A 56078-nucleotide genomic window follows, 5' to 3' on the forward strand; every position below is an offset into this window, starting at 1 on the left:
TCACCTCCGGTTCCATGGCCAACGCACGGGCAATCGCCACGCGTTGTTGCTGACCGCCCGACAGGCGCCGTGGATAGGCGTCTTCCTTGCCCGCCAGGCCGACCCTGGCGAGCAGCTTGCGACCCAGGGCGTCAGCCGCCTCCCGTGGCATCTTCTTGACCACGATAGGGCCTTCGATGACGTTTTCCAGCGCCGTTCGGTGGGGGAACAGGTTGAAGCTCTGGAACACAAAACCCACGTGCTGGCGCAGGCGCCGCACCAGGCTGGCCTGCTGGTTGATCGGCTTGCTGCTGTCGATCTCGATGTCGCCCACCTTGATGCGACCGCTGGTGGGTTGTTCGAGGAAATTCAGGCAGCGCAGGAAGGTGGTCTTGCCGGAACCGCTGGGGCCGATGATGGCGATGACTTCGCCTTCCTTGACCTCCAGGTCGATGCCGTTGAGCACCACCTGACCCTTGAATTGTTTGGTCAGTTTTTCAACCACGATCATGCTTCAGGACTCCAGGTCATGCCGGTTGACCCGGTCTTCCAGGCGATTCTGCAAATGCGCCAGGATGCTCGCCAAAATCCAGTAGATCAGGGCAGCGGAGAGATACATGGTGAAGATTTCAAAGGTCCGCGCCGACACCAATTGTGCCTGGCGGAACAGCTCGGGCACCTGGATGGTAGCGGCCAGCGCCGTGTCCTTGACCAGCGAAATGAAGCTGTTGCCCAGCGGCGGCAAAGCCGTGCGCATGGCCTGCGGCAGGATGGCCCGGCGCAGGGTCTGCGCACGGGTCATGCCGATACTGGCCGCAGCTTCCCATTGGCCGCGCTCGATGGAACCGATGGCGGCGCGCAGGATTTCACAGGCATAGGCGGCCATGTTCAGCGAAAAGCCGATCATGGCCGCCGGGATCGGATCCAGCTCGATGCCCACTTGCGGCAAGCCGTAGTAGATCAAGAACAGCTGTACCAGCAAGGGCGTGCCGCGAAAGAACGACACGTAGACTCGGGCAAGCCAGCTCACCAGCTTGAAGCGCGACAGGCGCATCAAGGCCAGGCCGAAACCCAGCAGCAAACCGAAAAACATCCCGCCGAGGCTGAGGATCACCGTGTAGTACGCGCCCTTGAGCAGAAAGGGCGCGGAGTCCAGCGCGAGTTGGAAACCTGCTTCCATTATTGAGTGACGTCAGCGTTGAAGTACTTCTCAGACAGCTTCTTCAAGGTGCCGTCGGCGCGCAGTTTGTCGAGGGCCTTGTTCACCGCGTCGAGCAGTTCTGGCTCGCCTTTGCGCAGGGCAATACCGGCTTCCTGACGGGAGAAGGCGTCGCCGGCTGCGGCGGTGTCAGGGGCTTTCTTGGCGTATTCCAGGGCGGCCAGGCGGTCGATCAGGATGGCGTCGATACGGCCGATGCGCAGGTCCTGGAACTTGGTCGGGTCGTCGTTGTAAGTCTTGATGAGGGCTTTAGGCTGATTGTCCTTGAGCCATTGTTCGTAGTTGGTGCCCAGGCCCACACCGACTTTCTTGCCGGCCAGGTCATCGGCGGTCTTGATCGCGTCAACGTTCTTCTTCAGGACCAGTGCCTGAATACCGGAGACGGTGTAAGGCTTGGAGAAATCGTACTTTTTCTTACGCTCTTCAGAGATGGTCACTTGGTTGACCACGGCGTCCAAACGCTTGGATTCAAGGGCTGCGAGGATGCCATCCCATGGAGTGGCCTGCAGCTTGACCTTCACGCCCAACTCCTTGGCCAGGGCTTCGGACAGCTCCACTTCGAAACCGCTGAGCTTGCCGCTTTCATCGACGAAGCTGAACGGTGGGTAGGTGCCTTCCAGGCCGATTTTGATCTCGCCTGCTTTCTTGATGCTGTCCAGCTGTTCGCCAGCGACTGCTTGGCCGATCAGGCCAGCGCCGAGTGCCAGGCCCAAAGTGCCAACCAACAACGTGCGACGGAATACGGAAATAGTCATGAAGAGCCCCTGTGTTTTTTGTGATGTGCGAAGCAGGTGACGCGGTAGTCGTATCCTGCCTTAAAGCGCGTAGCGCGTCTTCGCCTACGGCGCGATGATAAAGCCGGTTTTTAAGACTTGAAAATAATATTAAATCACCCAGTTATTCTTTTATGGAATAACATGGTCAGCGTTTTTAGAACGCCGAGTCATAGGCGAACAACGCTGGCGCGCCACCGGTATGCAGGAAAATGATCGGCCCGTCCTCAATCCGTTGACGCCCAATGCCATCCAGCAACCCGGCCATGGCCTTGCCAGTGTAGACCGGGTCCAGCAGCAGACCTTCCTGGCTCGCCAGCAGCTTGACCGCCGCCAGGGTGCCGGCGTTCGGTTCGCCGTAGCGCGGTCCGAAGTATTCGTCCCATAGGATCACCTTGAAGGCTTCTGGAATCTCCACGCCCAGCAACTCGGCGGTGCGCTCGGCCAGGCCTTCTACTTTTGGGCGCTGGGCTTCTTCAGTACGTGAGACGGTGACGCCAATCACGGGCAGGTTCGGCAATACCTCGCTCAAGGCCAGCGCCAAGCCACTGTGCGTTCCCGCACTCCCGGAGGCCAAGACCACGGCGGCAAACTCGATGCCACTGTCTTCGATCTGCCCGGCCAGTTCCAGTCCGGCGCGCACGTAACCCAATGCACCGAGGGCATTCGAGCCGCCAATAGGCACCAGATAAGGTTTTTTGCCGTTGCTGCGCAGGCGGTCGGCGAGGGCGTTGAGCTGGTCGTCGACGTTGTCGAGGTTCTCCACCAACTCCACCTTGGCGTCGAACAACTCCAGCAGCAGACGGTTGCCGTTGCCCAGGTAGTTGGGGTCTTCGGTGCCGGTGGGGTTTTCCAGCAGGGCCACGCAGCCCAGGCCGAGCTTGGCGGCCAGTGCAGCGGTCTGGCGCACGTGGTTGGACTGGATCGCGCCAGCGGTCACCAGGGTGTCGGCGCCTTGGGCGATGGCATCGGCGGCGAGGTATTCAAGTTTGCGCAGCTTGTTGCCGCCCATGGCCAGCGGCGTGGTGTCGTCGCGCTTGACGTAGATATCCCTGCCCAACCAGGCCGACAGCCGCTCGAGTTTTTCCAGGGCAGTGGCGCCACCCAGCAGTTCCAGGCGGTTAAAACGGTCGAGCTGTTGTTTGATCATGGCTACGCACGGTTGATGAGTATGGGGCGACTATAGGCAGGCACTTTTCATCGGGCAACCGTCAATCGCTTATTCCGGACGGTTCTTAGCATCACACCATTGGTTCTTAAGGGCGGCCAGGGTGCATACCGTAAAGTGATGGCCATTTCGTCAGGAGTGAATACCGTGAGTGAGCGTTCCAGTCATTGGCAATTACAGACCATCGTCAGCCAGCTGCGCAGCGCCCGGGACCAGTGGCGAACGCGCAATGGGCGCTTGAGTGGAGAGCATGGTGGTCGTGAGTTGCCGTCCCGCGAGGCGGTGGCGCAGATTCTAGAGTCGTTGTGCGGCGCACTGTTCCCCATGCGCCTGGGCCCGGTGGACCTGCGTGAAGAGAGTGAAGATTTCTACGTTGGCCACACCCTCGATGTGGCGCTCAACGCCTTGCTCGGCCAGGCCCGCCTGGAGTTGCGCTACGCTGCACGCCAAGGCGCTAAAGACGACAGCGAAGTCGACGCGCTCGCCATCCGCCTGATCCAGGATTTCGCCCTGGCCCTGCCGTCCCTGCGCAGTCTGTTGGACACTGACGTGCTGGCCGCCTACCACGGCGACCCAGCCGCGCGCAGCGTGGATGAAGTGCTGCTGTGCTATCCGGGCATCCTGGCGGTGATTCACCACCGCCTGGCCCACCACCTGTACCGTGCCGGCCTGCCGCTGTTGGCGCGCATCAGCGCGGAAATTGCCCACTCCGCCACCGGTATCGATATCCATCCCGGCGCGCAGATCGGACCGAGCTTTTTCATCGACCACGGGACCGGCGTAGTGATCGGCGAAACCGCGATTATCGGCGAGCGCGTGCGCATCTACCAAGCTGTGACGCTGGGCGCCAAGCGCTTCCCGGCAGACGAGGACGGGCAGTTGCAGAAAGGCCATCCACGCCACCCGATTGTCGAGGATGACGTGGTGATCTACGCCGGGGCGACGATCCTGGGGCGTATCACCATCGGCCAGGGCTCGACCATCGGCGGCAACGTGTGGCTGACGCGCAGCGTACCGGCGGGGGCGAATATCACCCAGGCCAACCTGCAACATGATGACGGCACGCAAAAGTGATGGCACTTCCCGTGAGCGCTGAGGACTAAGCTTGCCTTGGGCTGGCGTAGGAAATGTCTACCACTCAGCCCTGCGATTAGTCCCAGACCGCCCATCCATGTTTAACTTGAATGCTCGTTCAAGTTAAACCCGGTGTTTCGCTGCCCGCTCACAACAGGAGGCTTACCTTTGCTGAGTCCGTTATTGACAGCCACATCTCACTCCCTCGGGGTGCATCGTTCATGAGTGCATCGTCCACCCCTACCAGCGGCCAGGTGCGCATGAACGCGCCGGTCTTCTACTTCGCCGCGACGTTTATCCTGCTGTTCGGCATCACGGTCATCGCTATCCCGCAACAGGCCGGTGCCTGGCTGCTGGCGGCGCAAAACTGGGCGGCCAACACGGTCGGCTGGTACTACATGCTGGCGATGACCCTGTATCTGGTCTTCGTGGTGGTCACCGCGTTATCGGGCTACGGCAAGATAAAACTCGGTGCCGACCACGACGAGCCCGAATTCAGTTACCTGTCCTGGGCCGGCATGCTGTTCGCCGCCGGGATCAGCATCACGCTGTTTTTCTTCTGCGTGTCCGAGCCGCTGACGCACCTGGTGCAGCCGCCCCAGGGCACGCCGATGAACGCCGATGCCGCGCGCCAGGCCATGCAGATTCTTTTCCTGCACTGGGGCCTGCACGGCTGGGGCGTGTTCGCCTTTGTCGGCATGGCCCTGGCGTATTTCGCCTACCGGCATAACTTGCCGCTGGCGTTGCGTTCGGCGCTGTACCCGCTGATCGGCAAGCGCATCAACGGTCCCATCGGCTACGCGGTGGATGGCTTCGGCATTATCGCCACGGTGTTCGGGCTTGGTGCGGACATGGGCTTTGGGGTGCTGCACCTCAATTCCGGGCTGGACTACTTGTTTGGCATTGCCCATACCCAGTGGATCCAGGTCGGTCTGATCACGCTGATGATGGGCGCCGCGATCATCGTCGCCGTGGCCGGTGTCGATAAAGGCGTGCGCGTGATGTCCGACATCAACATGCTGCTGGCCTGTGCGTTGCTGCTGTTCGTGTTGTTCGCCGGGCCCACCCAGCACTTGCTCAACACCTTGATCCAGAATATCGGCGACTACCTGGGCGCCTTGCCGACCAAGAGTTTCGACGTGTACGCCTACGACAAACCCAGCGACTGGCTGGGTGGTTGGACGGTGTTCTACTGGGCCTGGTGGATTGCATGGTCGCCGTTCGTGGGCCTGTTTATCGCGCGCATTTCCCGTGGCCGCACCATCCGTGAGTTCGTGTTTGGCGTGCTGCTGATCCCGCTGGGCTTCACCCTGGCGTGGATGTCGATCTTCGGCAACAGCGCCATCGACCAGGTGCTCAACCACGGTATGGCCGCACTCGGTCAGTCGGCCATCGATAACCCGTCGATGAGCCTCTACCTGCTGCTGGAAACCTACCCGTGGAGCAAAACCGTCATCGCGGTCACGGTGTTTATCAGCTTCGTGTTCTTCGTGACCTCCGCCGATTCGGGCACCGTGGTGCTGTCCACCCTGTCGTCCAAAGGCGGCAACGCCGATGAAGACGGGCCGAAATGGCTGCGGGTGTTCTGGGGTGCGATGACCGCGCTGGTCACCAGTGCCTTGCTGTTTGCCGGCAGCATCGATTCGCTCAAGTCGGCGGTGGTACTGACCTCGTTGCCGTTCTCGATGATCCTGCTGCTGATGATGTGGGGGCTGCATAAGGCGTTCTATCTGGAGTCGCAAAAGCAGATCGCCCAGTTGCATTCATTGGCACCGATTTCGACTGCTCGCAAGGGACGCGGCGGCTGGCGTCAGCGTTTGAGCCAGGCCGTGCACTTCCCGTCGCGAGACGAGGTGTACCGTTTCCTTGACTCGACGGTGCGCCCGGCGATTGAAGAAGTGACGGCGGTGTTTGTCGAGAAGGGTTTGAATGTCGTGACGCAACCTGACCCCGCCAACGACAGCGTCAGCCTGGAAATCGGCCATGGCGAGGAGCGTCCGTTCATCTACCAGGTGCAGATGCGCGGCTACTTCACGCCGTCATTTGCCCGTGGCGGGATGGGCTCCAAGGAGCTCAACAACCGTCGCTACTACCGGGCGGAAGTGCACTTGGCCGAGGGTAGCCAGGACTATGACTTGGTGGGCTATACCAAGGAACAGATCATCAACGACATCCTCGACCAGTACGAGCGTCACCTGCAGTTCCTGCACTTGGTGCGCTGAGGCTCAGGCCCTGAGGTACAGGGCCAGTGCCACCAGGGGCACGCCGAACACGCCACTGCCGATCACCAGCTCCGACACCAGGGGTTGGCCGGCAGTGACGACCCCTACAGCGCCATTGACCACCGCCACCCCCAACCAGATCGCCACAAAGCTGTAGGCCAGAATGGGCCGGCTGACGCCAAGCTTCTGCCCGATCAACAGCATCAGTACCAGCATGATCAAGCCTGCGCTGATCACCAGGGTGGTGTGCATGTTCAGAGCTCCTTGCCCAGTGTGTTGTCCAGGGAATAGCGGCCGGCACCGCGAAACACCAGGTACAACGATAGCAGCGCCATCAGCACCGGGTACTCGATGCCTCGGTCGATCCACGGCCACGTCGGCCCCAGCAAGTAAGCAATGGTCAGCATCTGCAGGGTCATCATGGCCGCGACCAGCCGTGTGCCCAGGCCGAGTATCAACAGCAATCCACCGACTGCTTCCAGCAAGGCCACCAGCAGACCGATCAGCTCCGCCTGCGGCAAGTGCAGGCGGTTCTGGATCAGATTGATGGACGCCGCCATCGGGTCGGCCATCGAACCATGGGCGTTGCCCAGCAATTTGGGCAGGCCATGGGTGAGCATGATCACCCCAAAACCTGCGCGCAGCAGCGCATAGGCCAGGGGTTCGGCGTAGCGGTAAAGCGGGGCGAGTGCGGGGATCAACAAGGTTGGCATGATAGAGCTCCACAAAGAGAACATCGCTGGCCCGGATGTGTGACTTAGACCAGCCCGCCATTGGCGCGCAGGATTTGCCCATTGATCCAAGCACCGGCCGGGCTCACCAGAAACGCCACCACGCGGGCGATATCTTCCGGTTGGCCAAGGCGTTCCAGCGGCGGCATCTTGGCCATGCCCTGGATCTGCTCTTCGCTCTTGCCGTGCAGGAACAACTCGGTGGCGACTGGGCCTGGCGCCACGGCGTTGACGGTAATCCGACGCCCGCGCATCTCTTTGGCGAACACTTGGGTCAGGGACTCCACCGCCGCCTTGCTGGCGATGTACACCGCGTAACCTTGGAAGTTGAGGCCGACGGTGCTGCTGGAGAAGTTGACGATGCGTCCGCCGTCATTCAGGCGGGTGGCGGCTTCGCGCAGGGCGTTGAAGGTGCCACGGGTGTGGATATCGAAGTTCTGGTCGTAGAGTTCGTCGCTGTGCTGGGCCAGGGGCAGCGTCTTGAGGATGCCGGCGTTGTTGATCAGCACATCCACCTTGCCCAATTGCGCCTCGGTTTCGTCGAACAGGCGCTTGATGTCGGCGGGTTTGGCGACGTCGCCTTGGATCGCTATGGCTTGGTGGCCGGCCTGGCGCAGTTCCACTACCAGCTTCGACGCCTCGGTGGCGCTGCTGGCGTAGTTGATGGCCACGGCGTAGCCGTCGGCAGCGAGTTGCTTGGCGATGACGGCGCCAATGCCACGGGAGGCGCCGGTGATGATTGCTACTTGAGTCGTCATGATCTGGGTTCCTTGAACGGGGTGTGGAAGCAGATTCACACGTTTACCCAGGCCGATAAATGCGCCAGAGTTGCCTTGACTGTTCAATAATCGCCAACAATCGGCGTGTAGGAGTGCAGCGTGGATCAAGTCAAAGCCATGAAGGTCTTCGTGCGGATTTACGAGCGTTCCAGCTTCACCCTGGCGGCCGATGACCTGAATCTGCCCCGTGCGACCCTGACTCACACCCTCAACCAATTCGAAGCTTGGCTCGGCACGCGCTTGTTGGAACGCAGCACCCGGCGTGTGCGACCGACCCTCGATGGCGAGGCGTATTACCAACGTTGCGTGCAGCTGCTCGCGGAGCTGGAAGAGGCCGAGCTGGCGTTCCGCAGCGTGGCGCCCAAGGGGCGTTTGCGCGTGGACCTGCACGGCACGCTGGCCAAGTATTTTGTGGTACCGGCGCTGCCGGAGTTCATGGCGCGTTACCCGGATATCGAGCTGTCCATCAGTGAGGCGGATCGCTTTGTCGACCTGATCGCCGAGGGCGTCGATTGCGTGCTGCGTGCGGGCACCCTGGGGGATTCCGCGTTGATTGGTCGGCGCGTCGCCAACCTGCGCCAAGTGACCTGCGCGAGCCCCGCTTATCTGCGCAAATACGGCGAACCCAAGCGCCTGGCCGAGCTGAGTGAACACCGCGCGGTGAACTACGTGTCGCGCACCACGGCCAAGCTGTTTCCGTTCGAATTCATGGTCGATGGCGAGTTGCAGGAAGTGAGTATCGACGGCGCATTGTCGGTGTTCGGCGCGGAGATTTATTCGGCCAGCGCGGTGGCCGGACTCGGCATTATCCAGTGCCCGCATTACCGCATGGCCGAGCTGATCGAGCAGGGCGTGATGCGAGAAATTCTCCAGGAAACACCGCCACCTTTGATGCCGGTATCGGTGCTGTATCCACAGAATCGACACATGTCGCCGAGGGTGCGTGTGTTCGTCGACTGGCTCGCGGAAATCTTCGAAAACGCCCGCTAACCCCCGTAGTTAAAGGGTTTCATGAATTTAATTTCATCCGCCTACATCGCGTTTTGACGCGGAACTGTCATCTGGCCACTGCGTAATTGTGTGAAGCGTTTGACGCTTTCATTTCAGAACAGTGACGGAGACCGGTAACAATGAAGACGTTGATAAGCCCTATGGTGGGTGCCGCCATGGCGAGCTTTATGCTGTCCGCCCACGCCGATTTTATCGATGACAGCCACGCCGATGTGACCCTGCTCAACCGCTACCTCAACCAGCAGGGGCGTGATGTGGTGAACAGCAACGCCAAGGCCCACAGCATTAGGGATTGGGGCCAGGGGTTCGAGTTCAACTTCAAGTCCGGCTACACCGAAGGCCCGGTGGGTTTTGGCCTGGACCTGCAGGCGTTCTACGGGTTGAAGCTGGACTCCGGCGGTGACCTCAATGACAAGGAACACCAGGGTCGCTACCCCGGCAGCATGTTCCCGCTGGACAACGGCAAATCCGCCGACCAGTTCGGTGTGTTGAGCCCGACGTTCAAGATGCGTTTCGCCAAGGATGAACTGCGTGTCGGCACGCTCTACGGCAACAACCCGATACTCGCCAACACCGACGGGCGCCTGTACCAGCAGACCAACACCGGTGTGCAACTGGTGTCCAAGGACCTCAGCGACTTCACCTTCACCGGCGGCGATATCTTCAAGACCAAGATCCGCAACGAAACCGGCGACCAGGGCATGATCACCGCCGGCGGCACCAAAGAGAGCGATCGCTTCCTGTTCGGCGGTGCGGATTACACCGGCATCCAGAACACCACGGTCAGCCTGTGGTATTCCAACCTTGAGGATTACTACCAGCAGTTTTTCCTCGGTGCCAAGCGCCATGACGCGTTATCCGTGGGTGCCATCGACACCGACCTGCGTGTATTCCGCAGCCTGGGGGTGGGCGGCAACGCCGACGGTGACAAGGACTACGCCGCGAGTGGTCTGTACGGCGACGGCGTGAACAAAGGCCGCATCAACCAGACCACCGCCAGCTTGCTTGAGAGCTACAGCCTCGACGGCCACACCGTCGGCCTGGGTATCCAGAAAAACAGCGGCGACAGCGACTTCCCGTACCTGGACTCCGGCCTGAACAGCGGCGACAACCGCCAGGGCCCAGGCTCAGGCGCCGACACCCCGGCGCTGACCAACATGCAGTTGAATAAATTTCAACACGCCGGTGAGCGCACTTGGCTTGCGCAGTACAAGTATGACTTCGGTAAGCTTGGCCTCACGGGCCTGACGTTCTCCGCCGCCTATGCCCACGGTGATGACATCCGCACGGCGCAAGGCACTACCAGCGAATGGGAACGTAACGTCGCCGTGGCCTATCAAGTGCCCACCGGCACTCTCAAGGGCCTGGGTGTGACCTGGAAAAACGCCCACGCCAGCCCGGACATCAGCGGTGCCACCGTGCAGGATGAAAACCGCTTCTATGTGAGTTATGTCGTTCCACTCTGGTAGGCAATTGCTGTAGAACGGAACGGCAGACTTAAGCGATTCAGCTGGTTAAAAGGCCTGGGAATAACCTTATTCCCAGGCCTTATTTGCCGACGTCCAAGAGAGGATTCGATGACTTACATTGCTGCCGAAAACCGCTATGAATCTATTCCGTACCGCCGTGTAGGCCGCAGTGGATTAGTGCTGCCTGCACTGTCCCTGGGCCTGTGGCACAACTTTGGCGACAGCACCCCGATCGACACCCAGCGCTCCCTGCTGCGCACCGCGTTCGACCTGGGCATCAACCACTTCGACCTGGCCAACAACTATGGCCCGCCCTATGGCAGCGCCGAGATCAACTTCGGCCGTTTGCTGCGCGAAGACTTCAAGCACTATCGCGACGAACTGATCATCTCCAGCAAGGCCGGTTGGGACATGTGGCCCGGCCCTTACGGCCAGGGCGGCGGCTCACGCAAATACGTGCTGGCCAGCCTCGACCAGAGCCTGCAACGCCTGGGCGTCGACTACGTGGACATCTTCTACTCCCACCGTTTTGACGCCGACACCCCCCTGGAAGAAACCGCCAGCGCCCTCGCCACTGCCGTGCAACAAGGCAAGGCGTTGTACATCGGGATCTCGTCCTACTCGGGCGTGAAAACCCGCGAAATCGCCGCGCTGCTCAAAGAGTGGAAAGTACCGCTGCTGATTCACCAACCGGCCTACAACCTGCTCAACCGCTGGGTGGAAAAAGACCTGCTGGACACCACCGAAGAACTCGGCGCCGGGGTGATCGCGTTCACGCCACTGGCTCAGGGCCTGCTGACTGACAAGTACCTCAACGGCGTACCGGCGGATGCGCGAGTGAATCGTCCGGGCGGTGGTTCGTTGCAAGCCAAGCACCTGTCCGAAGCCAACATCGCCCACGTGCGTGCGCTGAATGAAATCGCCCAACGCCGTGGTCAGAGCCTGGCGCAACTGGCATTGGCCTGGACGTTGCGCGATCCACGGGTGACCAGTGCGCTGATCGGTGCGAGCCGGCCGGAGCAGATTATCGAGAACGTCGGGGCGTTGAAAAATCTGCATTTCAGTGCAGAAGAATTGGCGGAGATTGATCGGTTTGCGCTGGAAGGTGGGATTAACTTGTGGGAAAAGCCGTCCACTGCTGAATAATCTAACGCCACTCGATCAAATTGTGGGAGCGGGCTTGCTCCCACATTTAATCCTCGGCGGGATTTAGAACGGCACATCCCCCAAAATCGTCGCCCGGTGCATCACCCGCCGCTGCGGCCGGTAATCATCCACCGCGTAATGCTGCGTCACGCGGTTATCCCAGAACGCCACATCGTTTTCCTGCCAACGCCAACGAATGGTGAACTCCGGGCGCGTCGCGTGGGCAAACAGCAGCTTCAGAATCGCCTCGCTCTCCGCCGGTTCCAGCTCGTTGATCCTGGTGGTAAAGCCATCACTGACAAACAGCGACTTACGCCCACTCACCGGGTGCGTGCGCACCACCGGATGCGACAACGGCGGGTTCTTCTTGCGGGTTTCTTCCCAGCGCGCCAGGTCTTCGGCGGTGTTGCCAAAGCGCTCCAGCGGGAAGGATTTGGTGAAGTCGTGGGTCGCGGTCAGCCCGTCGAGCAGGCGCTTCAACGGCTCGGACGACGCCTCATACGCCGCAATCCCGCTGGCCCACAGCGTATCGCCGCCAAACGCCGGCAGCAGCTTGGCGCTGAGTACGGCGCCCAACGCCGGGGTGGGCAGGAAGGTCACGTCGGTATGCCACACGGCGTTGTCACGCACGTCGGTGACGGCGGTGTCGAGGATCAGCACTTCGGGCTGTTCCGGCACGTTGGGGTAGATCGGATGGATATGCAGGTCACCAAAATTCGCCGCGAAGCGTGCTTGCTGTTGCGGGTTGATCGGTTGATCGCGGAAGAACAGCACCGAGTGGGTGAGCAACGCCTGTTCAATGGCATCGCGCTCTTCAATGTTCAACGGCTGGGTGATATCGACGCCACTGATCAGGGCACCCAATGCGGTGCTGATGGGGGTAACGGTCAGGCTGCTCATGCGGTTCTCACTCAATGTGCCTGGCCATGCCACGGCACTAATTTACGCTGCAGGGCACGCAGGCCCATTTCCATGGCGAAGGCGATCAGGGCGATGACCAGGATGCCCAGCACCACCACGTCAGTGACCAGGAACTGCGCCGCCGACTGCACCATGAAACCCAGGCCGCTGGTGGCCGCGATCAGCTCGGCGGCGACCAATGTCGACCAGCCCACGCCCAGGCCGATGCGCACGCCGGTGAGGATGTCGGGCAGGGCGCTCGGCAGGATCACATGCCGAATCAGCTGGGCACGGGTGGCGCCCAACGACTGCGCCGCGCGCAGCTTGGCCGGGTCGACCGTGCGCACACCGGTCGCGGTGGCGATGGCAATCGGCGCGAAGATTGCCAGGTAAATCAGCAGCACCTTGGACAGCTCGCCAATGCCGCACCAGATCACGATCAGCGGCAGATAGGCCAGTGGCGGGATCGGGCGGTAGAACTCGATCAGCGGGTCGAGGACGCCACGGGCGATACGGTTGGAACCAATGGCGATCCCCACCGGCACGGCGGTCAGCACGGCAAAACCCAGGCCCAGGCCGATACGGCTGAGGCTGGCGCCCAGGTGTTGCCACAGGGTTGAGTCCATGTAGCCCGTGGTCGCCAGCAGCCAGCCTTTTTGCAGCACGGCAGACGGCGGCGGCAGGAACAGTGGTTCGATCAAACCGGTGGCGGTCACGGCCCACCAGATAACCAGCAACGCGACCAGGGTCAGCAGGCTGATCCAGCGGGTGCTCAGGCTGCGCCGCACCGGGATAACCGCGTGCGCCGCCGGCTTGGTGGCCGTGACGGGAAGTTCGTAGCTGCTCATGCGGACACCTGCCGTTGGGAGAACACTTTGCCCAGCACGTGTTCGCGGGTTTCGATAAAGCGCGGGTCGGACTTGATCGCCCGCGCCGACTCACCGGCGGCGTAGCGTTGGCCGAAGTCCAGGCTCAGGCGTTCGACGATCTGGCCAGGGTTGGGCGCCAGCAGGATCAGGTCAGTGGCGAGGAAGACCGCTTCTTCGATGTCGTGGGTAATCAGGAACACCGGCTTGGCCGTGCGCCGCCAGACTTGCAGCAGTAGCTCCTGCATCTGTTCGCGGGTGAAGGCGTCGAGGGCGCCGAAGGGTTCGTCCATCAGCAACACGCGAGGGTCGGCCGCCAGCGCGCGGGCGAGGCCGACACGTTGCTTCTGCCCACCGGAAAGTTGCCAGATGCGGCGGCTGTCGAAACCGGCCAGGTCGACCAGCGCGAGCATTTCCCGGGCGCGTACTTCACGTTGCGCCTTGGGCACACCGGCCAGCTCCAGGCCGAAGCCGACGTTGGCCAACACATCCTGCCAGGGCAGCAGGGCGTCGTCCTGGAACACCACGCCGCGTTCGGCGCTCGGGCCTTTGACCGGCACGCCGTCGAGGGTGATGCGCCCGGCGGACGGTTCGACAAAGCCGGCAATCAGGTTCAACAGCGAAGTCTTGCCACTGCCGGACGGGCCGAGGGCCACCAGCAATTGCTGGGGCCCCAGGTCGATTGAAATGTCTGACAGTACCGGTTCTGTGGCGCCTGGGTACTGTGCGCTGATGCGCTCCAGTTGTAGCAAGGCCATCGCGATGAACTCCTGATCAGTTAGTAATGAACTTGGCGCTGACGTAAGGGGCGTAGTCCGGCAGCACGGCGTCGACCTTGCCTTGCTCCTTGAGGAACGCGGCGGTATCGGTCACGGCCTTGGTGGTCGGTGCGCCCAGCAGGGTCGCCTGGTCGGCGGCCAGCGGGTAGACGTTGCCTTGCAGCAGCAGTGGGATGTCGCTGGCCTTGGCGCCGGAGAGTTTCACCAGTTTTTCGACGTTGCCTTTGTCGGCGAGCCAGGCTTGTGGGTCTTTACGGTAGGCGGCGTAGGCATCCAGGGTGACTTTGGCAAACGCCTTGACGATTTCCGGGTGCTTCTCGGCAAAATCCTTACGCACGATCCAGGCATCGAAGGTTGGCGCGCCAAACTTGGCCAGTTCGCCGGAGGTGATCAGCACCTTGCCGTTTTCCTTGGCGACGCCCAGGGCGGGGTCCCACACGTAGGTGGCGTCGATATCACCACGCTTCCAGGCGGCGATGATCGCCGGTGGTGCGAGGTTGAGGATGGTTACTTTGGACGGGTCGATGTTCCAGTGTTTCAACGCAGCCAACAGGCTGTAGTGACCGGTGGACACGAATGGCACGGCGATTTTTTTGCCGATCAGGTCCTGCGGGCTGTTGATCCCCGAACCGTCGCGCGCTACCAGGGCTTCGGCGCCGCCGATCTGGGTGGCAACGAGGAAGGTTTCCACCGGTACTTTGCGGGTGATCGCAGCGGTCAGCGGGCTGGAACCGAGGTAGCCGATCTGCACGTCGCCGGACGCGATGGCGGCGATGATGTCGGCGCCATTGTCGAATTTGCGCCAGTTGATCTTGGCGTTGGTGGCTTTTTCGTAGGCGCCGTCGGCCTGGGCGACTTTGGCCGGGTCCACGGTGGTCTGGTAAGCGATGGTCACATCCGCCGCCTGGGCAAACAGGCTGGCACCGGCCAGGGACAATGCGGCCAAGAGGCGCAGAGGGGTAAGCAGTTTCAAGGGGAAGCTCCTCAATCAGGCGGCCGAGGGTCGGCGTGTGAGGAGACTAAATGATCTAAGAATTCGAAAATAAATAACATTTTCGAATTAGCTTATGAGGAGAAGTGAACGTGGATCCTGAGGCGCATAGGTCAAATGTGGGAGCGGGCTTGCTCGCGAATGCGGTGTATCCGTCAGCACATCAATCACTGGCAGGCCGCATTCGCGAGCAAGCCCGCTCCCACAGGGGTTTGTGTACGATCTTTAGTTGCTGATGGCGAGGATGCTGGCCTGGTACGAGCCAACAAATACGTCAAAATCACCCACTTCGTTCTGCTCCAGCTCCGCCTGCTGTGCCAGCGATTTGCGTGCCAGTTCTTCAAACTGCGCTTGCTCTTCGGCCGGCAGCGGTTCGCTGCGGAAATGCTCGGCGTGCAGTTGGCTCTGGTGCAGGGAGAACTGCGCAAAACTTTCCTTACGCTCGGCCATCGCCGCCAACACCTGGGCTGACGGGGTCAGGGACGAATCCTTGACCTTCGCCAGTTGGGCATCCAGCGCCTGGCTGTGCTCGGTGATGCCGTGGCTTTCATCCAGCAAGGCGGCCAGTGGCGCAATCTGCTCCAGCAGTTCGGCAGCCCATTCCTTCATGTCCACAGGCTGGCCCTGACGCTGCAATTGCAGGCCGGGACGACGACCTTCCTTGACCACGCTGAGGAAGTTGGAGGTGGCGTTGCCGCACTCGTTGTCGGCGAACAGCGGGCTGTCGTTCAACGCGCAGTACAGCAGGAAGGCGTCGAGGAAACGCGACTCCGGCAGGTCGATACCCATCGGCAGGAACGGGTTGATGTCCAGGCAGCGCACTTCGATGTACTGGATGCCACGGGCCACCAGCGCCTGGATCGGCCGTTCGCCGGTGTAGGTCACACGCTTGGGGCGGATGTTGGAGTAGTACTCGTTTTCGATCTGCAGGATGTTGGTGTTGAGCTGTACCCACTCACCGTCCTGATGGGTTCCGATTTCGACGTACGGTGCGTAGGGCGTTGCCACCGCTTCACGCAGGCTGTCGGTGTAGCTGCTCAAATCGTTGTAGCACGGCGTGAGGCCGGCCTGGGCGTTGCTCTGGTAACCCAGGTCGCTCATGCGCAGGCTGGTTGCGTAGGGCAAGTACAGCGTGTCGGCGTCGAGCACTTCCAGCTGGTGCGAACGACCGCGCAGGAAACCGGCATCCAGGGCAGGGGATGCACCGAACAGGTACATCAGCAGCCAGCTGTAACGGCGGAAGTTACGGATCAGCGCGATATAGGCGGTGGACTGGTAGTCGCGGTCAGTGCCGACAAATCCTTCAGTCTCTTTAAGCAACGGCCACAGCGCTTCCGGCAACGAAAAGTTGTAGTGGATGCCAGCGATGCACTGCATGGTCTTGCCATAACGCAGGGCCAAACCCTTGCGATACACGTACTTGAGCTGTCCGATATTGGACGTGCCGTAGTAGGCAATCGGAATATCTTCCTCAGCCGGCAACGGGCACGGCATCGAGGGGCTCCACAGGTATTCGCTGCCCAGCTTGGTGTAGGCAAAGCGATGGATCTTGTCCAGGCTGCTCAGGGTATCGGCCGGGTTGGGCAGGGCGGGAGTGATGAACTCCAGCAGCGATTCCGAGTAGTCGGTGGTGATCTGTTCGTGGGTCAACGCGGCGCCCAGGGCTTCAGGGTGCGGCGTTTGTGCCAGTCGACCCTCACCGGTGACACGCAGGCATTCGCGCTCGATGCCGTGCAAGCACTGCTCTAGCAGGGAGAGGTGTTCGCGCTTGCCGAGCAGGGCCAGGCGGCGGTTGAGAAGTTCGCTCAAGTTGGATTCCTTCACGCGTCAGTCGCCCCAATATGGGGGTGGGCAGGACGGTCTACAAGGGTGAAGTTAAAACTGGCGTGATCGCCTGGTTTAGAGTCGATTTAACCCGCTCTGAAAATGCCGACTTCACTCCATGAATTTGGCTACAGCGCAGCGAGAAAATTCCGACGCCGTGATTGCAGCGCCGAAATTAACTCAAATCGGGGGTGGGGAGCTATAGGACAGCGAAGGTGCCCTGTGCTTTTGCGACAAGTCTTTCGTCTTGATACACATCCGCCTCGACCACCAACGTGCGGCGACCGGCATGAATCACCCGGCTGGTGCACAGCACGTCACCGTCGGACACGGCGCGGATATAGTTGATCTTGCACTCGATGGTCGCGCTCTGCTGGTCGAAACCATGGGAGCTGGAACAGGCCAGCCCCATCGTAATGTCCACCAGGCTGAAAATCGCCCCGCCATGGAGCTTGCCCGCGCGGTTGCGCAGTTGCGGCTCCAGGGTCAGGGCCACCTCGGCAACGCCTTCTTCAAGGCGTTGCAGGCGGCAGCCGATCAGTTCGCTGAACGCGCTCTGGGTCAAACCGGCCGGGATTTCCATCAGCGTTTCTTCAACTGTTTGGCGTTGGCGAACAGCGAGGCCATAGCGTTGTTGCTTGGCGCTGCGGTGGCGGTTTCTTTGCGCGGTGCATTGTTCTGCGACTGGCGCGGTGCCGAACCCGGACGAGCACCACGGGCACCGTCGATTTTCTCGCCGGGGGTGTCGCTCATGCGCATCGACAGGCCAACGCGTTTGCGCGGGATGTCGACTTCCATCACCTTGACCTTGACCACGTCGCCGGCTTTCACCGCTTCACGCGGGTCTTTGATGAACTTCTCCGAAAGCGCGGAGATATGCACCAAACCGTCCTGATGCACGCCGATGTCCACAAAGGCGCCGAAGTTGGTCACGTTGGTGACCACGCCTTCGAGGATCATGCCCAGCTCCAGATCCTTGAGGTCTTCGACGCCGTCCTGGAACTCGGCGGTCTTGAACTCGGGACGTGGGTCGCGGCCAGGTTTTTCCAGCTCTTGCAGGATGTCGGTGATGGTCGGCACACCGAAGGTTTCGTCGGTGTACTTCTTGGGGTCCAGGCGCTTGAGGAACGCAGCATCGCCGATCAGCGAGCGGATATCGCGGTCGGTCTCGGCGGCGATGCGCTGCACCAGCGGGTAGGCTTCCGGGTGGACTGCGGAGGAGTCCAGCGGGTTGTCGCCGTTCATTACGCGTAGGAAGCCGGCGGCTTGTTCGAAGGTTTTCTCGCCCAGACGCGCGACTTTTTTCAGCGCTGCACGGGTTTTGAACGCGCCGTTTTCGTCGCGGTGGGCCACGATATTTTGCGCCAGGGTGGCGTTGAGGCCGGAAATCCGCGCCAGCAAGGCGACGGAAGCGGTGTTCACGTCCACGCCCACGGCGTTTACGCAGTCTTCCACCACCGCGTCCAGGCCGCGTGCCAGTTTCAGCTGCGACACGTCGTGCTGGTACTGGCCGACGCCGATGGATTTAGGGTCGATCTTCACCAGCTCGGCCAATGGATCCTGCAGTCGACGGGCGATGGACACTGCGCCACGGATCGACACGTCAAGGTCCGGGAACTCCTTGGAAGCCAGTTCCGACGCCGAGTACACCGAAGCGCCGGCCTCGGAGACCATGACCTTGGTCATTTTCATGGCTGGGTATTTCTTGATCAGCTCGGCGGCCAGCTTGTCGGTTTCACGGCTGGCGGTGCCGTTGCCGATGGCGATCAGGTCCACCGCGTGCTTGGCGCACAGGGCAGCCAGGATCGCCAGGGTCTGGTCCCATTTGTTGTGCGGCACATGCGGATACACCGTGGCGTGGTCCAGCAGCTTGCCGGTGGCGTCGACCACGGCAACCTTGCAGCCAGTGCGCAGGCCCGGATCGAGGCCCAGCGTGGCGCGTGGGCCGGCCGGGGCCGACAGCAGCAGGTCGTGCAGGTTGTGGGCGAACACGTTGATCGCCTCGGTCTCGGCGCCGTCGCGCAGCTCGCCGAGCAGATCGGTTTCCAGGTGGGTGTAGAGCTTGACCTTCCAGGTCCAGCGCACCACTTCACCGAGCCACTTGTCCGCAGGACGGTTCTGATTCTGGATGCCGAATTGTTGACTGATCATGCCTTCGCACGGGTGCATGGTGCCCGGCAATTCGTCGCCGACCTTCAGCGCGGAACTGAGAATGCCTTCGTTGCGGCCACGGAAAATGGCAAGCGCACGGTGGGACGGCATGCTTTTCAGCGGCTCGTCATGTTCGAAGTAGTCGCGGAACTTGGCGCCTTCTTCCTCTTTGCCGGCGATGACACGGGCGCTGAGGATAGCTTCCTGCTTCAAGTAAGTACGCAGTTTTTCCAGCAGGCTGGCGTCTTCGGCGAAGCGCTCCATGAGGATGTACTTGGCGCCTTCGAGGGCGGCCTTGACGTCCGCGACGCCTTTTTCGGCGTCGATGAAGCGGGCGGCTTCGGTGTCCGGGGTCAGCGACGGGTCGTTGAACAGACCGTCGGCCAGCTCGCCCAGGCCGGCTTCCAGGGCGATCTGGCCCTTGGTGCGGCGCTTCTGCTTGTACGGCAGGTAGAGGTCTTCGAGGCGGGTCTTGGTGTCGGCGAGCTTGATGTCGCGCTCAAGCTGTGGAGTCAACTTGCCCTGTTCCTCGATGCTGGCGAGGATGCTGATGCGCCGTTCGTCGAGTTCTCGCAGGTAGCGCAGACGCTCTTCCAGGTGACGCAGTTGGATGTCGTCGAGGCTGCCGGTCACTTCTTTACGGTAACGGGCGATGAAAGGCACCGTGGAGCCTTCATCCAGTAGAGCGACGGCCGCTTCGACCTGTTGTGGGCGTACACCGAGTTCCTCGGCGATGCGGCTGTTGATGCTGTCCATAAAACCACCTGAAATTCTGAAAAGCAGCTCGCAGGCCTGGAAAACAAGGCCCTGGGAGGCTGGTTGAGCGGCCCGACTGGCGCCGCTGCCTGGGTCAAGAGGCAGCCTATTGACCCTCGAAATCGAAAAAATCACACAAGCGGGTAAAAAAAGCCTCGGCAGCAAACGGTAACGATCTGAAGTTGCCCTGCACGACGGCGCCGCATTATAACCAGCGTTCTGTCCTTGGGGGGGGATTGCGCCAACGGTTGTAGGGCGCGGGTTCGCTGGCAGTTGAGGAAAAATCTGCTAACAATGCACACGGTGCGTATAACGGCAGCTAGGCCATAATGCGCGCCGAGATAAGAGGAGCATCTAATGAGCAGCACTGCACAAACTGCTGAAGGCGAAAAAATTCTCATCGTTGACGACGACCCGGGGCTGAGCAGCCTGCTGGAGCGCTTCTTCAACTCCAAGGGCTACCGTGCCCGCGCGGTGCCGAACACCGAGCAGATGGACCGTTTGTTGGGGCGTGAAGTCTTCAACCTGGTCGTACTCGACCTGATGCTGCCCGGCGAAGACGGCCTGACCGCCTGCAAACGCCTGCGCGGCGCGAACAACCAGATTCCCATCATCATGCTCACCGCCAAGGGCGATGAGCTGAGCCGCATCAAGGGCCTCGAACTGGGCGCTGATGACTACCTGGCCAAGCCGTTCAACCCCGACGAGCTGATGGCTCGGGTCAAAGCCGTACTGCGTCGCCAGGCACCGCCGGTTCCAGGTGCCCCAGGCAGCGAAGACGAGAGTGTCACCTTTGGCGACTACGAACTGTCGCTGGCGACTCGTGAGCTCAAGCGTGGCGAAGAAGTGCATATGCTCACCACGGGTGAATTCGCCGTGCTCAAGGCCCTGGTGATGAACGCTCGCCAGCCTTTGACCCGCGACAAGCTGATGAACCTGGCCCGTGGTCGGGAATGGGACGCTCTGGAGCGCTCCATCGACGTGCAGATTTCCCGTCTGCGCCGGATGATCGAGCCGGATCCCTCCAAGCCACGGTACATCCAGACGGTATGGGGCGTGGGTTATGTGTTTGTGCCGGACGGCAATAAAACCAGTTGACCGGTGATTTGCAGGGGCGGGCATCCTGGCGTTTGACTCCATGAGGGTCGACGGGATGTCCGGCGTCTGCAATTCTGCGAGCGCCGCTCGTTTCTGCAAGGTATCTAGCAGTCTTCTATGAAAACCCCGCTGTGGTTCCCCCAAAGTTTTTTCTCCCGCACCCTTTGGCTGGTGCTGATCGTCGTTCTGTTTTCCAAGGCACTCACACTGGTTTATCTGTTGATGAACGAGGACGTGCTGGTGGACCGGCAATACAGCCACGGTGTCGCCTTGACGCTGCGCGCCTATTGGGCGGCAGACCCGGAGAACCGTGAGAAGATCGCCAAGGCCGCGACCCTGGTGCGCGTCGCCGGTGCAGGTGTGCCGGAGGGCGAGCAGCATTGGCCCTACAGTGAAATCTATCAACGCCAGATGCAGGCCGAACTGGGTGAAGACACCGAGGTGCGGCTGCGCATGCATGTGTCGCCCGCATTGTGGGTGCGTGCGCCGAGCCTGGGCGAAGATTGGTTGAAAGTCCCGTTGTACCCGCACCCGCTGCGGGGGCAGAAGATCTGGAACGTGTTGGGCTGGTTCCTGGCGATCGGTCTGCTTTCAACGGCCTCGGCATGGATTTTCGTACGCCAGCTCAACCAGCCGCTTAAACGCCTGGTGTTTGCCGCCCGACAACTGGGCCAGGGGCGCAGCGTGCGCCTGCCGGTCAGCGATACGCCGAGTGAGATGACCGAGGTGTACGGCGCGTTCAACCAGATGGCGGAAGACGTCGAACAGGCCGGGCGCGAACGCGAGTTGATGCTGGCGGGGGTGTCCCATGACTTGCGCACACCGTTGACACGCCTGCGCTTGTCTTTGGAGTTAATGGGCAACCATAGCGACCTCACTGATGACATGGTCCGCGACATTGAGGACATGGACGCGATCCTCGACCAGTTCCTGGCGTTTATCCGCGATGGCCGTGATGAAGTGGTTGAGGAAGTCGACCTGACGGACCTGGTGCGTGAGGTGGTCGCGCCCTACAACCAGAACGGTGAGCAGGTACGTATGCGCCTGGAGCCGATCCAGCCGTTTGCGTTGCGTCGGGTGTCGATGAAGCGCCTGTTGAACAACCTGATCGGCAACGCCTTGCATCACGCCGGTTCCGATGTGGAAGTGGCGGCTTATGTGTCCGGCGACAGCGCTGCGCCTTATGTGGTGCTGAGCGTAATGGACCGGGGCGCAGGCATCGACCCGGACGAGTTGGAAGGCATCTTCAACCCGTTCACCCGTGGCGACCGGGCCCGGGGTGGCAAAGGCACAGGGCTAGGGTTGGCGATTGTGCGGCGGATTGCCTCGATGCATGGCGGCAATGTTGAGTTGCGTAACCGAGAAGAAGGTGGCCTGGAGGCGCGTGTGCGGTTGCCGCTTGGGTTGATGTTGCCTAGAGATGCGGTCTGACAAACGCTAAGTCATCAAATGTGGGAGCTGGCTTGCCCGCGATAGCCATAGTGGATTCACCACTGCTATCGCAGGCAAGCCAGCTCCCACACTTTTTAGCCCTTACCCTTGGTCCTCGTCATATTCGGCCCACCATTCTTCTCCAGATGCTGAATGATGATCCCCGCCACATCCTTCCCGGTGGTGGTTTCAATGCCTTCCAGGCCCGGTGACGAGTTCACCTCCATCACCAGCGGCCCGTGATTGGAGCGCAGGATATCCACACCCGCCACACTCAACCCCATCACCTTGGCAGCCCGCAGTGCCGTCATGCGTTCTTCCGGCGTGATCTTGATCAGGCTAGCGCTGCCGCCACGGTGCAGGTTGGAGCGGAACTCCCCCGGCTTGGCCTGGCGCTTCATCGCCGCAATCACCTTGTCGCCCACCACGAAGCAGCGGATATCCGCACCCCCGGCTTCCTTGATGTATTCCTGCACCATGATGTTCTGCTTGAGGCCCATGAACGCCTCGATCACGGATTCGGCCGCTGTCGCGGTTTCACACAGCACCACACCGATACCTTGGGTGCCTTCCAGCACCTTGATCACCAGCGGCGCGCCGTTGACCATGTCAATCAGGTCGGGGATGTCATCGGGGGAGTGGGCAAAGCCCGTCACCGGCAGGCCGATACCCCGGCGCGACAACAGTTGCAGCGAGCGCAGCTTGTCCCGTGAACGGGCAATGGCGACCGACTCGTTGAGGGGAAATACCCCCATCATTTCGAACTGGCGTAACACCGCGCAGCCATAGAACGTCACCGAGGCGCCGATGCGTGGGATCACCGCATCAAACCCCTCCAGCGGCTTGCCCCGGTAGTGGATCTGCGGCTTGTGGCTGGCAATGTTCATATAGGCACGCAACGTGTCGATCACCACCATTTCGTGGCCACGTTCGGTGCCGGCCTCAACCAGGCGGCGGGTGGAATACAGACGCGGGTTTCGCGACAGCACAGCAATCTTCATGCAGCACCTGGGACAGATAGAGTAGAGACCGGGAACACCGGCTTGTCTTGAACGTACTTGATGCCGGGATTGACCACCAGTTGGCCGTCAATCAAGGCTTTGGAACCCAGCAACAGCCGGTAACGCATGGCTTTGCGGCAGGCCAGGGTAAATTCCACCCGCCATACCCGATCACCCAGCGCCAACGTGGTGCTGATGACATAGCGCACCTGCGCATGGCCGTTGGAGCTCTTGATGGTTTTCATCGTCACCAGGGGCGCTTCGCAGCGGCGGTGACGCAGTTGCACAACGCTGCCCAGGTGCGCGGTAAAGCGCACCCACTTCTCACCGTCACGCTCGAACGGCTCGATATCGGTAGCGTGCAGGCTTGAGGTGCTGGCACCGGTGTCGATCTTTGCTCGCAGGCCTGCCACTCCCAAGTCGGGAAGTGCCACCCACTCACGCAGACCCACAACGGTCAAATGGTCAAATGTCTTCAATAGGGATAACCGGTCAATTCGTCCAGGCCTGAGGGGGAACCTCGGCCAGGGCGTTGAATGCAGGCTTGGCGAACCAGTAGCCCTGCATCAGAAATATTCCGCAGTCGGACAGGAAGTCGCGCTCGCCAGCACTTTCGATGCCTTCGGCGATGACAGTAACCCCCAACTGCTCACAGATTGTGACAACCCCCTGGACGATGACCTGACGGACACGATCCTGATCGACATCGCGGATCAGCGCCATGTCGAGTTTGATCAAGTCAGGTTGGAAATCGGCCAGCAGATTCAGCCCCGAATAGCCCGCGCCGAAATCGTCAATGGCGGTCATGAAGCCGAATTCGCGGTATTCACGCAGAATATTCGTCAAATGGCGATAGTTATCTACATGCTCGCTTTCCAGTGTCTCGAAAATCAGCTGGTTCAACGGGAAATTATGCGCGCGCGCCGCCTCCAGGGTGCTGCGGATACACAACTCCGGACGGTACACGGCATTGGGCATGAAGTTGATCGAAAGGTGGGTTTGCATGCCCAAGGCCGCCGCCCCGGCAATCGCCTGGGTTCGGCAGCGTTGGTCAAAGCGGTAGCGGTTGCTTTCGTTGACCTGGTCAAGCACCGACAGCGCGCCTTCGCCATGCGTGCCACGCACCAGGGCTTCGTGGGCAAAGATCGAATGGTCCCGCAGATCTACGATAGGCTGGTACGCAAATGCAAAATCGAAACCGAGAGGCTCGCTTTGCTGGCATCCCACACAGCGCTGGTTGGGCGAGGTGAGTGAAAGGGGGAATTCGGTCACAGCATATCCTCGCGAAAACAGGGTGCTACCTGGCGTATCTTAGGTGAGCCTAGGGGTTTATGCGTCGAAGGGCTTCAACGTTAAAGTTGCGACATTTTTCAGAGCGAGGAATTCAAGTGGCTCAAAAGCAGGAAGAGGAAGAAAAGGTCCGATTGGACAAGTGGCTGTGGGCCGCGCGTTTTTATAAAACCCGTGCCCTGGCCAAGGCCGCCATTGAGAGCGGCAAGGTGCACCATCGCGGCGAGCGCTGCAAGCCGGGCAAGGAGCCGCGTGTCGGCGATGAGTTCCAGATTCGTGTCGGGTTTGATGAAAAGACGGTCGTGGTTCAGGCGCTTTCCATCGTGCGCCGTGGTGCGCCTGAAGCACAGGCGTTGTACACCGAGACCGAAGCCAGCATCGCCAAGCGTGAAAATGCGGCCGCGATGCGCAAGGCGGGCGCCACGGGTATGACCACCGATGGCAAGCCGAGCAAGAAGCAGCGCCGCGACCTGTTCAAGTTTCGCGGCAGTGGCAATGATGATTGACGGCGACAGTGAGGGAGCAAGCTCCCTCACCCTTGGCCATCACGCTGGGCGAACCACACTCAGTCGACTGATCAGCGGCATGTGCTGAAGCAGGCCGAACACCGGCGCCGTCACCCGCAGCAACCCACTCGAAACCTTCGCCGCGAACGGCGTGTAATACCCCCATCCCAACGCCAACAGCGCCAGCAACACACCGCCAATGTAATCGTCCTGGCCCCAATGCGCGCCCGCCACCAGGCGCGGCATCATGAACAGCAGCGCCAGGCCCCAGATCACCAGCACCTGACCAATACGCTTGGCGAACACCGTCATGAACATCCCCCAGATCAACAGCACCGACGCGTGATCCCCTGGAAAACTCTGACTCGAACGGTCCTTCAATTCCCAGGTCTTCTCCAGCCCCGGGAAGTAGTCGCTCATCTGGATCGCTCCGCTGATCACCATCGACGGGCTGCTGTGCTGCCAACCCATGTGCGCCGCGAACTTGGAAAACAACATGCGGATAAACAGCAACAGCAGCAGAATGCCGACAAAACCTAACAATGCCTGGCGCACCTGCACGGCCTTGAATACCCAGTCGCCGCGAATCAGTAGCGTCAGCAGAATGATGCCGACCACCGCATCGAACGGCCGCAAACTGGCTACCGCCCACACGTGCAGCCAGGTCGAGTTGCTGGCCAGCGGGTCATTGAGCAGATGAAACAGCCACTCGTCGAAAAGCACACATAGCATCTGGCCCGTGGGCCACAGCCAGAAACACAGCAGTGCGATAGCGAGTAGATTGCAAAAGGCCCATCGCCCGAGGTTCCACTTGGCTTGGAACAAACCCGGATTGTTCATAAACTGTCCCTCACGGCTCTAGAAAACCGCACCAAAACGGTGCTAAAGCGTTTAATTCTATAAACCTTGTAATCAATTTGTCATCAATTCAGATACCCAGACCTATGACTGATCTACCGGATACCGACTTCACCCAACGCTTCATTTTCGACGAGAGCGACGCCCGCGGCGAGCTGGTCTCGCTGGAGCGCAGCTATGCGGAAGTCCTCGCCAAGCACCCCTATCCGGAGCCGGTCGCGCAACTGCTCGGGGAGCTGATGGCGGCGGCGGCGCTGCTGGTGGGCACCATGAAATTCGACGGGTTGCTGATCCTGCAGGCGCGTTCCGAAGGCCCGGTGCCGATGCTGATGATCGAATGCTCCAGCGAGCGCGAAATCCGAGGTTTGGCTCGTTACGAAGCCGACCAGATTGCCCCGGACGCCACCTTGTCCGACCTGATGGCCAACGGCGTGCTGGCGATCACCGTCGACCCCACCGAAGGCCAGCGCTACCAAGGCATCGTCGACCTGGACGGCGAAACCTTGTCGGACTGCTTCACCAACTACTTCGTGATGTCCCAGCAGGTCGGCACCAAGTTCTGGCTCAACGCTGACGGCAAACGCGCCCGCGGCATGCTGTTGCAGCAATTGCCACCGGATCGCATCAAGGACGAAGACGAACGCACCGACAGCTGGCGCAAGCTGACGGCCCTGGCCGGTACCCTCACCGCTGAAGAGCAACTGGGCCTGGACAACGAAACCATCCTGCATCGCCTGTACCACGAAGAAGCCGTGCGACTGTTTGACGCACAAGGCCTGCACTTCAATTGCAGCTGCTCGCGCGAGCGCTCGGCCAATGCCTTGGTCAGCCTCGGCCTGGAAGATGCGCAAAACCTGGTGGTAGAGCACGGCGGGCATATCGAGATCGACTGCCAGTTCTGCAACGAGCGCTACCTGTTCGATGCGGCCGATGTCGCCCAATTGTTCGCCGGCGCAGGCATCGACACCCCTTCCGACACCCGCCACTAAAACGTTTAAGCACAGGTAAATCACCTGACAAACGCCGGATTAGCGCAGTTCTGACGGGAGGGCCCTACTCTTTTTGGGCTTTTCTGGCATAATCCGGCCCACTTTTTTCGCGGTAGTAGTGCGCAACTTTCTACTACAAAACGTTTGGAGCACTCGGCCATAGGCCGACGGGGAACCTCATGACGCAAGCCAACAACGCCGTATACACCGATCTGAGTGTTGACGATCTGGTTAAAGAAGCCCTGCAGCGTGGTGAAGGCGTGCTCGCCGATACTGGCGCGCTGGTCGTCGAAACCGGTCACCGTACTGGCCGTTCGCCGGTCGACCGTTTCATCGTTGAAGAGCCTTCCACCCAGGCTTCCATCGCCTGGGGCCCGATCAACCGCAAGTTCCCGGCCGACAAGTTCGATGCCCTGTGGGCTCGCGTCGAGGCCTTCAACAACGCGCAAGAGCATTTCGTTTCCCATGTTCACGTAGGGGCTGCCGAAGACCACTACCTGGCCGTGAAAATGACCACCCAGACTGCCTGGCAGAACCTGTTCGGTCGTTGCCTGTTCATCAACCCGGCCCAGTACAACCCGGCCGGTCGTGAAGAGTGGCAAGTGCTCAACGTGGCCAACTTCGAATGCGTGCCAGAGCGTGACGGCACCAACTCCGACGGTTGCGTGATCCTCAACTTCGCCCAGAAGAAAGTGCTGATCGCCGGCATGCGTTACGCCGGTGAGATGAAGAAAGCCATGTTCTCGGTGCAGAACTTCCTGCTGCCGGCGTCCGACGTGCTGCCAATGCACTGCGCCGCCAACATCGGCGAAGCAGGTGACGTGACCCTGTTCTTCGGTCTGTCGGGCACCGGCAAAACCACCCTGTCCGCCGACGAAAGCCGTTACCTGATCGGTGACGACGAACACGGCTGGGGCGAAGGCGTGGTGTTCAACATCGAAGGCGGTTGCTATGCCAAGTGCATCGACCTCTCCGAGAAGAACGAGCCGGTCATCTGGAAAGCCATCAAGCACGGCGCCGTGCTGGAAAACGTGGTGATCGACGAGGCCAAGCACGCCGACTACACCAACGTCAGCCTGACCCAGAACAGCCGCGCGGCCTACCCGCTGGAGCACGTTGCCAAGCGTTCCGAGAAGAACCTGGGCGGCGAGCCAAACGCGGTAATCTTCCTGACCTGCGACCTGACCGGCGTACTGCCGCCTGTGTCGATCCTCAGCGAAGAACAAGCGGCCTACCACTTCCTGTCCGGCTACACCGCACTGGTGGGCTCGACCGAAATGGGTTCCGGCGGCGGCATCAAGTCGACCTTCTCCACCTGCTTCGGCGCACCGTTCTTCCCGCGCCCGGCTGGCGAATACGCAGAGCTGCTGATCAAGCGCATCCGCGGCTTCGGCTCCAAGGTCTACCTGGTCAACACCGGCTGGACCGGCGGCGGCTACGGCGTCGGCAACCGCTTCAACATCCCGACCACTCGCGGCGTCATCGCAGCGATCCAGAGTGGCGCGTTGATCGGTGCCGAAACCGAACACCTCGACACCATCAACCTCGACGTGCCACTGGCCGTACCGGGCGTTGAAACCGGCCTGTTGAACCCACGTAACACCTGGGCCGACAAAGCTGCCTACGACGAAGCGGCGAAGGCGCTGGCGGGTCTGTTCATCGAGAACTTCAAGAAGTTTGACGTGAGCGATGCGATCAAGGCTGCGGGTCCTAAGTTGTAAGATTCGAGCGTTGTGAAAAAGCCGCCTCTTGTAGGCGGCTTTTTTGTGCGCGAACGCTCAGTCGGCGATGTGCAGAACCACCGCGCCGAGCAGTACCAGCACAACCCCCACCACCTGCACCGCCGACAACCGCTCCTTGAAAAACACAAACCCCAGAATCGCCGCAATCCCGCCCGACAACGTACTGATCACCGTCACCACTGACACCGACCCCGCCATCGCCCCCCAGGAAAACGCCGAGAACCCGCCCAGGTTCATCAAGCTTGCACCGGTCAGCGTTGCGCAGTTTTTCAGCGGTGGGATTTTCAGGCCGTCCTTGATCTTCAGCACCATCACCACCAATACGCAGAGCCCCACCAGGTAACCGAGCCACAGCATGGTGATCGGCCCCAGCGCGGGCAGGGTGTAGCGGCCTTGCAGCCAGAAACTGGTGCCGTACAGCAAGGCGGCGAGCATGGCGTAGGCGATCGACTGGCGAGGGTTGTTGTGGGGGACGCCGTTGTCTTTATGAATGCTGGAGAGGATCACGCCGATCACGCACACGGCGATGCAGCCCAGTTGCGTCAGGCTGATGTGCTCGCCGCTGGCCCAGGACAGCAAGGTGGTCACCACGCCGTAGGACGTCACCAGCGGCGCGACGATGGCGGCTTTGCCAAGGGCGAAGGCCTTGGACAGCGCCAGGGCGCCGGAGACGGTGAGCAGGGCGGCGGCGACGCCCAGCAGCCAGACGCTCAGCGGGGCGTCGAGGGATTTGAACAGCAAGCTTGGGAGAATGACCAGCAGCACAGTCATGATCAGGAAGCCGAGCGCTTGGCCGAAATACACCGCGCGTTTAACGCCCACGGCTCTGGCGTTAAGGCCCACGAGAAAATCCGTACCACCCCAGAGCAGGGCGGCCAGCAGGCCCATTGTTACGTCCATGTAAGGTCCTTAGTGTTTCAGCTCAGGTTTTCCAGCGTCTGCGTGTCCCAGCTTTGAGTCTTGATGGCCAGGTAGAGCATGCCGAGGGTCAGCGGCACTTTTTCGCCGCGTCCCTTGGCGCGGCGTTTGAGAAACACATCGAACACCGGCGGGTTGAAGTAACGATAAGTGTCGAAGTCGCCCAGGTCGAGCGCAAATTCCTGCTCCAGCGCTTCCATCAGTTGCTTGGCCTCACTGCCGTCGCAGCCGAGGTCGAAGTTGATCGAGGTTTGCAGGCGGATCGTCTTGTGTTTGGGCAGGCCGATTTCTTCGTGCAGCAGTTGCAGGAGTTGCTGCATGACGGGGTCTTCGGGGAAGTTGGGCGCGAGATTCATGGTGGGGGCACGCAGGAGTGAGTGAGGTGAGCGGTGGCGGCGAAGCGGGTATTTGTTTCGGGTGATGAAGAGTGCCAAGCCTATCAAGAATATGAAGACAGGGAGGAAGGGCATTCTGAGGATGACCGCCACATAGGGTAGGAGGAACGTCAAGGTGAGGCCTGTTGCGATAAAAATGAGAGCGAAGCGCTTTCTAAGGGTACGGTCAGTAATCTGATAATGAAGCAACAGGTAGAACCCGAGAAAACACACTAATTGCAGGCAGAAATTCATGGTTTCTCGTACGCCTTGGCTTCGAGTGTCCGGGTGTCCCAGTGCTTGGCTTTGACGGCTTGGTAGAGCATGTCGATGGTTAGAGGGCGCTTTCCCGTGCTGCCTTTTTCCACATATCGCAAATAGGCATCAAAGCCGCGACGCTTGAAGTATCGGTTGCTGTTGTAGTCACCTGGTCTCAAACCGAAATCCAGCTTCAGCAGTGCCATCAATTGCTTGGCTTCGGCACGATTGCACCCGAGATCGTGGTTGACTGACGTGTTGAGGTAGATGGTTTTGTGTTTGGGCAGGCCGATGCCCTCATGCAAAATTTGCAAGAGGTGGAGCATGAGCGGGTCATCAGGAAAGTCCGGCGCAAGGTTCAAGGTCGGGGCGATGAGTAAAGGGTGAGTGGTTTTAGCCCTGCGATAGATATTTTGGGTGCTCAATAAGCGTATGCCTGTCACGAAGGCGACTATCGGCAGGCTTTCAAGCCGTGCCTCTCTGATCCAAGAGGTGGCATATAACAGGAGTGTTGGGCCCGCTACCAATAGGCAGAGTCCAAGCCATCTTCTGAGCAAGGGCTGCTTTATTATTCTGTCGACGATGATGGCCAGTGCGAGAAGAGGCAGTAAGTTGATCCACTGAAGGTATTCATTCATTGCATTAGCCACTCTGGAACTGCCGGACCATGGCCGACAGTGATCGCTGGGGGCCAATTCCGCCGTTGACCTGTGCGTCGAGGCCAATTACCACATCACCGGCGTGATAGCTGCGAATGATCCCTTTAATAATCAAGCCAGCAGCTGCCCCAGCGGCGAACCCAACGGCTGGCGATGCCAGGCTCATGGGCGCTGACACGGCGCTGCTGATTAATCCTGCAACGATCTCCCCACGAGTGTTGAGTAAGTCAGCTTGTTGCCGGGTAAGCGGTTTGGAGATCGCAACCGTCATTTTGCAAGGCAGATCGCGAGCAAGCATTTTGCTGTAGAGATCTAGGAGTCTTTGGCGCACTTCGTTTGCAGACGTACCTGCTTCCAGCAGGCAAAGGTTTACCAGTGCAGAGTGATCGGCAGGCGGGACGACAAAACGCAGCACCGTGAAGGTAACCCCGTAGTGGCCGATATGTTGAGTCCTTTCGATATTCACGGGTATTTGCCGGGGGCTGTTGAAAGGGCGCTAGTTTCAGTCAGAGAAAGGTGAGTTTTGTAGAGGGGCGGGCAGGAGTTTTAAGCAGTTTCGGAAGGGGATGTCGTGGCGCTGGGAGGTTTCTTACAGGGCTTTCTTGGATTTTTGGGTTGGCAGTGATTTTCGGTTGTTAAAGCGTTCAGTGGTAGGGGCGAGCTTGCTCGCGAAGAACTCAAGTACGCGACGGTTATACAGAGTTACCGTGTCATCGTTGACGATCTTCGCGAGCAAGCTCGCTCCTACAAAAGCTTAGGTGTATGGCTGTTGAGGTTGCAGCTGCACGTGCTGCGCTGCTTCCAGCAAATCACAGCCGTCCTGAACGAGCAGATACAAGGCGTTGGTGATGTGGGAAATATCTTTGAGGTCGGCTTGTTCGAAGGTCAGGCAGGAAAAGGTTTCAAGCAGGTCCGTAGCTGCGCGGATGCGTTGATGGGCGGCGGACTGGATGTCTTCGGCTTTGGCTTGCGTGTCGATGATAAGCGGATGGGTATCGGTGAAGTTGGTGCGTAGCTGACGATAGCGGTCCATCGTTTCAGGTATTTGCATTTCAAGGTACTCGGTTTGCTGTTAGGTAACCGACATCACCGTGGCCAAACGGTGGGTGGCGGACTGTGCGCGGGTTGGCCAGCCGGAAACAGCACTCCGACACGTCCGAAGACGTCCCCCACACAGCCGCCATAGCACTGCGATACGAGACGATAGACGTTCGAAGAGTACGTAATGGCACTTATGTGTGCTGTTTTTCGAGTGACCAAACCCGGTCGCTGATTTGGCAGCGACGAAGCGAACCTTAGAAGTGAGTCAGTTTCCGGGCAATAAACAGATGGTTTAACTTGACAGGGTTCGATCAAGCCCCGACAGGCCGACTCACACACCGCTCAAAAATCGCCTCCAACCCCCGGTAATCACACGCCACCGCATCAATATTCGCCGGTATCCACGCCGCGTGTTTCACCAGCCACCAGTTCACCGAAAACCCGGCGTTGACGATGATCTGTTCGAACAAGATCCGTTGCGCCCGGCCGTTGCCTTCGCGGAAGGGGTGGATAACGTTGAGGTCGCCGTAGGCCTCGGCAATCTGTGTGATCAGCTCAGCCTGACTCACACCCACATACCAGTTCGCCTCTTGCATACGCCGGATGATCTTCGCCGCTTCCGGCGGGATGCGTTCCGGGGTGCAGAACAGGGTGTCGCCTTTCTGGATGTTGACGCTGCGCAATTCGCCGGCCCAGTCGTAGAGGTCGCTGAACAGGGTGCGGTGGATGTGTTGCAGGCGGTCGAGGTCGTAGGGCGGAGGGAAGAGCGGGAGGTTGCCTACGGCGATTTCGGATAATTCCCGCTCGGCTTGGTGCAGGCGGGCTTCGTCGTGCAAATCGAGGCGGTTGCGCAGCACGCTACTACCGGGATAGCAGTACGGATCCTGGCCCACCCCATATTTGTCGAGCATCAGCGTGGGGTGTTGCGGTACTTGGCGAGGACGGCTTCGCGGGTCGGCAGGGGTTTGTCGACGTCGGCGGGTTGGGTGTCGAACCCTTCCAGGCGCAGGCTGGCCAGGTAATTGGAACGGCGGATCTTGTGGTAGTGATCCTGTTTTTGCTCAAACGTCGGTTCGCTCATGGCAGCGTACTCCTGGGTAGCAAGACTTTATTGTAGCGCAATGCTTCAGAGGGTAGGCCGGAGAAAAGATCACATCAACGTGCCCCAGTGGGGGCATTGTCTGTTTGCGCAATAGCTACGGGCGCGAGGCGGCGTCGAGGTCCATCAACCCTCGGCCATAGGCTTCGCTGTTGGCATAGATACCCGTTCGATTCGCCGTACTGAGCAGGCGCTCACGCACTTGTTGCGGTGTCATCTCGGGAAAGCGACTCTGCAATGCCGCCAAGGCACCACTGACCAACGCAGCGGCCGGCGATGTGCCGGCGGTGGGTCCGTAGCTGCCATCCTTGTTGGTGGTCAGCAACCCAGCGCCACCATCGCCCCCTGGCACCGCAATGCACCAGCGTGCCGCGAGGCCGCAATAATTGGATTTGAGATTGATGGCCGTGCCGTCGTTCTTGAGGGCCATGACGGCAATCCAGCCTTTCTCCAGTTCCGGCACCAGCGCGGGCAGGCCGGGTTCGGCGAGTGGCTCACGCTTGACCTCGTTACCTGTTGAAAAGACGAATACAGCCCCTTCGCCCACTAGCTTTTTTGCCACGCCCAACGAGTCACCCATCAGGCGTTCGTAGATGGGAACCTCGTTGGTGTTGGCTTCAATGGGGTTCGCCCATGAGTTACTGAAAATGCGTGCCCCTTTGCTATAGGCCAGCTCCCAGGCCTGGGCGATTTCACTGTCGAAGTAGAACGGCTCCTTATCATCACCGAAGCGCATAGGGATCAACTGGGCGTTGAAGGCGATGCCATGGATGCCTTGATCGTTCTTGTTGGCGGCGAGAATGCCGGCCATCTGGGTGCCGTGACCCTTGATGTCGAGGGTGCCGGGCTGCTGTGTCACGAAGTCATAGCCTGGATCGGCCACACGCCCGTGGAACTCGGGCAGTGCCTGGTTGAGGCCGGAGTCGATCAGCGCGACTTTAACGCCCTGGCCAGTGCCACCCCGCGCGTAGAGGGAGGAGGCTTTGACAATGGGCAGGGCTTTTTGCTCGAAGTATTCGGGTGTTTCAAAACGCTGTGTATCCGGTTCGGCAGGTATTGGGGCGGGGGCATTTGCACAGCCCAGCAGCAATAACGACAGCGTGAACACGACGAGGTGTTGCAGTGAAAACAGTGTGCATCGAGACATCCACGACTCCTTGTCGGGGGTAGGTGATCTGGCGTGTTACTGTCTGCGTTTTTGCGCGGGCTTGCTGGTTTTCTCTGTATCAGTTTGTAGCGTTTATCCCCGACCTTTTCTTGATCGCTGATCTATGTTTTTGATTCCTTCAGCGGTCAACGGAGTGACAGCCTATGCACGACACCCTCCAGCAGGTTTTTGGTTATCCACAGTTTCGCCTGGGTCAGGAAGAGACGGTCAGCGCCGTGCTGGCCGGCCGTTCGGCAGCGGCTATTTTTCCAACGGGGTCGGGCAAGTCCCTGTGTTATCAGCTGTCGGCGGTGCTGCTGCCGCACCTGACGCTGGTGGTGTCACCGCTGTTGGCGCTGATGCAGGACCAACTGGGTTTCTTGCAGCGCCACGGTATTTCGGCGGGCAGTATCGATTCGGCCCAGAGCCGCGAGGACGCCAATAACGTGATGGCCCGCGCGCGTTCCGGCGAATTGAAGATCCTGATGATTTCTGTTGAGCGCCTGAAGAACGAGCGCTTTCGTAACTTCCTGCAAAGCGTGCAGATCTCGCTGTTGGTGGTGGACGAGGCGCACTGTATTTCCGAGTGGGGCCACAACTTCCGTCCGGACTATTTGAAGCTGCCGGACTACCAGCGTCAGTTCAATATCCCACAAGCGCTGCTGTTGACGGCTACAGCGACGCCCAAGGTGATTGCCGACATGCAGGCGAAGTTCGCCATTGCACCGGACGATGTGGTCACCACGGGCTTTTACCGGCCCAATCTCAACCTGTTGGTGGAGCCGGTCAGCGGTGCGGACAAGCGTCGCCGGTTGGTGCAATGGATGAGCGAGCGTGCCGATCAGCCGAGCATCGTCTACGTCACCCTGCAAAAAACCGCCGAGCAGATTGCCGAGCATTTGAACCGCAACGGTATCCAGGCCGAGGCCTATCACGCCGGTTTGCCTCACGAAAAACGCGAGGGTATCCAGCAGCGCTTCATGGGTGGGCGCTCCAATTGCATCGTCGCCACCATCGCGTTTGGCATGGGCATCGACAAAAGTGATATCCGCAATGTGGTGCACTTCGACCTGCCCAAGTCCATCGAGAACTACAGCCAGGAAATCGGCCGCGCGGGGCGTGATGGGCAACCCTCCGATTGCCTGGTGTTGGCCAACCGCGACAGCCTCAATGTGCTGGAAAACTTCGTGTACGGCGATACGCCGGAGCAGGAGGGCATTCGCCGGGTGCTCGACGAGTTGCAGGCCGCGCGAGGCGATGGGCAGTGGGAGTTTTTGCTCAGGTCTTTGTCGGACCACAGCAACATCCGCGAGCTGCCGTTGAAGACGCTGCTGGTGCAGTTGGAGCTCAAGGGCGTGATTGCGCCGCGTTATGCGTTTTATGCCGAGTACCGTTTCAAGTACCTGATCGAACCCGAGGCTTTGCTCGCGCGCTTTACGGGTGAGCGGCAGCAGTTTGTCGCGGCGATCATCCAGGTGTGCAAGCGGGCCAAGACCTGGGCGACAGTGGATTTTGACGCGCTTTATCAACAGCATAATGCCGAGCGTAGCCGGGTGGTGAAGGCGCTGGATTACTTTCAGGAGCAAGGCCTGATCGAGCTTGAGAGCAAGCAGATGACCGAGGTCTACAGCTTGCTTGATACCGAGTTTGACCCTGATGTCATGAGCAAAGAGTTATACACAGGCTTCAAGCAGCATGAGGTGGGTGAGGTCGCACGGATTCACGCCATGCTTGATCTGTTCGCCACCGAACACTGCCTTGGTCAACGCCTGGCGCAGTATTTCGGCGATGAAGACGCGCCCCAGCGTTGCGGGCATTGCTCGGTGTGCCACGGCCATGTTGCGCACCTTCCGCCGCCGCCAGGTTTGCCGCCGCTTGTGGATAAAAACTTTATGGGGCTGTGCGGTGATTTTATCCACAGGCATCATGAACACACCGGCCACTTGCCTGGGGCGGAACGCCTGACGCGTTTCCTCGGTGGTATTAGCGTTCCGCTGTTTACCAAGTTGAAGGCGCGGGGCATTCCGGGCTTTGCTGCGCTGGAGGATTATCCCTACGCCGAGGTCCGCGAGTGGGCCCAGGACCATCTGAATGACCTGTAAACCCATTTCACGAGACTTGCCCATGTCTGATTCAGTGCCGCAACGCGCCGATTACCCGCACTTCCAGCCGATCATTACGCGCTGGCACGACAACGATGTGTATGGTCATGTGAACAACGTGACTTACTACAGCTTTTTCGACACGGCGGTGAATACCTACCTGATCGAGCAAGGTGGGCTGGATATTCATGACGGTGAAGTGGTGGGATTCGTGGTGAGTTCGGCGTGCGATTACTTTGCGTCGATCGCCTTTCCCGAACGCATCGAGATCGGCCTGCGGGTGGGCAAGCTGGGCAATAGTTCAGTGCAGTACGAATTGGCGGTGTTCAAGCAGGGCGAAGAAGAGGCCTGTGCGGCGGGGCGCTTTGTGCATGTGTTTGTGGAGCGGGGTTCGAACCAGCCGGTGACGATTCCGGGGATGTTGCGCGAGGCGTTGCAGCGGTTGGTGGTGTAGGCGCGAACGCCTACACCCTCAGGCCTTAGCGGTGACGGTAGTGATGCTTGTTCTTGCGATGGCCATAGGCATGTCCGCGGCCACGGTGATCATCGCGGTCATAGCGACGGTTATCCCGCCCACGGGAGCGACGATCATCGTCATCGCTCTTGTTGCCCATGTAGTTACCCAACGCGCCACCTGCGCCACCGCCGGCCGCTGAGCCGATCAGTGCGCCGGTGCCGCCGCCGACACTGCGGCCCACCACGTTGCCACCGGCCGCGCCCAGTGCGCCACCAATGGCCGCTTCGCCACGGCTGCGTTTGTCCGCACCCACCGCACTGCCGCCTGCGCCGCCCAGGGCTGCGCCGATGGTCGAGCCGGTGTTGCCGCCGATCGACTGGCCAACAACCGAGCCTAGAACCCCGCCCAATGCGCCGCCCACACCGGCTTCGGTGGTGCCACCGGCCATGGCTGCGCCACTGACCAGGCCAAGGGACAACAAGAGAATCGAGGAGAACTTCATTAGGGAGACCTCAAGAGGATGACGGCGCGATCCTGAGGCTGTATCGGAGTGGTGACAATAGAAATCCGACCAGTAACACGAGTTGTACACAATTCGCTAAGTTACTGTTTTTGTTGGGGAACTTAAGTTGTTTTTGTGAGTCTTTAACTACTTCGGAATGGCCGCTTTTATGCAAAAGCGGCCTTTTTTGTGCCCGAAGATTTATGCAGAGCGCGCCATGATCAGCCCGTTGTCACTCGCCGCTTCCAAACGGATCGCCACGAATTTCGATGTCGGCGTATGGCTGCCATCCCCGGTGCTTTCCAGCGGCACCAGTGGGTTCACCTCCGGGTAGTAGGCCGCAGCCTGCCCGGCCGGAATATCAAACGCCAGCAGGGTGAAGCCCTTCACGCGGCGCTCGCGACCGTCTTCCCACAGCGACACGATGTCGGCCTTCTGTCCCGGCTTGAAGCCCAGGCGGATGATGTCGGCTTCGTTGACGAACAGCACGTCACGCTGGCCCTTGACCCCACGGTAGCGGTCGTCCAGGCCATAAATAGTGGTGTTGTACTGATCGTGGGAACGCATCGATTGCATGATCAGGTCGGGCACACGACCGGTCGCATGAGTGCGTTCGTGGATCAGGTCCTTGGGCAGGATATTCGGACGGAAGTTGGCGCGGCCCGACGGGGTGTTCCAGCGGCGTGCACCGGCGGAGTTGCCCAGGTAGAAGCCACCCGGATTCTTAATTTTCTCGTTGAAGTCCTTGAAACCCGGAATGGTGTCGGCGATCAGGTCGCGGATGCGCCCGTAATCGGCCACCAGCCAGTTCCAATCCACCGGCTTGCTGCCCAGGGTGGCGGCAGCGATACCGGCCAGAATCGCAGGCTCCGACTTCATCAGCTTCGACAGTGGCTGCAATTGGCCGTTGGAACCGTGGACCATGCTGAACGAGTCTTCCACCGTCACCGCTTGCGGGCCGTCGGCCTGGATGTCGATGTCGGTACGGCCCAGGCACGGCAAGATCAGCGCGTCTTTGCCGTGCATCAGGTGGCTGCGGTTGAGCTTGGTGCTGATCTGCACGGTCAAGTCGCAATTACGCAGGGCTTCGAAGGTGCGCGGGCTGTCCGGCGTGGCTTGGGCGAAGTTGCCACCCAGGCCGATAAACACCTTGGAGCGGCCTTCAAGCATGGCGTGAATCGCTTCGACCACGTTGTGGCCATTGACGCGCGGCACCTGGAACTGGAAGCGCCGTTCCAGGGAGTCGAGGAACGCCACGGGTGGACGTTCGTTGATGCCCATGGTGCGGTCGCCCTGCACGTTACTGTGGCCACGCACCGGGCACAGGCCGGCGCCTGGGCGGCCGATGTTGCCGCGCAGCAGCATCAGGTTAGCGATTTCCTGGATGGTCGGCACCGAATGGCGGTGCTGGGTGATGCCCATCGCCCAGCACATGATCACGTTCTTGCCTTTGGCGTACATGCGCGCCGCTTGCTCGATCTCCACCAGGGTGAGGCCGGACTGCTCGACGATTTCATCCCAGGAGGTGTCGTCGATCTTGCCCAGGTAATCCAGCACGTTGGCGGTGTGTTCGTTGAGGAAGTCGTGGTCGAACACGGCTTCTTTGCCTTCGGCCTGCGCCTGGCGCTCCCACAGCAGCAGGAACTTGGCCATGCCGCGCAGGATGGCCATGTCGCCACCCAATGCCGGGCGGAAGTAGGCAGTGTTGGTCGGTTTGTCGCCGTTGGTGAGCATTTCCAGCGGGTGTTGCGGATGCTGGAAGCGTTCCAGGCCGCGCTCTTTCAGCGGGTTGATGCACACAACCTGGGCGCCACGCTTGACCGCCTCGCGCAGCGGTTCGAGCATGCGCGGGTGGTTGGTGCCGGGGTTCTGGCCCCAGACGAAAATCGCATCGGCGTGTTCGAAGTCATCAAAGGTCACGGTGCCTTTGCCGACGCCCACGCTTTGCGCCAGGGCAACGCCGCTGGCTTCGTGACACATGTTCGAACAGTCGGGAAAGTTGTTGGTGCCGTAGGCACGCACGAACAGCTGATACAGGTACGCTGCTTCGTTGCTGGCGCGGCCCGAGGTGTAGAACTCGGCCATGTCCGGGCTCGGCAGGGCGTTGAGGTGCTTGCCAACCAGGTCGAAGGCCGCTTCCCAACTGATGGGTTGGTAGCGGTCGGTTTCAGCGTCATAGCGCATCGGTTCGGTCAGACGGCCTTGGTATTCCAGCCAGTAGTCGCTTTGCTCCAGCAGGGCCGTCACGCTGTGTTTAGCGAAGAACGCCGCGTCGACGCGACGCTTGGTGGCTTCCCAGTTGACCGCCTTGGCGCCGTTTTCGCAGAACTTGACCATGCCGCTTTCCGGCGAATCACCCCAGGCGCAGCCAGGGCAATCGAAGCCGCCATTCTGGTTGGTCTTGAGCATCATGCGCAGGTTTTTCAGCGCGTTGTCGCTGGTCAGCCAGGCCTGCGCCACGCTGATCAGTGCGCCCCAGCCGCCGGCCGGGCCCTTGTAGGGCTTGTAGCGCGGGGTGGGGGTTTGGTCGGCTTGGTGGTGCTGGCTCATGGCTGGTTCTCCATCGCAGGGCTGTAGACCCGCGGCGCACTTTTCTGCGGCAGGTGGATGAGATTGAGGTTATGCCGGCGGGCCCATTGCAGGGCCAGTCCGGTGGGTGACGACAGGCTGACCAGGGTCTGGATGCCCGCGCGCAGGACCTTCTGGATCAACTCCAGGCTGCAACGGCTGGTAACAATCGCCAGGCCGCCTTCGGTCGGAATCTTTTGGCGGATCAAGGCGCCAATCAATTTATCCAGGGCGTTGTGCCGGCCGATGTCTTCACGACCGAGCAACAACTCGCCCTGGCCGTTCATGAACACGGCCGCATGCACGGCGCCGCTGTATTGGCCCAGGGGCTGAAAGGCGCTGATGCGTTGGCGCAGGCCATCCAGCCACTCGGCGGGCGGCAAGGGCGCGCCGGGCAATACCTGGAGGTCTGGCAGGGCCTGTTCAACGGCTTCCACGCCACACAAGCCACAGCCGCTGGTGCCTGCCAACTGGCGGCGCTGTTGTTTGAGGTTCCAGAAGGCGCGGCTGGAGATCTGCACCTGAGCGTATTGGGCTGAGCCCGAACCGCTGAGTTTCAGATCATAAATATCGCTAACGTCGGCGATAATGCCGCTACCGATGCTGAAACCGACAATAAAGTCTTCCAGGTCCGTCGGCGTCACCAGCATCACTGCTTGGCTGATGTCGTTGTAGGCAATCGCCAACGCCACTTCTTCCGCCAAGGCTGTGCTGGCGGGTTCTGTGTGTTCGAGATTGCAATACTGGTAGCTCTGGCTGGCGGCGGGCGCTGGCGTTTCGAGAGCGGGCGCCGCGCAGACTGGGCGCTTGGCGTTCATGGGGCAGTACCACCGGCGGATTGATCAGTGTTTAGACTAGGCGCGACAAAGCGTCGCGTCTAATTGCCAGTACTGATCTACCGATAGATGACGTCGATCAAGGTTCGTTTTGCGATTTCTGATACAGCGCGAAACACGCCTCCGCCAGTGCAGAGCGCGGCGCGCTGCGGCGCATGATCAGTCCCAGGCGTGCGAGGGTGTGGGCGTCCTCGATCGGCTGCAGGCGCAGGTGTTCGGTGAGTGCGTCCAGGCCGCCATCCAGCGGCATCACCGCGCAACACAATCCACCGTGCACGGCTTGTAACAGTTGATGGACGGCGTCGGTCTGCAGCAGCGGTTGCGGGTTGAGCCCACGGCTGTGGAAGTTGTGGTCGATGGATTGGCGAAAGTGCATACCGCTGGTGAGCATGCCCAACGGCAGTTCGATCAGCGCCTCCCAGCTCAACGGCGTATCACCGAAACTGAAGAAGCGCTGGTCGTAGAGCAGGCCCATGCGGGTTTCGCCCAAGGCCAGCGAGTCGAAGCGTTCGCTGTCCAGGCGTTCCAGGTAGGACACGCCCAAATCCAGCCGGTTACTCGCCAGTTGTTCCAGGATCTGCTCCGAGCTGAGCGCGGAGAGCTCAAAGCGCAGGCTTGGGTGTTCCTTATGCAGTTGCTGCATCAAGGCCAAAGGATCAAAGCTCGACAGTGGCACCACGCCCAGGCGCAATGTGCCCACCAGGTTGCCGCGACAAGCCGCCGCCTCGGCCTGCAAACCGTCATAAGCCGCCAATACCGTGCGTGCCCACGCCAGCACGCGTTCGCCGGGTGCGGTAAAGCCTTCGAAGCGCTGGCCACGATTGACCAATGGCAGATCAAGCTCTTCCTCAAGGTTGCGCAGGCGCATCGACAGGGTCGGTTGGGTGATGTGGCAACGCGCCGCCGCCTGGCCGAAGTGACGGGTTTCGTCGAGGGCGATGAGGAATTTCAGCTGTTTGATGTCCATCTTCGCTCCAGGGCTTATTCCAATGGCGGGGGGATTCTAGCGCGTTTGGGTCTTTGGCCGGGCCGGAACCCAAATCCGTAGGACTGGTCTAGTCTTGGGCATCTGGAACTCAAATCCCAAGGAGAGCGCACTATGAGCATTTTCAGCTTTATCAAGGAAGCCGGCGAAAAGATTGTCGACCTGTTGACGCCGGGTAATGCAAACGCCAGCGAGCAGTTGAAGGACCATGTGTCCAAAGTGGGTCTGGGTAATCCGAATGTGCAGACCACAGTGGATGGCGACAAGGTGACCGTGACCGGTGAAGTCGCCACCCAGGAAGAGAAAGAGAAGATCCTGTTGGCGCTGGGCAATATCGCCGGTGTGGCCAGTGTGGATGACCAGATCACCGTATCCGGCCCGGCCGTGGCTGCCGCCCGTTTCGTCGTGGTGAAAAAGGGCGACACCCTCAGCGCGATTTCCCTGGCGGTGTATGGCAATGCCAACCAGTACAACAAAATCTTCGAGGCCAACAAGCCGCTGTTGTCGCACCCGGACAAGATTTACCCAGGGCAGACTTTGCGTATTCCTGAGTAAGCAGCACGCCGTAGGGGCGGGCGTGCTCGCTCCTACAACCCGATAATCAGCTCGCGATAATCCCCCACCGCTGCAAACTCCGCCGTGTCCTTTGGCCCCTTCTGGCTGTCTGGCTCCTTCACCGCCAGCAAATGCCCGACGCCAAACGCCTGGGCGCTGCGCAGAATCGGCAAGGTATCGTCGATAAACAGACTGCGGGCCGGGTCGAAGTGGATGTCGGCTTGCAGGGCATCCCAGAACTGCGGGTTTTCCTTGGCGAAACCGTAGTCGTGGGAGCTGATCAACCGTTCGAAATACGGCGCCAGTTCAATGCGTTCCAACTTCAATGACAGCGAATCACGATGAGCGTTGGTGATCAGGATCACGCGCTTGCCGGCCTGTTTGATTGCCGCCAGGAAGGTGTCGGCGTCCGGGCGCAGGGCGATCAGGTGGGCGGTTTCCAGCTTGAGTTCGCGTACAGGGATCTTCAGTTCGGCACTCCAGAAATCCAGGCAATACCATTGCAACTGTCCGGCGTTACGCTCGAACAGAGGCTGCAACTCCATCTCCGCCATGGCCCGGCTTACTCCGTGCAACTCGGCGTAGCGCTGGGGCAGGTGCTCCATCCAGAAGTGGTTGTCGAAATGCAGGTCGAGCAGGGTGCCGTCCATGTCCAGCAGGACAGTGTCGATGGCGTGCCAGGGCAAAGAAGGCATGGGGCGGTCTCATGTAAGTAAAAATATCCGACACAGACAATCGGAAAAGCCACGGTATAGTAACCCGATCACGCCAAGGAGCCGCTCATGCGCCAGAAACCCACCGTCCTCGCCCGCGAAATAGTCGCCAGTAGCCGTTTGTTCCGCGTGGAGGAAGTGCAACTGCGCTTTTCCAATGGCGTTGAACGGACCTACGAGCGCCTGGTGGGGCGCGGTGCCGGCTACGGCGCGGTGATGATCGTGGCAATGATCGACGCGGACCATGCGTTGCTGGTGGAAGAATACTGCGGCGGTACCGACGAATATGAGTTGTCGTTGCCCAAAGGGTTGATCGAACCTGGCGAAGACGTACTGGCGGCGGCAAACCGCGAACTCAAGGAAGAGGCCGGCTACGGCGCCCGTCAGTTGGAGCACCTCACCGAACTGTCGCTGTCGCCAGGCTACATGAGCCAGAAAATCCAGGTGGTATTGGCCACCGATCTCTATGAAGAACGCCTGGAAGGCGATGAACCTGAGCCGATGCGTGTGGACCGGGTCAACCTGCGCGAACTGTCGATGCTCGCGCAAAACGAGCAATTCAGCGAAGGCCGTGCCCTGGCTGCGCTGTACCTGGTACGAGACCTGTTGACCCAGCGTGGAGCGTTTACCGCATGAGCGAACTGTTTTTAGGCCACCCGTTTATTGCCCCTGTGATCGAACTGGCTCGCCAGGCCGGTGAAGCGATTTTGCCGTACTGGCGTGCCGACGTGGCCGTGACCTCCAAAGCCGACGATTCGCCAGTGACGGCAGCGGATCTGGCGGCTCATCACCTGATCCTGGCTGGCCTGACCGCGCTGGACCCCAGCATTCCGGTGTTGTCCGAGGAAGACGCCGACATCGACCAAAACGTGCGCGCCGGCTGGCAGCGCTGGTGGTTGGTGGACCCGCTGGACGGCACCAAGGAATTTATTGCCGGCAGCGAAGAATTCACCGTGAACATCGCCCTGATCGAGCAAGGCCGCGTGGTGTTTGGCGTGGTGTCGATGCCCACCAGCGGCCGTTGTTACTTCGGTGGTGCTGGCCTGGGCGCCTGGCGCTCGGATGTGAATGAAGCACCCAAGCAGATCCAGGTGCGCGAGGCACCCGCAGCAGGTGAGTCGTTTACCGTGGTGGCCAGCCGTCGGCATTCCAGCCCTGAGCAGGAGCGTTTGCTCGACGGCTTGAGCGAGGGCCTGGGCGCATTGAAGCTGGCGAATATCGGCAGCTCGCTGAAGTTTTGCCTATTGGCTGAAGGCAGTGCCGATTGCTACCCGCGACTGGCGCCGACTTCCCAGTGGGACACGGCGGCCGCCCAAGGTGTGCTGGAAGGGGCGGGAGGCGAGGTGTTGGAGTTGAGCGGTGAACCGTTCAGCTATCCGGCGCGGGCATCGTTGTTGAATCCGTTCTTTCTGGCGTTGCCGGCGAAGGCGGCTTGGCGTGAGCGGTTGCTGACGCTGGCCCGTTCCTGAGGCCACAGCAGATCAAACTGTGGGAGCGAGCAAGCCCGCTCCCACATTCGGTTTTGTGCAGTGGCGGCTAGCGGTGCAGGACGTATTGACCGGTGAAAGCCACAGCTCTTTCCTCACTGCCCTCATTCACAACCCATGTCTCCAGCGTCAACCGCGCGCGGCCATAGCGCTTGTAGGTCGCTAGAAACCGCTGCCACACCTTTTCCTCGGGTGCTGTGCAAATCGCGGTCGCATCCCGCGTGACCGGCAGCGGATAGCTGATCTGCCCTTCCTGAATCACAATATGCCCGTCCTCAATCCCTTCTTCCCGCAACTGCAAGTGCAGCCAGCCCCAGCCCGCCAGTACCGCGCCGCAATATAAACTTCCGCCGAACATGGTGCTCTTGTGGTTGATGTTGGCTTGCAAGGGCAGATGCAGTTCCAGCCGCCCCTGTTTCCAGTCGAGCACCTTGAGGCCCATTTCCCGGGTGAGGGGGATGTTGTGGTGAAGGATGGATTCCAGGTAACGGCTGTCGCGGTTCATGGGGGCCTCTTGGTGGGTGGGGGCTGTCATTCGTCGTCGCTGCTTTGGTTGGCGAAGTTCAGGCCGTGCTTGCGCAGTTTGTCGTGCAGGGTCTTGCGCGGAACGCCCAGGGCTTCGGCCAGGCTGCGCATGGAGCTGTGGGGGCGGGTCAGTTCGGCGGCGATCAGGCTTTTTTCGAACTGCTCGACTTGCTCGCTCAGGCCGCCAGGCGTGGAGGTCAGCACACCAGCTGATGGATTGTCCGGTGTGTTGTCCAGCGCCAGTTCCAGGCCCAGAGCAAAGCGCTCGGCGGCGTTCTGCAATTCGCGCACATTGCCTGGCCAGCTATGGCGCAGCAGCAGCGCGCGCTGGCCGGGTTGCAGTTCGTGCAGCGGCAAGCCGTGGCGGCTGCTGGCCTCATCGGCGAAGTGCTGGAACAACATCAGCGCATCCTCGCCCCGCTCACGCAGCGGCGGAATACGCAGCGGCGCGACGTTGAGGCGGTAATACAGGTCGGCCCGGAAACGGCCCTGGTCGGCCGACTGGCGCAGGTCTTCCTTGGTGGCGGCGATGATGCGGATATCCAGCGGGATCAGCTGATTGCCGCCCAGGCGCTCCACCACCCGCTCTTGCAACAGGCGCAAGAGTTTGACCTGAACATCCAGGCTCATGCTTTCGATTTCATCCAGAAACAAGGTGCCGCCGTTGGCGAATTCGAACTTACCGATACGGCGTTTCTGCGCGCCGGTAAAGGCGCCGGGTTCGTGGCCGAACAGTTCGCTTTCCACCACTGACTCGGCCAATGCGCCTGCGTTGATCGCCACAAACGGGCCGCTGCGGCGGCTCGATAAATCATGCAGGGCGCGCGCCACCACCTCTTTGCCGGCGCCGGTTTCACCGAGGATCAGCACATCGGCCTTGGTCGCGGCCAAGGCGCCGATCTGCTCGCGCAGGCGCAGCATTTGCGGCGAGTGGCCCACCAGGCGCGTGCTCAGTTGCTGGCGGTCGCTGAGAGCCAGGCGCAGGCTGCGGTTGTCCAGCACCAGCCGGCGCAGGGCCAGGGCGCGGCGCACGCTGTCGAGCAGGGCGTCGCTGGCGAACGGTTTTTCCAGGAAGTCATAAGCCCCGGCGCGCATGGCTTGCACTGCCAGCGGCACGTCGCCGTGGCCGGTGATCAGCAACACCGGCAGGTCTGGGTCCTGGCCATGCAGTTCGGCGAGCAGTTCCAGGCCGTCCATGCCGGGCATGCGGATGTCGCTGACCACCACACCTGGCCAGTCCCGCGACAGGCGCGCGGTAAGGCCGGTGGCTTCGCCCAGGGTCAGGACCTTCAGCCCGGCCAGGTCCAGGGTCTGGCACAGGGCCTGACGCAGGTGTGGATCGTCGTCGATCAACACCACCTGAATCTGGTTATCGATACTCATACACTGCGGTCCTCGGACGGTTGCAGACTGACGCCCGGCGCACCGGCACGCAATTTCAAGGTTAACAGCGCGCCGCCTTCCTTGTGGTTGGCAAACAGCAGTTCGCCGCCAAAGGCACGCATCAGGGTGTCACAGATCGCCAGCCCCAAGCCAAGCCCCTGGGTGCGGGTCTTGGTGGTGTAGAACGGCTCGCTGGCGCGGCCCAGGGCCTCCATGCAAAAGCCCGGGCCGTTGTCGCGAATGTACAGGTTGACGCCCTGTTCGGTGGTTTCGGCACTCAGCCAGAGTTTACGCGGCGGGCCTTTTTCGGTGAGCGCGTCGAGGGCGTTGGCCAGCAGGTTGCCCAGCACCTGGCGCAGGCGAGTTTCACCGGCCTGGACCCACAGCGTCGCTTCGGGCAAATCGCGGATCAGCTCGACCTCCATCGACCGCCGCCGCTTGGCCAGCAACGCCAGTGCATCATCCAGGGCCGGTTGCAGGGCCACACTCTCGGGCGCATGGCGGTCGCGGCGGGCAAAGGCGCGCAGGTGGGCGATGATCGAGGCCATGCGCCCGGTCAGCTCGCTGATCAGTTTGAGATTGCCCCGTGCATCGGTGGTGCGCTCATGGTCGAGCAGGATTTCAGCATTCTCTGCATAGCTGCGAATCGCCGCCAGGGGCTGATTGAGTTCATGGCTGATGCTCGCCGACATGGTGCCCAGCGCCGACAGTTTGCCCGCCTGCACCAGGTCATCCTGGGCGCGTACCAACTCCTGCTGGGCGTGCTCGCGCTCCAGCACTTCCTGTTTCAAACGCCGGTTGAGGCCTTCGAGGTCACTGGTCCGCTCCACCACCCGCGCTTCCAGCTCGCGACGGGCCTTGGCTTCGAACGCAATGCGTTCCAGGTAATGGCGGCGACGCTGCATCATCAAACCGAGCAGCAACATCAACACCAACAGCGTAGCGCCGCCCACGGCGACCACCGTGCGCACCGGGCGGTTGATCAGCGAGCGCGGCGCGAGGATTTCCACGTTCCAGCCGGTTTCGGCGATGGCCGTGGATTGGCGCAGCCAGGCGGTGTTGCTCAGGCTAAGCGGCTGTGGATCGCGGGTCGGGTAGGGCTGGATGGCGATGATGGCCTGGCGTTCTTCAGCCGTCAGTGGTCGGGTAGCGCGGAATCGCCATTGTGGGCGTGAGGTCAAGATCACCACGCCATTGTGGTCGGTGACCAGCAGTTGCTCCGGGGTGTTGCCCCACAGGCTTTCGGTGTGGTCCAGGTCAACCTTGACCACCAGCACGCCGATGATCGTATCGCCATCACGCACGGCGGCGGCGAAGAAGTAACCACGCTTGGCCGAGGTGGTGCCCAACCCGAAAAACCGCCCCAGGCGTCCGTCCATGGCCTCGCTGAAATAAGGCCGGAACGAGAAGTTGCGCCCGACGAAGCTGTCTTGCTTGTCCCAGTTGGACGCGGCCAGGGTCTTGCCGGTGGTGTCCATCAGGTACATCACCTCCACCCCGGCCTGGGCGGCGACGTCCTTGAGCAGCAGGTTGGCGTTGACCAGGTTGGTGCTGACCCCAGGCGCATCCAGCGCGGTGCGCAAGGCTGGCAAGTCGCCGAGAATCTGCGGCAGCACCTCATAACGGTGCAGCGTGCCAAGTAAGTTGGCCACGTACAGGTCGAGGGTCTGGCGGTTCTGGCCGGCCAGCTCACTACGGTAATAACGCTCGGCCAGGTGCTCCAGCGGCCACAGCAGCGGTGCCAGGCACAACGCCAACAAGGCAAGGCTGCGCCAGCGGGGTCTACGTGGGAGGGGTGGAGTCATGGGAGTCGTGCGCCTGTGGGTACAGGCGCATTATGCCTAGTGCAGCTCTGCAAGACACTCGCGCAATGCGTCTTGCCAGTGGGGCAGGCTGACGTGCCATTGCTGCTGCAGACGGCTGCAATCGAGACGCGAGTTCAGCGGGCGCTTGGCGGGCGTTGGATAAGCGCTGGAAGGGATCGGCTCCAGTTCGGCGCAGGCCTTTCCCTGTTTGCGCAGGTGCTCGCCAATGGCCTCGGCAAAACCGAACCATGAGGTTTCGCCTGCGGCGCTCAGGTGATAAATGCCCCATTCCCCCGGTTCGCCGGCTTGCCAGCGCTCGATCAATGCGCGCGTGCTGTTGGCAATGCTGCCGGCCCAGGTCGGCGCACCGATCTGGTCGGCCACGATGCGCAGTTGTGGCTTCTCCTGCAGCAAGCGCTGCATGGTCAGCAGGAAGTTCTTACCGTGGCTGGAGTAGACCCAACTGGTGCGCAGGATCAGGTATTGGCCACCGGCGGCGGCTATCGCTTGCTCGCCGGCCAGTTTGCTCTGGCCGTAGACGCCCAGCGGGTTTGGTGTGTCGGCTTCGGTGTAGGGGGCTGGCTTGCTGCCGTCGAACACGTAGTCAGTGGAATAGTGGATCAGCGGGATGCCTAGGGTTTTGGCCTCTTCGGCCAGGATGCCGGGGGCGGTGGCGTTGATGGCGAAGGCGGCGTCTGGCTCGCTCTCGGCCAGATCGACAGCAGTGTGGGCTGCCGCGTTGATGATCAGGCCAGGACGGTGGTCGCGGACTTGCTGGCGGATCTGCTCGGGTTTGGCCAGGTCGAGCTGGTCGCGGCCCAGGACGATCAGTTCGCCAAGGCCTTGGAACCGTTGCTGAAGCTCACGGGAGACTTGGCCGTGTTGGCCGGTGATCAAGATCTTCATGGGAACACGTCAGCTTCCATCAAGGATTTACCTGCCTGGTCCTTGGCGGACAACTGCGGCGCTTCCCCCAGCTCCCAGTCGATGGCCAGTGTCGGGTCATTCCACAGGATGCAGCGTTCGGCACTGGGCTGGTAGTAGTCAGTGGTTTTGTACAGGAATTCGGCGTGTTCACTCAGTACTACGAATCCATGGGCGAAACCTTCCGGCACCCACAGCTGGCGGTGGTTCTGTGCCGATAAACGTACGCCTACCCACTGGCCGAAACTCGGCGAGCTGCGGCGGATATCGACGGCTACGTCCAACACCTCACCTGCGGTGACGCGCACCAGCTTGCCCTGGGTATGTTCAAGTTGGTAATGCAGGCCGCGCAGCACGCCTTTTTGCGAGCGCGAGTGGTTGTCCTGCACAAACTGGCGCTTTAGCCCAGTGGCCTCTTCAAAACCGCGGACGTTGAAGCTTTCGTAGAAAAAACCGCGCTCATCACCAAACACTTTCGGTTCGATGATCAGCACACCTCGCAATGAGGTTTCAATGACGTTCACTGATTGTCTCCAGCCAGTGAGTAGAGGTATTGGCCGTAGCCGGTCTTGCCGAAGTACTTGGCGCGTTCGAGCAGATGGTCGCGGTCGATCCAGCCATTGCCGTAGGCGATTTCTTCAAGGCATGCCACTTTCAGCCCTTGGCGGCGTTCGATGGTCTGCACGTATTGCGAGGCGTCCAGCAAGCTGTCGTGGGTGCCGGTATCCAACCAGGCGAAGCCGCGGCCGAAGCGTTCCACGTGCAGGTCACCCCGGTGCAAGTAGGCGTTGTTGACGTCGGTGATCTCCAACTCGCCACGGGTGGAGGGCTTGACCGCCTTGGCGATGCTGATCACGTCGTTGTCATAGAAATACAGGCCTGTCACGGCATAGCTTGATTTAGGCACCGCCGGCTTTTCTTCAATGGACAGCGCGCGCCCTTCGCTGTCGAAGTCGATCACGCCAAAGCGCTCCGGGTCTTTGACCCAGTAGCCAAACACCGTGGCACCCTTGTCGCGCTTCACTGCTGCGTGCAGCTGCGCGCTGAAGCTTTGGCCGTGGAAAATGTTATCGCCGAGTATCAGGCACACAGGGTCTTTGCCAATGAACGCCTCGCCAATCAGGAAGGCCTGCGCCAGGCCATCTGGCGAGGGTTGCTCGGCGTAGCTGAATGTTACGCCGAACTGGCTGCCATCACCCAGCAGGTTGCGGTATTGCGGCAGGTCGGCCGGGGTGGAAATCACTAGGATTTCCTTGATACCCGCCAACATCAGCACCGAGATCGGATAATAGATCATCGGTTTGTCATACACCGGCAATAGTTGCTTGGACACGCCCAGGGTAATGGGGTGAAGACGGGTGCCGGAGCCGCCGGCCAATACGATTCCTTTCATCATGCGATCAGATCCCTCATGTCGGTATTGCCCAATCGTTGGCCCTGATAACTCCCATCCTGGACCCTGCGGCACCATTCAAGGTTATCGAGGTACCACTGCACGGTCTTGCGCAGTCCGGTTTCAAAGGTTTCCTCGGGCACCCAGCCCAGCTCTCGTTCTATTTTGCTGGCGTCGATTGCATAGCGCAGATCATGGCCGGGGCGGTCTTTGACGAACGTGATCAAGTCGGCGTATTTCTGCACACCGGCTGGGTGCCGTGGCGCCAGTTCTTCCAGCAAGGCGCAGATCTGTCGCACGACGTCGATGTTCTTTTGTTCGTTGTGGCCGCCGATGTTGTAGGTTTCGCCCACGACGCCCTCTGCCACCACCTTGAGCAAGGCTCGGGCGTGATCTTCGACGAACAGCCAGTCGCGCACCTGCAAGCCATCACCATAGACCGGCAATGGCTTGCCCGCGAGGGCATTGAGAATGACCAGCGGGATAAGTTTTTCGGGGAAGTGGAATGGCCCGTAGTTGTTCGAACAGTTGGTCAGCAGTACCGGCAAGCCATAGGTGCGCTGCCAGGCGCGAACCAGGTGATCGGAAGCAGCTTTACTCGCGGAGTAGGGCGAGCTGGGGGCGTAGGGCGTGGTTTCGGTGAACAAGTCGTCTACACCATGCAGGTCGCCGTACACCTCGTCCGTAGAAATATGGTGAAATCGGAAGGCCTTTTTTTCCGGATCGGTGAGCGTTTGCCAATAGCCCCGTGCCGCTTCCAACAGACTGTAGGTGCCGACGATATTGGTTTGGATAAAGTCCGACGGACCGTCAATCGAACGGTCGACATGGGATTCAGCAGCCAGGTGCATGATCGCCTGGGGCTCAAAGCGCGTCAGTACGGCGCTGACGGTGGGCTGGTCGTTGATATCGGCTTGGACAAATTCGTATCGGCTGTTGGGCGCGATACTGGTCAACGATTCCAGGTTGCCAGCGTAGGTGAGTTTGTCCAGGTTGAGCACTTCGTGCTCGGTGTACTGGATCAAGTGACGTACCAAAGCAGAACCGATAAAACCGGCGCCACCGGTAATGAAAATGCGCATGTCGGGGGCCCTTTTCCTTAGACGGACGATTAGCGAGCATAGCCTGTGTTGTGACGCCCGGCAGGTTGGCATGCCTCAGGGGTTGCCTAATCCCCCTGAACAATGGCGATATACACGCCTAAAAAAGCCGAGGCCAACCCCATGCTGCTCGCCACCCTGATCCATCGCGCCAGTCTACCCTGCCCGCAAGTAGGCCCCGACCAGGCGGCTCAACTGCTTGAGCAGCATTACGGCCTCACTGGCACCTTGCAATCATTGGGCAGCCAACAAGACCTCAACTACAAAGTCGACAGCCCTCGCGGCCGGTTTGTTCTGAAAATCTGCCGGGGTGACTACGCCGCGTTAGAGCTGCACGCCCAACACGCCGCACTCAATAGCCTGCAGGCTATACGCGTACCTAGGGTCATCAAGTCCTTGACGGGGGACGAGCTGTTGACCCTGAGCCTCGACGGCCAGGCCCTGCACGTGCGGGTGCTGGACTATATCGATGGCCAGCCGTTGACCCATCTGCCTCACCTGGGGCGCAGGGTGATCGCCGGGTTTGGTGACCTGTGTGGGCGCATGAGTCAGGCGCTGGCGCGGTTCGAGCATCCGGGCCTGGACCGCACGCTGCAATGGGACCCGCGCCACGCGCAGGCTTTGATCAAGCATCTGCTGGCGACGCTGGACAATCTTGCGCACCGCCCGGCACTGGAGCAAGTGGCCGAGCAGGTCGAAAAGCGTATCCGACCCCTGGCCGATCACCTGCCTTGGCAAGCGGTGCATATGGACATCACTGACGACAACGTGGTGTGGCAACGTGATGCTCAACGTCATTGGCAACTTCAAGGCGTGATCGATTTCGGTGACCTCGTGCACACCTGGCGCATTGCCGATCTGTCGGTGACTTGTGCGGCATTGCTGCACCACGCCGACGGCGATCCCTTTGCGATCTTGCCGGCGATCCAGGCGTGCCATGCGGTGACGCCGTTACAGCACGAAGAATTGCAGGCGCTGTGGCCGCTGATCGTCGCCCGTGCGGCGGTGCTGGTGTTGAGCAGTGAGCAGCAGCAACGCTTGGATCCGGATAACAGTTACCTGCTGAAAAACGCCGAGCATGAGTGGGAAATCTTCCACGTGGCGACGTCAGTGCCGTTTGAGTTGATGGAGGCGGCGATTCTGGGATGTGTCAGTCAGGCGCCCGCACCGATCGCCAGCCAGGGTTTTGCGCCCTTGTTGCCGGGGTTGGTGGGGCGCGAGTTTGCGTTGATCGACCTGGGCGTCCTCAGCCCGCATTTTGAGGCAGGAAACTGGGAGCAACCCGGCATTGATCAGCGCCTGTTACAGGAAGCAGCGGCGGTGCATGGCCTGGCGGCGAGTCGTTATGGGCAATACCGTTTGTCGCGTACCGAGCCCGACAGCGCGAATGAGCCAGAGACGTTCCCGCTGCATGTCGAACTGCACGTGCCGTTGGGTACCTCCGTCGAAGCGCCGTTTGCAGGTGTTGTGCGACGGGACGCCCACGGTGAGCTGCAGGTACACAGCAGCGAGGCAAGCGTGCGGCTATGGGGCGTTAAAGCACAGCTTCAGCCAGGTGCTGCGGTGCTGAAGGGCCAGGTGATCGGTGAGGTCGAAGGCCCGCTCACCGTGCAACTATGCCGTTTTGACTGCCCTGCGCCGTTGTTCTGCACGCCGTCCCGGGCACAGGCTTGGCAAACGCTGTGCCCATCGCCGGCCGCGTTGTTGGGGCTGGCCTGCGATGCCGAGCCCGAGCTGGACCCCGAGGCCCTGCTGGCCCGTCGCGACGCCAGTTTCGCCCGTTCGCAAAAGCATTATTACGTCGACCCGCCGCGCATCGAACGTGGCTGGCGCAACCATCTGATCGATATGCAGGGCCGTTCCTACCTGGACATGCTCAACAACGTCGCAGTGTTGGGCCACGGCCACCCGCGGATGGCGGCGGTGGCGGCGCGGCAGTGGTCGTTGCTCAATACCAACTCGCGTTTCCACTACGCGGCGATTGCCGAGTTTTCCGAGCGCTTGCTGGCGCTGGCGCCTGAGGGCATGGACCGGGTATTCCTGGTCAACAGCGGCACTGAGGCCAATGACCTGGCGATCCGCCTGGCCTGGGCCTACAGCGGCGGGCGCGACATGCTCAGCGTGCTGGAGGCTTACCACGGTTGGTCGGTGGCGGCGGACGCGGTGTCCACCTCGATTGCCGATAACCCTCAGGCATTGAGCAGTCGTCCGGACTGGGTACACCCGGTGACCGCGCCCAATACTTATCGAGGCGAGTTCCGTGGGCAGGACAGTGCGCCGGATTACGTACGAAGCGTGGAACACAACCTGGCGAAAATCGCCGCGAGTAAACGCCAACTGGCGGGTTTCATCTGCGAGCCGGTGTATGGCAATGCCGGTGGTATCTCGTTGCCGCCGGGCTATTTGCAGGAGGTGTACGGACTTGTCCGCGCCCAGGGCGGCGTGTGCATCGCCGATGAAGTGCAAGTGGGTTACGGCCGGATGGGGCATTTCTTCTGGGGCTTTGAAGAACAGGGCGTGGTGCCCGACATCATCACCATGGCCAAGGGCATGGGCAATGGCCAGCCGCTGGGCGCGGTGATTACCCGGCGAGAAATCGCCGAGGCGCTGGAGGCTGAAGGGTATTTCTTCTCGTCCTCAGGAGGCAGCCCGGTGAGTTGCCGCATTGGCATGGCGGTGCTGGATGTAATGGAAGAGGAATATCTGTGGGAAAACGCCCAGGTGGTTGGCGGGCATTTCAAGGCAAGGTTGGAGGAACTGATTGATCGTCATCCATTAGTCGGTGCCGTCCATGGTTCCGGTTTTTACCTCGGGCTGGAGTTGGTGCGCGACCGGCAAACCCTGGAACCGGCCACCGAAGAAACCACGTTGTTGTGTGATCGCCTGCGGGAGCTGGGGATTTTCATGCAGCCCACGGGTGATTATTTGAACATTCTCAAGATCAAACCGCCGATGGTCACCTCACGGCGTAGCGTGGATTTTTTCGTCGACATGCTGTCGAAGGTGCTCGATGAGCAACTGTGATTGATCGATTGTTATCGGCTAACTATTGTAATATTCACCCGATACCATCTTATGTTGCTTCTAAAGCCGATTTTTATCCGTTATAAAGTCGGCCTTCCCCCCATTCGGAGTCCTGATCGCCATGACCACCCTGCACAGCACCCCCCGCGCCGATGGCTTCCACATGCCTGCCGAATGGGCGCCGCAGACCCAGACCTGGATGATCTGGCCTGAGCGCCCGGACAACTGGCGCCTGGGTGGCAAACCGGCGCAAGCCGCTCATGTGGCGGTGGCCAAGGCCATTGCTCGGTTTGAACCGGTCACCGTGGCGGTTTCCGCCGGCCAGTACGAAAATGCCCGCGCACGCCTGGATGTGCCGAATATCCGCGTGGTCGAGATGTCCAGCGATGACGCCTGGGTGCGCGACACCGGCCCAACCTTCGTGATCAACAACAATGGCGAAGTGCGCGGCGTGAACTGGGACTTCAATGCCTGGGGCGGTTTTGATGGCGGCTTGTATTCGCCGTGGAACCGCGACTCGCAGGTCGGCGGCAAGATCCTCGAAATCGAACGCGCACCGCGCTATCGCACCGAAGACTTTGTGCTGGAAGGCGGGTCGATCCATGTGGACGGCGAAGGCACCCTGATCACCACTGAAGAATGCCTGCTCAACCGCAATCGCAACCCACACCTCGGTCGTGCCGAGATCGAAGCCGTGCTGAGTGCCAATCTGGCTGTGGATAAAATCATCTGGCTGCCGGACGGTCTGTTCAACGACGAAACCGACGGCCATGTGGATAACTTCTGCTGCTACGTGCGCCCAGGCGAAGTGCTGCTGGCCTGGACCGACGACCCGCAAGACCCGAACTACGCACGTTGCCACGCAGCCATGGACGTGCTGCAAAGCAGCACCGACGCCCAGGGACGCTCGTTCACAGTGCATAAAATGCCGATCCCAGGCCCGCTGTACGCGACCGAGGAAGAATGCGCGGGCGTCGACCCGGTTGACGGCAGCCAGGAGCGCAATCCGACCGTGCGGCTGGCCGGTTCCTACGTCAACTTCCTGATCGTCAACGGCGGCATCATCGCGCCTAGCTTCGACGACCCGCTGGACAGCCAGGCCAAGGCCATCCTGCAGGACCTGTTCCCGCAGCATGAAGTGGTGATGGTGCCGGGCCGCGAACTGTTACTGGGTGGCGGCAATATCCATTGCCTGACCCAACAGCAGCCAGCGCCGCACAAAAATTGAGTGCAGTTGTAACAGCACCATGACGACGAACCGGCGCTGATCGGTTCAGGCGTCCACAACAAGCCCGCGACCCAGACAGGTCGCGGGCTTTTTTGTGTCCAAACGCCTATGGGCACGAGACATTGGCATAGCTCTTGTATCGCCGTTGTGACAGTGGCCCAAGGCGATGACTGCGCAGTTCTGTCATAAACCTTGAGTAAGTTAGCCGCTCACGCAGTAGGAGAGAGCGCTGAAATGAATGC

Annotated in this window: 56 protein-coding genes (2 of these 56 cut by a window edge); 18 read left to right on the forward strand and 38 right to left on the reverse strand. The window is 60.6% G+C overall.

Annotation, left to right across the window (positions count from 1 at the left end; translation table 11 throughout):
- The 4 genes from tcyN to ACP7EW_RS19370 all read right to left on the reverse strand — a co-directional run.
- Nucleotides 1-490: the 5' portion of an L-cystine ABC transporter ATP-binding protein TcyN gene (gene tcyN, locus ACP7EW_RS19355; protein WP_133076547.1), read on the reverse strand. It extends 257 nt beyond the left edge of the window; the window shows 490 of its 747 coding nt (coding positions 1-490); the start codon lies at nt 488-490; its stop codon lies off the left edge, out of view.
- Between the two features lie 3 nt (nt 491-493).
- Nucleotides 494-1159: a cystine ABC transporter permease gene (tcyL, locus tag ACP7EW_RS19360; protein ID WP_010214112.1), complete on the reverse strand. Its 666-nt coding sequence runs from the start codon at nt 1157-1159 to the stop codon at nt 494-496.
- Nucleotides 1159-1953: a cystine ABC transporter substrate-binding protein gene (gene tcyJ, locus ACP7EW_RS19365; RefSeq protein WP_061434877.1), complete on the reverse strand. Its 795-nt coding sequence runs from the start codon at nt 1951-1953 to the stop codon at nt 1159-1161. The genes tcyL and tcyJ overlap by 1 nt, the downstream gene beginning before the upstream one ends.
- A 175-nt stretch (nt 1954-2128) precedes the next feature.
- Nucleotides 2129-3121 carry a D-cysteine desulfhydrase gene (locus ACP7EW_RS19370; RefSeq protein WP_177111739.1) on the reverse strand — a complete coding sequence of 331 codons (993 nt, stop codon included), beginning with the start codon at nt 3119-3121 and terminating at the stop codon, nt 2129-2131.
- A 165-nt stretch (nt 3122-3286) separates the two neighbouring features.
- Here ACP7EW_RS19370 and epsC point away from each other — a divergent pair, with 165 nt between their 5' ends.
- Both epsC and betT read left to right on the forward strand, forming a co-directional pair.
- Complete coding sequence (gene epsC / locus ACP7EW_RS19375; protein WP_016974984.1) at nt 3287-4213, forward strand: serine O-acetyltransferase EpsC; 927 nt, start codon at nt 3287-3289, stop codon at nt 4211-4213.
- A 260-nt stretch (nt 4214-4473) separates the two neighbouring features.
- Entirely contained in the window at nt 4474-6435 is a 1962-nt protein-coding gene (betT, locus tag ACP7EW_RS19380) for a choline transporter BetT (protein ID WP_426219578.1), read from the forward strand.
- Nucleotides 6436-6438: 3 nt separating this feature from the next.
- Here the strand turns inward: betT and ACP7EW_RS19385 are convergent, their stop codons facing one another.
- Genes ACP7EW_RS19385 through ACP7EW_RS19395 form a run of 3 tightly spaced genes read right to left on the reverse strand, consistent with a single transcriptional unit; the run spans nt 6439 to nt 7924 of the window.
- The gene (locus tag ACP7EW_RS19385; protein WP_426219043.1) at nt 6439-6687 is read right to left on the reverse strand and encodes a hypothetical protein; all 249 of its coding nucleotides are present in this window, start codon (nt 6685-6687) and stop codon (nt 6439-6441) included.
- A gap of 2 nt (nt 6688-6689) precedes the next feature.
- Nucleotides 6690-7148, reverse strand: a complete 459-nt coding sequence (locus ACP7EW_RS19390) for a DoxX family protein (protein WP_426219045.1) — start codon at nt 7146-7148, stop codon at nt 6690-6692.
- A 44-nt stretch (nt 7149-7192) separates the two neighbouring features.
- The gene (locus ACP7EW_RS19395) at nt 7193-7924 is read right to left on the reverse strand and encodes an SDR family oxidoreductase (RefSeq protein WP_426219047.1); all 732 of its coding nucleotides are present in this window, start codon (nt 7922-7924) and stop codon (nt 7193-7195) included.
- A gap of 120 nt (nt 7925-8044) precedes the next feature.
- On the opposite strand from ACP7EW_RS19395, the gene ACP7EW_RS19400 reads away from it, so the two are divergent.
- The 3 genes from ACP7EW_RS19400 (at nt 8045) to mgrA (ending at nt 11571) form a co-directional block, all read left to right on the forward strand.
- A complete protein-coding gene (locus ACP7EW_RS19400; RefSeq protein WP_426219049.1) occupies nt 8045-8935 on the forward strand; it encodes a LysR family transcriptional regulator in 891 nt (296 codons plus the stop codon).
- 161 nt (nt 8936-9096) lie between these two features.
- Nucleotides 9097-10425, forward strand: a complete 1329-nt coding sequence (locus ACP7EW_RS19405; RefSeq protein WP_082781479.1) for an OprD family outer membrane porin — start codon at nt 9097-9099, stop codon at nt 10423-10425.
- Between the two features lie 108 nt (nt 10426-10533).
- Entirely contained in the window at nt 10534-11571 is a 1038-nt protein-coding gene (mgrA, locus tag ACP7EW_RS19410; RefSeq protein WP_426219051.1) for an L-glyceraldehyde 3-phosphate reductase, read from the forward strand.
- 63 nt (nt 11572-11634) lie between these two features.
- Here the strand turns inward: mgrA and tauD are convergent, their stop codons facing one another.
- The 7 genes from tauD to ACP7EW_RS19445 all read right to left on the reverse strand — a co-directional run bounded on the left by tauD (nt 11635) and on the right by ACP7EW_RS19445 (nt 19838).
- The gene (tauD, locus tag ACP7EW_RS19415; RefSeq protein ID WP_426219053.1) at nt 11635-12471 is read right to left on the reverse strand and encodes a taurine dioxygenase; all 837 of its coding nucleotides are present in this window, start codon (nt 12469-12471) and stop codon (nt 11635-11637) included.
- A gap of 11 nt (nt 12472-12482) precedes the next feature.
- Nucleotides 12483-13319 (reverse strand): taurine ABC transporter permease TauC, encoded by an 837-nt coding sequence (tauC, locus tag ACP7EW_RS19420; RefSeq protein ID WP_426219055.1) that lies wholly within the window; start codon nt 13317-13319, stop codon nt 12483-12485.
- Entirely contained in the window at nt 13316-14095 is a 780-nt protein-coding gene (gene tauB / locus ACP7EW_RS19425; protein WP_017254560.1) for a taurine ABC transporter ATP-binding subunit, read from the reverse strand. Before tauB ends, tauC begins: the two co-directional genes overlap by 4 nt.
- Nucleotides 14096-14111: 16 nt before the next feature.
- The gene (tauA, locus tag ACP7EW_RS19430; protein ID WP_426219057.1) at nt 14112-15089 is read right to left on the reverse strand and encodes a taurine ABC transporter substrate-binding protein; all 978 of its coding nucleotides are present in this window, start codon (nt 15087-15089) and stop codon (nt 14112-14114) included.
- Between the two features lie 243 nt (nt 15090-15332).
- On the reverse strand, nt 15333-16916 hold the full coding sequence (gene gshA / locus ACP7EW_RS19435) for a glutamate--cysteine ligase (RefSeq protein ID WP_177074439.1): 1584 nt from the start codon (nt 16914-16916) through the stop codon (nt 15333-15335).
- Nucleotides 16917-17130: 214 nt separating this feature from the next.
- Nucleotides 17131-17514 (reverse strand): PaaI family thioesterase, encoded by a 384-nt coding sequence (locus tag ACP7EW_RS19440; RefSeq protein ID WP_016979039.1) that lies wholly within the window; start codon nt 17512-17514, stop codon nt 17131-17133.
- A complete protein-coding gene (locus ACP7EW_RS19445; protein WP_426219060.1) occupies nt 17514-19838 on the reverse strand; it encodes a Tex family protein in 2325 nt (774 codons plus the stop codon). Before ACP7EW_RS19445 ends, ACP7EW_RS19440 begins: the two co-directional genes overlap by 1 nt.
- A 357-nt stretch (nt 19839-20195) precedes the next feature.
- Here ACP7EW_RS19445 and ompR point away from each other — a divergent pair, with 357 nt between their 5' ends.
- Together ompR and ACP7EW_RS19455 are read left to right on the forward strand one after the other, a co-directional pair.
- The gene (gene ompR, locus ACP7EW_RS19450) at nt 20196-20936 is read left to right on the forward strand and encodes a two-component system response regulator OmpR (protein ID WP_426219062.1); all 741 of its coding nucleotides are present in this window, start codon (nt 20196-20198) and stop codon (nt 20934-20936) included.
- 117 nt (nt 20937-21053) lie between these two features.
- A complete protein-coding gene (locus ACP7EW_RS19455) occupies nt 21054-22367 on the forward strand; it encodes an ATP-binding protein (protein WP_016979042.1) in 1314 nt (437 codons plus the stop codon).
- Nucleotides 22368-22462: 95 nt separating this feature from the next.
- On the opposite strand, the gene rimK is transcribed toward ACP7EW_RS19455, so the two are convergent.
- The 3 genes from rimK to ACP7EW_RS19470 are packed head-to-tail and all read right to left on the reverse strand — an operon-like array spanning nt 22463 to nt 24640.
- Entirely contained in the window at nt 22463-23368 is a 906-nt protein-coding gene (gene rimK / locus ACP7EW_RS19460; protein WP_010214091.1) for a 30S ribosomal protein S6--L-glutamate ligase, read from the reverse strand.
- Entirely contained in the window at nt 23365-23814 is a 450-nt protein-coding gene (locus ACP7EW_RS19465) for an ATP-dependent zinc protease family protein (protein WP_170949822.1), read from the reverse strand. The genes rimK and ACP7EW_RS19465 overlap by 4 nt, the downstream gene beginning before the upstream one ends.
- Nucleotides 23815-23860: 46 nt before the next feature.
- A complete protein-coding gene (locus ACP7EW_RS19470; protein ID WP_426219064.1) occupies nt 23861-24640 on the reverse strand; it encodes an EAL domain-containing protein in 780 nt (259 codons plus the stop codon).
- 116 nt (nt 24641-24756) lie between these two features.
- Between ACP7EW_RS19470 and ACP7EW_RS19475 the strand changes: the two genes are divergently transcribed.
- Nucleotides 24757-25164 carry an RNA-binding S4 domain-containing protein gene (locus ACP7EW_RS19475; RefSeq protein WP_016979044.1) on the forward strand — a complete coding sequence of 136 codons (408 nt, stop codon included), beginning with the start codon at nt 24757-24759 and terminating at the stop codon, nt 25162-25164.
- A gap of 39 nt (nt 25165-25203) precedes the next feature.
- Here the strand turns inward: ACP7EW_RS19475 and ACP7EW_RS19480 are convergent, their stop codons facing one another.
- Nucleotides 25204-26004 (reverse strand): phosphatase PAP2 family protein, encoded by an 801-nt coding sequence (locus tag ACP7EW_RS19480; protein ID WP_426219066.1) that lies wholly within the window; start codon nt 26002-26004, stop codon nt 25204-25206.
- Between the two features lie 104 nt (nt 26005-26108).
- Between ACP7EW_RS19480 and hslO the strand changes: the two genes are divergently transcribed.
- Nucleotides 26109-27011 carry an Hsp33 family molecular chaperone HslO gene (gene hslO, locus ACP7EW_RS19485; protein ID WP_016979046.1) on the forward strand — a complete coding sequence of 301 codons (903 nt, stop codon included), beginning with the start codon at nt 26109-26111 and terminating at the stop codon, nt 27009-27011.
- A gap of 179 nt (nt 27012-27190) precedes the next feature.
- Nucleotides 27191-28732, forward strand: coding sequence for a phosphoenolpyruvate carboxykinase (locus ACP7EW_RS19490; RefSeq protein WP_123475322.1), 1542 nt, complete (start codon nt 27191-27193; stop codon nt 28730-28732).
- Between the two features lie 57 nt (nt 28733-28789).
- Here the strand turns inward: ACP7EW_RS19490 and ACP7EW_RS19495 are convergent, their stop codons facing one another.
- From ACP7EW_RS19495 to ACP7EW_RS19530, 8 genes are all read right to left on the reverse strand, one after another.
- A complete protein-coding gene (locus ACP7EW_RS19495) occupies nt 28790-29653 on the reverse strand; it encodes an EamA family transporter (RefSeq protein ID WP_426219068.1) in 864 nt (287 codons plus the stop codon).
- A 17-nt stretch (nt 29654-29670) separates the two neighbouring features.
- Entirely contained in the window at nt 29671-30027 is a 357-nt protein-coding gene (locus tag ACP7EW_RS19500) for a DUF1493 family protein (protein WP_033898738.1), read from the reverse strand.
- Nucleotides 30028-30296: 269 nt separating this feature from the next.
- The gene (locus tag ACP7EW_RS19505; protein WP_426219070.1) at nt 30297-30941 is read right to left on the reverse strand and encodes a DUF1493 family protein; all 645 of its coding nucleotides are present in this window, start codon (nt 30939-30941) and stop codon (nt 30297-30299) included.
- Nucleotides 30942-30945: 4 nt separating this feature from the next.
- Entirely contained in the window at nt 30946-31428 is a 483-nt protein-coding gene (locus tag ACP7EW_RS19510) for a hypothetical protein (protein WP_426219072.1), read from the reverse strand.
- A gap of 288 nt (nt 31429-31716) precedes the next feature.
- Entirely contained in the window at nt 31717-32013 is a 297-nt protein-coding gene (locus tag ACP7EW_RS19515) for a hypothetical protein (RefSeq protein ID WP_426219074.1), read from the reverse strand.
- A gap of 301 nt (nt 32014-32314) precedes the next feature.
- On the reverse strand, nt 32315-32914 hold the full coding sequence (locus ACP7EW_RS19520; RefSeq protein ID WP_033898735.1) for a putative adenosine monophosphate-protein transferase Fic: 600 nt from the start codon (nt 32912-32914) through the stop codon (nt 32315-32317).
- Nucleotides 32914-33084, reverse strand: a complete 171-nt coding sequence (locus ACP7EW_RS19525; protein WP_016979054.1) for a YhfG family protein — start codon at nt 33082-33084, stop codon at nt 32914-32916. The genes ACP7EW_RS19520 and ACP7EW_RS19525 overlap by 1 nt, the downstream gene beginning before the upstream one ends.
- 115 nt (nt 33085-33199) lie before the next feature.
- Nucleotides 33200-34249, reverse strand: coding sequence for a S8 family peptidase (locus ACP7EW_RS19530; RefSeq protein ID WP_426219076.1), 1050 nt, complete (start codon nt 34247-34249; stop codon nt 33200-33202).
- 164 nt (nt 34250-34413) lie between these two features.
- Here ACP7EW_RS19530 and ACP7EW_RS19535 point away from each other — a divergent pair, with 164 nt between their 5' ends.
- Complete coding sequence (locus tag ACP7EW_RS19535) at nt 34414-36351, forward strand: RecQ family ATP-dependent DNA helicase (protein ID WP_426219079.1); 1938 nt, start codon at nt 34414-34416, stop codon at nt 36349-36351.
- A gap of 22 nt (nt 36352-36373) precedes the next feature.
- Nucleotides 36374-36805, forward strand: a complete 432-nt coding sequence (locus tag ACP7EW_RS19540; RefSeq protein ID WP_016979057.1) for an acyl-CoA thioesterase — start codon at nt 36374-36376, stop codon at nt 36803-36805.
- A gap of 25 nt (nt 36806-36830) precedes the next feature.
- Here the strand turns inward: ACP7EW_RS19540 and ACP7EW_RS19545 are convergent, their stop codons facing one another.
- The 4 genes from ACP7EW_RS19545 to ACP7EW_RS19560 all read right to left on the reverse strand — a co-directional run bounded on the left by ACP7EW_RS19545 (nt 36831) and on the right by ACP7EW_RS19560 (nt 41681).
- Nucleotides 36831-37310 carry a glycine zipper domain-containing protein gene (locus ACP7EW_RS19545; RefSeq protein ID WP_133076531.1) on the reverse strand — a complete coding sequence of 160 codons (480 nt, stop codon included), beginning with the start codon at nt 37308-37310 and terminating at the stop codon, nt 36831-36833.
- A gap of 201 nt (nt 37311-37511) precedes the next feature.
- Entirely contained in the window at nt 37512-39860 is a 2349-nt protein-coding gene (locus ACP7EW_RS19550) for an FdhF/YdeP family oxidoreductase (protein WP_426219081.1), read from the reverse strand.
- Complete coding sequence (gene fdhD, locus ACP7EW_RS19555; RefSeq protein WP_426219083.1) at nt 39857-40696, reverse strand: formate dehydrogenase accessory sulfurtransferase FdhD; 840 nt, start codon at nt 40694-40696, stop codon at nt 39857-39859. Before fdhD ends, ACP7EW_RS19550 begins: the two co-directional genes overlap by 4 nt.
- A 97-nt stretch (nt 40697-40793) precedes the next feature.
- Complete coding sequence (locus ACP7EW_RS19560; RefSeq protein ID WP_426219085.1) at nt 40794-41681, reverse strand: LysR family transcriptional regulator; 888 nt, start codon at nt 41679-41681, stop codon at nt 40794-40796.
- A 132-nt stretch (nt 41682-41813) separates the two neighbouring features.
- Here ACP7EW_RS19560 and lysM point away from each other — a divergent pair, with 132 nt between their 5' ends.
- Nucleotides 41814-42254, forward strand: coding sequence for a peptidoglycan-binding protein LysM (gene lysM / locus ACP7EW_RS19565; RefSeq protein ID WP_033898718.1), 441 nt, complete (start codon nt 41814-41816; stop codon nt 42252-42254).
- Nucleotides 42255-42286: 32 nt separating this feature from the next.
- Here lysM and yrfG read toward each other — a convergent pair whose 3' ends face one another.
- A complete protein-coding gene (gene yrfG, locus ACP7EW_RS19570) occupies nt 42287-42949 on the reverse strand; it encodes a GMP/IMP nucleotidase (protein WP_033898716.1) in 663 nt (220 codons plus the stop codon).
- Between the two features lie 87 nt (nt 42950-43036).
- Between yrfG and nudE the strand changes: the two genes are divergently transcribed.
- Both nudE and cysQ read left to right on the forward strand, forming a co-directional pair.
- Complete coding sequence (gene nudE / locus ACP7EW_RS19575; protein ID WP_016979064.1) at nt 43037-43603, forward strand: ADP compounds hydrolase NudE; 567 nt, start codon at nt 43037-43039, stop codon at nt 43601-43603.
- Nucleotides 43600-44436 (forward strand): 3'(2'),5'-bisphosphate nucleotidase CysQ, encoded by an 837-nt coding sequence (cysQ, locus tag ACP7EW_RS19580; protein WP_426219089.1) that lies wholly within the window; start codon nt 43600-43602, stop codon nt 44434-44436. Before nudE ends, cysQ begins: the two co-directional genes overlap by 4 nt.
- 67 nt (nt 44437-44503) lie before the next feature.
- On the opposite strand, the gene ACP7EW_RS19585 is transcribed toward cysQ, so the two are convergent.
- Genes ACP7EW_RS19585 through rfbB form a run of 7 tightly spaced genes read right to left on the reverse strand, consistent with a single transcriptional unit; the run spans nt 44504 to nt 51566 of the window.
- Nucleotides 44504-44959: a YiiD C-terminal domain-containing protein gene (locus ACP7EW_RS19585; protein WP_426219091.1), complete on the reverse strand. Its 456-nt coding sequence runs from the start codon at nt 44957-44959 to the stop codon at nt 44504-44506.
- Nucleotides 44960-44985: 26 nt separating this feature from the next.
- Entirely contained in the window at nt 44986-46362 is a 1377-nt protein-coding gene (locus tag ACP7EW_RS19590; protein ID WP_033898710.1) for a sigma-54-dependent transcriptional regulator, read from the reverse strand.
- On the reverse strand, nt 46359-48167 hold the full coding sequence (locus ACP7EW_RS19595) for a sensor histidine kinase (RefSeq protein WP_033898706.1): 1809 nt from the start codon (nt 48165-48167) through the stop codon (nt 46359-46361). The genes ACP7EW_RS19590 and ACP7EW_RS19595 overlap by 4 nt, the downstream gene beginning before the upstream one ends.
- Nucleotides 48168-48203: 36 nt before the next feature.
- Nucleotides 48204-49073, reverse strand: coding sequence for a dTDP-4-dehydrorhamnose reductase (gene rfbD, locus ACP7EW_RS19600; protein ID WP_426219093.1), 870 nt, complete (start codon nt 49071-49073; stop codon nt 48204-48206).
- Nucleotides 49070-49615 carry a dTDP-4-dehydrorhamnose 3,5-epimerase gene (rfbC, locus tag ACP7EW_RS19605; protein ID WP_133076524.1) on the reverse strand — a complete coding sequence of 182 codons (546 nt, stop codon included), beginning with the start codon at nt 49613-49615 and terminating at the stop codon, nt 49070-49072. The genes rfbD and rfbC overlap by 4 nt, the downstream gene beginning before the upstream one ends.
- Complete coding sequence (gene rfbA / locus ACP7EW_RS19610; RefSeq protein WP_426219095.1) at nt 49612-50487, reverse strand: glucose-1-phosphate thymidylyltransferase RfbA; 876 nt, start codon at nt 50485-50487, stop codon at nt 49612-49614. The genes rfbC and rfbA overlap by 4 nt, the downstream gene beginning before the upstream one ends.
- Nucleotides 50484-51566, reverse strand: a complete 1083-nt coding sequence (rfbB, locus tag ACP7EW_RS19615; RefSeq protein ID WP_426219097.1) for a dTDP-glucose 4,6-dehydratase — start codon at nt 51564-51566, stop codon at nt 50484-50486. The genes rfbA and rfbB overlap by 4 nt, the downstream gene beginning before the upstream one ends.
- A 141-nt stretch (nt 51567-51707) precedes the next feature.
- Here rfbB and ACP7EW_RS19620 point away from each other — a divergent pair, with 141 nt between their 5' ends.
- The 3 genes from ACP7EW_RS19620 to ACP7EW_RS19630 all read left to right on the forward strand — a co-directional run.
- Nucleotides 51708-54608 (forward strand): aminotransferase, encoded by a 2901-nt coding sequence (locus ACP7EW_RS19620; RefSeq protein WP_426219099.1) that lies wholly within the window; start codon nt 51708-51710, stop codon nt 54606-54608.
- Between the two features lie 121 nt (nt 54609-54729).
- The gene (gene aguA, locus ACP7EW_RS19625; protein ID WP_426219101.1) at nt 54730-55836 is read left to right on the forward strand and encodes an agmatine deiminase; all 1107 of its coding nucleotides are present in this window, start codon (nt 54730-54732) and stop codon (nt 55834-55836) included.
- A gap of 234 nt (nt 55837-56070) precedes the next feature.
- On the forward strand, nt 56071-56078 hold the 5' portion of the coding sequence (locus ACP7EW_RS19630; protein WP_133076520.1) for a hypothetical protein. The gene runs 208 nt beyond the window's last position; only the first 8 of its 216 coding nucleotides appear in the window; its start codon is at nt 56071-56073; its stop codon lies beyond the right edge, outside the window.

Source organism: Pseudomonas sp. DWRC2-2 (genome assembly GCF_049897885.1).
GTDB lineage: Bacteria > Pseudomonadota > Gammaproteobacteria > Pseudomonadales > Pseudomonadaceae > Aquipseudomonas > Aquipseudomonas azotoformans_A.

Coding starts and splice junctions, on each gene's coding strand:
- tcyL (WP_010214112.1), bottom strand. CDS start 1,159: ATGGAAGCAGGTTTCCAACTCGCGCTGGACTCCGCGCCCTTTCTGCTC.
- tcyJ (WP_061434877.1), bottom strand. CDS start 1,953: ATGACTATTTCCGTATTCCGTCGCACGTTGTTGGTTGGCACTTTGGGC.
- ACP7EW_RS19370 (WP_177111739.1), bottom strand. CDS start 3,121: ATGATCAAACAACAGCTCGACCGTTTTAACCGCCTGGAACTGCTGGGT.
- betT (WP_426219578.1), top strand. CDS start 4,474: ATGAACGCGCCGGTCTTCTACTTCGCCGCGACGTTTATCCTGCTGTTC.
- ACP7EW_RS19385 (WP_426219043.1), bottom strand. CDS start 6,687: ATGCACACCACCCTGGTGATCAGCGCAGGCTTGATCATGCTGGTACTG.
- ACP7EW_RS19390 (WP_426219045.1), bottom strand. CDS start 7,148: ATGCCAACCTTGTTGATCCCCGCACTCGCCCCGCTTTACCGCTACGCC.
- ACP7EW_RS19395 (WP_426219047.1), bottom strand. CDS start 7,924: ATGACGACTCAAGTAGCAATCATCACCGGCGCCTCCCGTGGCATTGGC.
- ACP7EW_RS19405 (WP_082781479.1), top strand. CDS start 9,097: ATGGTGGGTGCCGCCATGGCGAGCTTTATGCTGTCCGCCCACGCCGAT.
- mgrA (WP_426219051.1), top strand. CDS start 10,534: ATGACTTACATTGCTGCCGAAAACCGCTATGAATCTATTCCGTACCGC.
- tauD (WP_426219053.1), bottom strand. CDS start 12,471: ATGAGCAGCCTGACCGTTACCCCCATCAGCACCGCATTGGGTGCCCTG.
- tauC (WP_426219055.1), bottom strand. CDS start 13,319: ATGAGCAGCTACGAACTTCCCGTCACGGCCACCAAGCCGGCGGCGCAC.
- tauB (WP_017254560.1), bottom strand. CDS start 14,095: ATGGCCTTGCTACAACTGGAGCGCATCAGCGCACAGTACCCAGGCGCC.
- ACP7EW_RS19440 (WP_016979039.1), bottom strand. CDS start 17,514: ATGGAAATCCCGGCCGGTTTGACCCAGAGCGCGTTCAGCGAACTGATC.
- ACP7EW_RS19445 (WP_426219060.1), bottom strand. CDS start 19,838: ATGGACAGCATCAACAGCCGCATCGCCGAGGAACTCGGTGTACGCCCA.
- ompR (WP_426219062.1), top strand. CDS start 20,196: ATGAGCAGCACTGCACAAACTGCTGAAGGCGAAAAAATTCTCATCGTT.
- ACP7EW_RS19455 (WP_016979042.1), top strand. CDS start 21,054: ATGAAAACCCCGCTGTGGTTCCCCCAAAGTTTTTTCTCCCGCACCCTT.
- rimK (WP_010214091.1), bottom strand. CDS start 23,368: ATGAAGATTGCTGTGCTGTCGCGAAACCCGCGTCTGTATTCCACCCGC.
- ACP7EW_RS19480 (WP_426219066.1), bottom strand. CDS start 26,004: ATGAACAATCCGGGTTTGTTCCAAGCCAAGTGGAACCTCGGGCGATGG.
- hslO (WP_016979046.1), top strand. CDS start 26,109: ATGACTGATCTACCGGATACCGACTTCACCCAACGCTTCATTTTCGAC.
- ACP7EW_RS19490 (WP_123475322.1), top strand. CDS start 27,191: ATGACGCAAGCCAACAACGCCGTATACACCGATCTGAGTGTTGACGAT.
- ACP7EW_RS19495 (WP_426219068.1), bottom strand. CDS start 29,653: ATGGACGTAACAATGGGCCTGCTGGCCGCCCTGCTCTGGGGTGGTACG.
- ACP7EW_RS19500 (WP_033898738.1), bottom strand. CDS start 30,027: ATGAATCTCGCGCCCAACTTCCCCGAAGACCCCGTCATGCAGCAACTC.
- ACP7EW_RS19505 (WP_426219070.1), bottom strand. CDS start 30,941: ATGAATGAATACCTTCAGTGGATCAACTTACTGCCTCTTCTCGCACTG.
- ACP7EW_RS19515 (WP_426219074.1), bottom strand. CDS start 32,013: ATGCAAATACCTGAAACGATGGACCGCTATCGTCAGCTACGCACCAAC.
- ACP7EW_RS19520 (WP_033898735.1), bottom strand. CDS start 32,914: ATGCTCGACAAATATGGGGTGGGCCAGGATCCGTACTGCTATCCCGGT.
- ACP7EW_RS19525 (WP_016979054.1), bottom strand. CDS start 33,084: ATGAGCGAACCGACGTTTGAGCAAAAACAGGATCACTACCACAAGATC.
- ACP7EW_RS19530 (WP_426219076.1), bottom strand. CDS start 34,249: ATGTCTCGATGCACACTGTTTTCACTGCAACACCTCGTCGTGTTCACG.
- ACP7EW_RS19535 (WP_426219079.1), top strand. CDS start 34,414: ATGCACGACACCCTCCAGCAGGTTTTTGGTTATCCACAGTTTCGCCTG.
- ACP7EW_RS19540 (WP_016979057.1), top strand. CDS start 36,374: ATGTCTGATTCAGTGCCGCAACGCGCCGATTACCCGCACTTCCAGCCG.
- ACP7EW_RS19545 (WP_133076531.1), bottom strand. CDS start 37,310: ATGAAGTTCTCCTCGATTCTCTTGTTGTCCCTTGGCCTGGTCAGTGGC.
- ACP7EW_RS19550 (WP_426219081.1), bottom strand. CDS start 39,860: ATGAGCCAGCACCACCAAGCCGACCAAACCCCCACCCCGCGCTACAAG.
- fdhD (WP_426219083.1), bottom strand. CDS start 40,696: ATGAACGCCAAGCGCCCAGTCTGCGCGGCGCCCGCTCTCGAAACGCCA.
- ACP7EW_RS19560 (WP_426219085.1), bottom strand. CDS start 41,681: ATGGACATCAAACAGCTGAAATTCCTCATCGCCCTCGACGAAACCCGT.
- lysM (WP_033898718.1), top strand. CDS start 41,814: ATGAGCATTTTCAGCTTTATCAAGGAAGCCGGCGAAAAGATTGTCGAC.
- yrfG (WP_033898716.1), bottom strand. CDS start 42,949: ATGCCTTCTTTGCCCTGGCACGCCATCGACACTGTCCTGCTGGACATG.
- nudE (WP_016979064.1), top strand. CDS start 43,037: ATGCGCCAGAAACCCACCGTCCTCGCCCGCGAAATAGTCGCCAGTAGC.
- cysQ (WP_426219089.1), top strand. CDS start 43,600: ATGAGCGAACTGTTTTTAGGCCACCCGTTTATTGCCCCTGTGATCGAA.
- ACP7EW_RS19585 (WP_426219091.1), bottom strand. CDS start 44,959: ATGAACCGCGACAGCCGTTACCTGGAATCCATCCTTCACCACAACATC.
- ACP7EW_RS19590 (WP_033898710.1), bottom strand. CDS start 46,362: ATGAGTATCGATAACCAGATTCAGGTGGTGTTGATCGACGACGATCCA.
- ACP7EW_RS19595 (WP_033898706.1), bottom strand. CDS start 48,167: ATGACTCCACCCCTCCCACGTAGACCCCGCTGGCGCAGCCTTGCCTTG.
- rfbD (WP_426219093.1), bottom strand. CDS start 49,073: ATGAAGATCTTGATCACCGGCCAACACGGCCAAGTCTCCCGTGAGCTT.
- rfbA (WP_426219095.1), bottom strand. CDS start 50,487: ATGATGAAAGGAATCGTATTGGCCGGCGGCTCCGGCACCCGTCTTCAC.
- rfbB (WP_426219097.1), bottom strand. CDS start 51,566: ATGCGCATTTTCATTACCGGTGGCGCCGGTTTTATCGGTTCTGCTTTG.
- ACP7EW_RS19620 (WP_426219099.1), top strand. CDS start 51,708: ATGCTGCTCGCCACCCTGATCCATCGCGCCAGTCTACCCTGCCCGCAA.
- aguA (WP_426219101.1), top strand. CDS start 54,730: ATGACCACCCTGCACAGCACCCCCCGCGCCGATGGCTTCCACATGCCT.